General features: G+C 71.5%; 66 protein-coding genes and 1 pseudogene (2 of these 67 running past the window's edge). 31 read left to right on the forward strand and 36 right to left on the reverse strand.

Going from position 1 to position 53,491, the window contains the following annotated elements:
- Window positions 1-1,955: the 3' portion of an AbfB domain-containing protein gene (locus ADL03_RS13255; RefSeq protein WP_053733656.1), read on the forward strand. 757 nt of this gene lie to the left of the window's left edge; the window shows 1,955 of its 2,712 coding nt (coding positions 758-2,712); the start codon falls outside the window, past its left edge; its stop codon occupies window positions 1,953-1,955.
- 8 nt (window positions 1,956-1,963) lie between these two features.
- Window positions 1,964-3,037, forward strand: a complete 1,074-nt coding sequence (locus tag ADL03_RS13260) for a S1 family peptidase (RefSeq protein WP_231641812.1) — start codon at window positions 1,964-1,966, stop codon at window positions 3,035-3,037.
- A 40-nt stretch (window positions 3,038-3,077) separates the two neighbouring features.
- On the opposite strand, the gene ADL03_RS13265 is transcribed toward ADL03_RS13260, so the two are convergent.
- Window positions 3,078-4,109, reverse strand: a complete 1,032-nt coding sequence (locus ADL03_RS13265; RefSeq protein ID WP_053733657.1) for an NAD(P)/FAD-dependent oxidoreductase — start codon at window positions 4,107-4,109, stop codon at window positions 3,078-3,080.
- A 164-nt stretch (window positions 4,110-4,273) separates the two neighbouring features.
- Between ADL03_RS13265 and ADL03_RS13270 the strand changes: the two genes are divergently transcribed.
- Both ADL03_RS13270 and ADL03_RS13275 read left to right on the forward strand, forming a co-directional pair.
- Entirely contained in the window at window positions 4,274-4,639 is a 366-nt protein-coding gene (locus ADL03_RS13270) for a hypothetical protein (RefSeq protein WP_053733658.1), read from the forward strand.
- The gene (locus ADL03_RS13275) at window positions 4,636-5,064 is read left to right on the forward strand and encodes a hypothetical protein (protein WP_053733659.1); all 429 of its coding nucleotides are present in this window, start codon (window positions 4,636-4,638) and stop codon (window positions 5,062-5,064) included. The genes ADL03_RS13270 and ADL03_RS13275 overlap by 4 nt, the downstream gene beginning before the upstream one ends.
- On the opposite strand, the gene ADL03_RS13280 is transcribed toward ADL03_RS13275, so the two are convergent.
- Together ADL03_RS13280 and ADL03_RS13285 are read right to left on the reverse strand one after the other, a co-directional pair.
- The gene (locus ADL03_RS13280; RefSeq protein WP_053733660.1) at window positions 5,050-5,469 is read right to left on the reverse strand and encodes a hypothetical protein; all 420 of its coding nucleotides are present in this window, start codon (window positions 5,467-5,469) and stop codon (window positions 5,050-5,052) included. The two genes, ADL03_RS13275 and ADL03_RS13280, sit on opposite strands and share 15 nt — an antisense overlap.
- Before the next feature lie 57 nt (window positions 5,470-5,526).
- Entirely contained in the window at window positions 5,527-5,913 is a 387-nt protein-coding gene (locus ADL03_RS13285) for a RidA family protein (protein ID WP_053733661.1), read from the reverse strand.
- 92 nt (window positions 5,914-6,005) lie between these two features.
- Here ADL03_RS13285 and ADL03_RS13290 point away from each other — a divergent pair, with 92 nt between their 5' ends.
- Entirely contained in the window at window positions 6,006-6,380 is a 375-nt protein-coding gene (locus tag ADL03_RS13290) for a helix-turn-helix domain-containing protein (RefSeq protein WP_053733662.1), read from the forward strand.
- Between the two features lie 2 nt (window positions 6,381-6,382).
- On the opposite strand, the gene ADL03_RS13295 is transcribed toward ADL03_RS13290, so the two are convergent.
- Both ADL03_RS13295 and ADL03_RS13300 read right to left on the reverse strand, forming a co-directional pair.
- Window positions 6,383-7,288, reverse strand: coding sequence for a DUF6461 domain-containing protein (locus ADL03_RS13295; RefSeq protein WP_053733663.1), 906 nt, complete (start codon window positions 7,286-7,288; stop codon window positions 6,383-6,385).
- Window positions 7,289-7,364: 76 nt separating this feature from the next.
- Window positions 7,365-8,513 (reverse strand): family 2 encapsulin nanocompartment cargo protein terpene cyclase, encoded by a 1,149-nt coding sequence (locus ADL03_RS13300; RefSeq protein WP_082373087.1) that lies wholly within the window; start codon window positions 8,511-8,513, stop codon window positions 7,365-7,367.
- Window positions 8,514-8,901: 388 nt separating this feature from the next.
- On the opposite strand from ADL03_RS13300, the gene ADL03_RS13305 reads away from it, so the two are divergent.
- Window positions 8,902-10,011, forward strand: coding sequence for a vWA domain-containing protein (locus ADL03_RS13305; protein ID WP_082373088.1), 1,110 nt, complete (start codon window positions 8,902-8,904; stop codon window positions 10,009-10,011).
- On the forward strand, window positions 10,008-10,604 hold the full coding sequence (locus ADL03_RS13310; RefSeq protein ID WP_053733665.1) for a class F sortase: 597 nt from the start codon (window positions 10,008-10,010) through the stop codon (window positions 10,602-10,604). The genes ADL03_RS13305 and ADL03_RS13310 overlap by 4 nt, the downstream gene beginning before the upstream one ends.
- 315 nt (window positions 10,605-10,919) lie before the next feature.
- Here the strand turns inward: ADL03_RS13310 and ADL03_RS13315 are convergent, their stop codons facing one another.
- From ADL03_RS13315 to ADL03_RS13360, 9 genes are all read right to left on the reverse strand, one after another.
- On the reverse strand, window positions 10,920-11,255 hold the full coding sequence (locus ADL03_RS13315) for a VOC family protein (protein ID WP_053733666.1): 336 nt from the start codon (window positions 11,253-11,255) through the stop codon (window positions 10,920-10,922).
- Window positions 11,256-11,702: 447 nt separating this feature from the next.
- Complete coding sequence (locus ADL03_RS13325) at window positions 11,703-12,896, reverse strand: RNA polymerase sigma factor (RefSeq protein WP_053733668.1); 1,194 nt, start codon at window positions 12,894-12,896, stop codon at window positions 11,703-11,705.
- On the reverse strand, window positions 12,893-13,264 hold the full coding sequence (locus ADL03_RS13330) for a YciI family protein (protein ID WP_053733669.1): 372 nt from the start codon (window positions 13,262-13,264) through the stop codon (window positions 12,893-12,895). The genes ADL03_RS13325 and ADL03_RS13330 overlap by 4 nt, the downstream gene beginning before the upstream one ends.
- 72 nt (window positions 13,265-13,336) lie before the next feature.
- A complete protein-coding gene (locus ADL03_RS13335; RefSeq protein WP_053733670.1) occupies window positions 13,337-14,515 on the reverse strand; it encodes an ABC transporter permease in 1,179 nt (392 codons plus the stop codon).
- Entirely contained in the window at window positions 14,512-15,249 is a 738-nt protein-coding gene (locus ADL03_RS13340) for an ABC transporter ATP-binding protein (RefSeq protein WP_082373089.1), read from the reverse strand. Before ADL03_RS13340 ends, ADL03_RS13335 begins: the two co-directional genes overlap by 4 nt.
- A complete protein-coding gene (locus ADL03_RS13345) occupies window positions 15,246-16,268 on the reverse strand; it encodes a peptidoglycan-binding protein (RefSeq protein WP_053733671.1) in 1,023 nt (340 codons plus the stop codon). Before ADL03_RS13345 ends, ADL03_RS13340 begins: the two co-directional genes overlap by 4 nt.
- Window positions 16,265-16,789: a hypothetical protein gene (locus tag ADL03_RS13350; RefSeq protein WP_157528562.1), complete on the reverse strand. Its 525-nt coding sequence runs from the start codon at window positions 16,787-16,789 to the stop codon at window positions 16,265-16,267. The genes ADL03_RS13345 and ADL03_RS13350 overlap by 4 nt, the downstream gene beginning before the upstream one ends.
- A 52-nt stretch (window positions 16,790-16,841) precedes the next feature.
- Window positions 16,842-18,515, reverse strand: a complete 1,674-nt coding sequence (locus ADL03_RS13355; protein WP_053733673.1) for a cell wall metabolism sensor histidine kinase WalK — start codon at window positions 18,513-18,515, stop codon at window positions 16,842-16,844.
- Window positions 18,508-19,197 (reverse strand): response regulator transcription factor, encoded by a 690-nt coding sequence (locus ADL03_RS13360; protein WP_053733674.1) that lies wholly within the window; start codon window positions 19,195-19,197, stop codon window positions 18,508-18,510. Before ADL03_RS13360 ends, ADL03_RS13355 begins: the two co-directional genes overlap by 8 nt.
- 90 nt (window positions 19,198-19,287) lie before the next feature.
- On the opposite strand from ADL03_RS13360, the gene ADL03_RS13365 reads away from it, so the two are divergent.
- Complete coding sequence (locus ADL03_RS13365; RefSeq protein ID WP_053733675.1) at window positions 19,288-20,190, forward strand: serine protease; 903 nt, start codon at window positions 19,288-19,290, stop codon at window positions 20,188-20,190.
- An 11-nt stretch (window positions 20,191-20,201) separates the two neighbouring features.
- Here the strand turns inward: ADL03_RS13365 and ADL03_RS13370 are convergent, their stop codons facing one another.
- Together ADL03_RS13370 and ADL03_RS13375 are read right to left on the reverse strand one after the other, a co-directional pair.
- Window positions 20,202-20,681, reverse strand: a complete 480-nt coding sequence (locus ADL03_RS13370) for a hypothetical protein (RefSeq protein WP_157528563.1) — start codon at window positions 20,679-20,681, stop codon at window positions 20,202-20,204.
- Between the two features lie 87 nt (window positions 20,682-20,768).
- Complete coding sequence (locus ADL03_RS13375) at window positions 20,769-21,323, reverse strand: TetR/AcrR family transcriptional regulator (RefSeq protein WP_053733677.1); 555 nt, start codon at window positions 21,321-21,323, stop codon at window positions 20,769-20,771.
- Between the two features lie 86 nt (window positions 21,324-21,409).
- Between ADL03_RS13375 and ADL03_RS13380 the strand changes: the two genes are divergently transcribed.
- A complete protein-coding gene (locus ADL03_RS13380) occupies window positions 21,410-22,159 on the forward strand; it encodes a creatininase family protein (RefSeq protein WP_053733678.1) in 750 nt (249 codons plus the stop codon).
- Here ADL03_RS13380 and ADL03_RS13385 read toward each other — a convergent pair.
- Window positions 22,146-23,477, reverse strand: a complete 1,332-nt coding sequence (locus ADL03_RS13385) for an amidase (RefSeq protein WP_053733679.1) — start codon at window positions 23,475-23,477, stop codon at window positions 22,146-22,148. The genes ADL03_RS13380 and ADL03_RS13385 overlap by 14 nt on opposite strands.
- Window positions 23,464-23,652 (reverse strand): hypothetical protein, encoded by a 189-nt coding sequence (locus tag ADL03_RS13390; protein WP_053733995.1) that lies wholly within the window; start codon window positions 23,650-23,652, stop codon window positions 23,464-23,466. Before ADL03_RS13390 ends, ADL03_RS13385 begins: the two co-directional genes overlap by 14 nt.
- Before the next feature lie 90 nt (window positions 23,653-23,742).
- Between ADL03_RS13390 and ADL03_RS13395 the strand changes: the two genes are divergently transcribed.
- Together ADL03_RS13395 and ADL03_RS13400 are read left to right on the forward strand one after the other, a co-directional pair.
- Complete coding sequence (locus ADL03_RS13395; RefSeq protein WP_053733680.1) at window positions 23,743-24,663, forward strand: MBL fold metallo-hydrolase; 921 nt, start codon at window positions 23,743-23,745, stop codon at window positions 24,661-24,663.
- Between the two features lie 48 nt (window positions 24,664-24,711).
- A complete protein-coding gene (locus ADL03_RS13400; protein WP_053733681.1) occupies window positions 24,712-25,095 on the forward strand; it encodes a VOC family protein in 384 nt (127 codons plus the stop codon).
- A 3-nt stretch (window positions 25,096-25,098) separates the two neighbouring features.
- Here ADL03_RS13400 and ADL03_RS13405 read toward each other — a convergent pair whose 3' ends face one another.
- Entirely contained in the window at window positions 25,099-25,512 is a 414-nt protein-coding gene (locus ADL03_RS13405) for a hypothetical protein (RefSeq protein ID WP_157528567.1), read from the reverse strand.
- A gap of 53 nt (window positions 25,513-25,565) precedes the next feature.
- Complete coding sequence (locus ADL03_RS13410; RefSeq protein ID WP_053733683.1) at window positions 25,566-26,117, reverse strand: TetR/AcrR family transcriptional regulator; 552 nt, start codon at window positions 26,115-26,117, stop codon at window positions 25,566-25,568.
- A gap of 45 nt (window positions 26,118-26,162) precedes the next feature.
- Here ADL03_RS13410 and ADL03_RS13415 point away from each other — a divergent pair, with 45 nt between their 5' ends.
- On the forward strand, window positions 26,163-27,518 hold the full coding sequence (locus tag ADL03_RS13415) for an MFS transporter (RefSeq protein WP_053733684.1): 1,356 nt from the start codon (window positions 26,163-26,165) through the stop codon (window positions 27,516-27,518).
- Window positions 27,519-27,524: 6 nt separating this feature from the next.
- A complete protein-coding gene (locus ADL03_RS13420) occupies window positions 27,525-28,157 on the forward strand; it encodes a DUF2238 domain-containing protein (protein WP_053733685.1) in 633 nt (210 codons plus the stop codon).
- Window positions 28,158-28,163: 6 nt separating this feature from the next.
- Here ADL03_RS13420 and ADL03_RS13425 read toward each other — a convergent pair whose 3' ends face one another.
- Window positions 28,164-28,451, reverse strand: a complete 288-nt coding sequence (locus tag ADL03_RS13425; RefSeq protein ID WP_053733686.1) for a muconolactone Delta-isomerase — start codon at window positions 28,449-28,451, stop codon at window positions 28,164-28,166.
- Between the two features lie 95 nt (window positions 28,452-28,546).
- Window positions 28,547-28,867 carry a YciI family protein gene (locus ADL03_RS13430; protein WP_053733687.1) on the reverse strand — a complete coding sequence of 107 codons (321 nt, stop codon included), beginning with the start codon at window positions 28,865-28,867 and terminating at the stop codon, window positions 28,547-28,549.
- A gap of 65 nt (window positions 28,868-28,932) precedes the next feature.
- Between ADL03_RS13430 and ADL03_RS13435 the strand changes: the two genes are divergently transcribed.
- Window positions 28,933-29,361, forward strand: coding sequence for a hypothetical protein (locus tag ADL03_RS13435; protein WP_053733688.1), 429 nt, complete (start codon window positions 28,933-28,935; stop codon window positions 29,359-29,361).
- A gap of 15 nt (window positions 29,362-29,376) precedes the next feature.
- Here the strand turns inward: ADL03_RS13435 and ADL03_RS13440 are convergent, their stop codons facing one another.
- Window positions 29,377-29,880 (reverse strand): DinB family protein, encoded by a 504-nt coding sequence (locus ADL03_RS13440; protein WP_231641814.1) that lies wholly within the window; start codon window positions 29,878-29,880, stop codon window positions 29,377-29,379.
- A gap of 103 nt (window positions 29,881-29,983) precedes the next feature.
- Here ADL03_RS13440 and ADL03_RS13445 point away from each other — a divergent pair, with 103 nt between their 5' ends.
- Window positions 29,984-30,847 (forward strand): RNA polymerase sigma-70 factor, encoded by an 864-nt coding sequence (locus tag ADL03_RS13445; protein ID WP_053733996.1) that lies wholly within the window; start codon window positions 29,984-29,986, stop codon window positions 30,845-30,847.
- A gap of 232 nt (window positions 30,848-31,079) precedes the next feature.
- Window positions 31,080-31,826: an SDR family oxidoreductase gene (locus ADL03_RS13450; protein WP_053733690.1), complete on the forward strand. Its 747-nt coding sequence runs from the start codon at window positions 31,080-31,082 to the stop codon at window positions 31,824-31,826.
- A 51-nt stretch (window positions 31,827-31,877) separates the two neighbouring features.
- Here ADL03_RS13450 and ADL03_RS13455 read toward each other — a convergent pair whose 3' ends face one another.
- The gene (locus tag ADL03_RS13455; RefSeq protein WP_053733691.1) at window positions 31,878-32,732 is read right to left on the reverse strand and encodes a helix-turn-helix domain-containing protein; all 855 of its coding nucleotides are present in this window, start codon (window positions 32,730-32,732) and stop codon (window positions 31,878-31,880) included.
- A 93-nt stretch (window positions 32,733-32,825) separates the two neighbouring features.
- Between ADL03_RS13455 and ADL03_RS13460 the strand changes: the two genes are divergently transcribed.
- Window positions 32,826-33,506: an SDR family NAD(P)-dependent oxidoreductase gene (locus ADL03_RS13460; protein ID WP_053733692.1), complete on the forward strand. Its 681-nt coding sequence runs from the start codon at window positions 32,826-32,828 to the stop codon at window positions 33,504-33,506.
- Window positions 33,507-33,565: 59 nt separating this feature from the next.
- On the opposite strand, the gene ADL03_RS13465 is transcribed toward ADL03_RS13460, so the two are convergent.
- The 3 genes from ADL03_RS13465 to ADL03_RS13475 form a co-directional block, all read right to left on the reverse strand.
- Complete coding sequence (locus ADL03_RS13465) at window positions 33,566-34,555, reverse strand: BtrH N-terminal domain-containing protein (protein ID WP_053733693.1); 990 nt, start codon at window positions 34,553-34,555, stop codon at window positions 33,566-33,568.
- Window positions 34,556-34,619: 64 nt separating this feature from the next.
- Window positions 34,620-35,813, reverse strand: a complete 1,194-nt coding sequence (locus tag ADL03_RS13470) for an FAD-dependent monooxygenase (RefSeq protein WP_053733694.1) — start codon at window positions 35,811-35,813, stop codon at window positions 34,620-34,622.
- A 117-nt stretch (window positions 35,814-35,930) separates the two neighbouring features.
- A complete protein-coding gene (locus ADL03_RS13475; protein ID WP_053733695.1) occupies window positions 35,931-36,323 on the reverse strand; it encodes a helix-turn-helix domain-containing protein in 393 nt (130 codons plus the stop codon).
- Window positions 36,324-36,412: 89 nt separating this feature from the next.
- Here ADL03_RS13475 and ADL03_RS13480 point away from each other — a divergent pair, with 89 nt between their 5' ends.
- The 3 genes from ADL03_RS13480 to ADL03_RS13490 are packed head-to-tail and all read left to right on the forward strand — an operon-like array spanning window position 36,413 to window position 38,175.
- Complete coding sequence (locus ADL03_RS13480) at window positions 36,413-37,060, forward strand: NAD(P)-dependent oxidoreductase (protein ID WP_053733696.1); 648 nt, start codon at window positions 36,413-36,415, stop codon at window positions 37,058-37,060.
- Window positions 37,061-37,110: 50 nt separating this feature from the next.
- Window positions 37,111-37,911, forward strand: coding sequence for an MOSC domain-containing protein (locus ADL03_RS13485; protein ID WP_053733697.1), 801 nt, complete (start codon window positions 37,111-37,113; stop codon window positions 37,909-37,911).
- Window positions 37,912-37,965: 54 nt separating this feature from the next.
- Window positions 37,966-38,175 carry a DUF2795 domain-containing protein gene (locus tag ADL03_RS13490; RefSeq protein WP_053733698.1) on the forward strand — a complete coding sequence of 70 codons (210 nt, stop codon included), beginning with the start codon at window positions 37,966-37,968 and terminating at the stop codon, window positions 38,173-38,175.
- 18 nt (window positions 38,176-38,193) lie between these two features.
- Here ADL03_RS13490 and ADL03_RS13495 read toward each other — a convergent pair whose 3' ends face one another.
- Window positions 38,194-39,150 carry a GlxA family transcriptional regulator gene (locus ADL03_RS13495; protein ID WP_053733699.1) on the reverse strand — a complete coding sequence of 319 codons (957 nt, stop codon included), beginning with the start codon at window positions 39,148-39,150 and terminating at the stop codon, window positions 38,194-38,196.
- A gap of 181 nt (window positions 39,151-39,331) precedes the next feature.
- Here ADL03_RS13495 and ADL03_RS13500 point away from each other — a divergent pair, with 181 nt between their 5' ends.
- The 4 genes and pseudogenes from ADL03_RS13500 to ADL03_RS13515 all read left to right on the forward strand — a co-directional run bounded on the left by ADL03_RS13500 (window position 39,332) and on the right by ADL03_RS13515 (window position 41,939).
- Complete coding sequence (locus tag ADL03_RS13500; protein WP_053733700.1) at window positions 39,332-39,970, forward strand: HD domain-containing protein; 639 nt, start codon at window positions 39,332-39,334, stop codon at window positions 39,968-39,970.
- Window positions 39,971-40,016: 46 nt separating this feature from the next.
- A pseudogene (locus ADL03_RS13505) lies at window positions 40,017-40,936 on the forward strand (NADP-dependent oxidoreductase).
- A gap of 84 nt (window positions 40,937-41,020) precedes the next feature.
- Window positions 41,021-41,398, forward strand: coding sequence for a hypothetical protein (locus ADL03_RS13510; RefSeq protein WP_053733701.1), 378 nt, complete (start codon window positions 41,021-41,023; stop codon window positions 41,396-41,398).
- A 73-nt stretch (window positions 41,399-41,471) separates the two neighbouring features.
- Window positions 41,472-41,939 carry an SRPBCC family protein gene (locus tag ADL03_RS13515; protein WP_053733702.1) on the forward strand — a complete coding sequence of 156 codons (468 nt, stop codon included), beginning with the start codon at window positions 41,472-41,474 and terminating at the stop codon, window positions 41,937-41,939.
- A gap of 81 nt (window positions 41,940-42,020) precedes the next feature.
- On the opposite strand, the gene ADL03_RS13520 is transcribed toward ADL03_RS13515, so the two are convergent.
- The 5 genes from ADL03_RS13520 to ADL03_RS13540 form a co-directional block, all read right to left on the reverse strand.
- Window positions 42,021-42,542: a GNAT family N-acetyltransferase gene (locus tag ADL03_RS13520; RefSeq protein WP_053733703.1), complete on the reverse strand. Its 522-nt coding sequence runs from the start codon at window positions 42,540-42,542 to the stop codon at window positions 42,021-42,023.
- 40 nt (window positions 42,543-42,582) lie between these two features.
- Window positions 42,583-43,251 (reverse strand): hypothetical protein, encoded by a 669-nt coding sequence (locus tag ADL03_RS13525; protein WP_197288293.1) that lies wholly within the window; start codon window positions 43,249-43,251, stop codon window positions 42,583-42,585.
- A gap of 9 nt (window positions 43,252-43,260) precedes the next feature.
- Window positions 43,261-43,599: a hypothetical protein gene (locus tag ADL03_RS13530; protein ID WP_157528569.1), complete on the reverse strand. Its 339-nt coding sequence runs from the start codon at window positions 43,597-43,599 to the stop codon at window positions 43,261-43,263.
- Window positions 43,600-43,823: 224 nt separating this feature from the next.
- The gene (locus ADL03_RS13535) at window positions 43,824-44,108 is read right to left on the reverse strand and encodes a hypothetical protein (protein ID WP_197288294.1); all 285 of its coding nucleotides are present in this window, start codon (window positions 44,106-44,108) and stop codon (window positions 43,824-43,826) included.
- Window positions 44,102-44,404, reverse strand: a complete 303-nt coding sequence (locus ADL03_RS13540) for a hypothetical protein (protein ID WP_053733706.1) — start codon at window positions 44,402-44,404, stop codon at window positions 44,102-44,104. Before ADL03_RS13540 ends, ADL03_RS13535 begins: the two co-directional genes overlap by 7 nt.
- 108 nt (window positions 44,405-44,512) lie before the next feature.
- On the opposite strand from ADL03_RS13540, the gene ADL03_RS13545 reads away from it, so the two are divergent.
- On the forward strand, window positions 44,513-46,627 hold the full coding sequence (locus ADL03_RS13545; RefSeq protein ID WP_053733707.1) for a tetratricopeptide repeat protein: 2,115 nt from the start codon (window positions 44,513-44,515) through the stop codon (window positions 46,625-46,627).
- Window positions 46,628-46,698: 71 nt separating this feature from the next.
- Here ADL03_RS13545 and ADL03_RS13550 read toward each other — a convergent pair whose 3' ends face one another.
- Window positions 46,699-47,706 carry a YafY family protein gene (locus tag ADL03_RS13550; RefSeq protein WP_053733708.1) on the reverse strand — a complete coding sequence of 336 codons (1,008 nt, stop codon included), beginning with the start codon at window positions 47,704-47,706 and terminating at the stop codon, window positions 46,699-46,701.
- Between the two features lie 53 nt (window positions 47,707-47,759).
- On the opposite strand from ADL03_RS13550, the gene ADL03_RS13555 reads away from it, so the two are divergent.
- On the forward strand, window positions 47,760-48,887 hold the full coding sequence (locus ADL03_RS13555) for an epoxide hydrolase family protein (protein WP_053733709.1): 1,128 nt from the start codon (window positions 47,760-47,762) through the stop codon (window positions 48,885-48,887).
- Window positions 48,888-49,407: 520 nt separating this feature from the next.
- The gene (locus ADL03_RS46885; protein ID WP_157528571.1) at window positions 49,408-49,770 is read left to right on the forward strand and encodes a hypothetical protein; all 363 of its coding nucleotides are present in this window, start codon (window positions 49,408-49,410) and stop codon (window positions 49,768-49,770) included.
- Between the two features lie 247 nt (window positions 49,771-50,017).
- Here the strand turns inward: ADL03_RS46885 and ADL03_RS13565 are convergent, their stop codons facing one another.
- Window positions 50,018-50,554 (reverse strand): GNAT family N-acetyltransferase, encoded by a 537-nt coding sequence (locus ADL03_RS13565; RefSeq protein WP_197288295.1) that lies wholly within the window; start codon window positions 50,552-50,554, stop codon window positions 50,018-50,020.
- A gap of 95 nt (window positions 50,555-50,649) precedes the next feature.
- On the opposite strand from ADL03_RS13565, the gene ADL03_RS13570 reads away from it, so the two are divergent.
- A complete protein-coding gene (locus ADL03_RS13570) occupies window positions 50,650-51,681 on the forward strand; it encodes a hypothetical protein (RefSeq protein WP_053733712.1) in 1,032 nt (343 codons plus the stop codon).
- 228 nt (window positions 51,682-51,909) lie between these two features.
- Window positions 51,910-52,188 carry a hypothetical protein gene (locus ADL03_RS13575; protein ID WP_053733713.1) on the forward strand — a complete coding sequence of 93 codons (279 nt, stop codon included), beginning with the start codon at window positions 51,910-51,912 and terminating at the stop codon, window positions 52,186-52,188.
- A gap of 26 nt (window positions 52,189-52,214) precedes the next feature.
- Here the strand turns inward: ADL03_RS13575 and ADL03_RS13580 are convergent, their stop codons facing one another.
- On the reverse strand, window positions 52,215-52,616 hold the full coding sequence (locus ADL03_RS13580; protein WP_197288296.1) for a helix-turn-helix domain-containing protein: 402 nt from the start codon (window positions 52,614-52,616) through the stop codon (window positions 52,215-52,217).
- Window positions 52,617-52,644: 28 nt separating this feature from the next.
- Between ADL03_RS13580 and ADL03_RS13585 the strand changes: the two genes are divergently transcribed.
- Window positions 52,645-53,214: a hypothetical protein gene (locus tag ADL03_RS13585; protein ID WP_157528573.1), complete on the forward strand. Its 570-nt coding sequence runs from the start codon at window positions 52,645-52,647 to the stop codon at window positions 53,212-53,214.
- A gap of 34 nt (window positions 53,215-53,248) precedes the next feature.
- Window positions 53,249-53,491: the 5' portion of a hypothetical protein gene (locus ADL03_RS13590; RefSeq protein WP_053733715.1), read on the forward strand. Its footprint extends 276 nt past the window's final position; 243 of the gene's 519 nt are visible here — the first part of the coding sequence; it begins with the start codon at window positions 53,249-53,251; its stop codon lies off the right edge, out of view.

The raw sequence follows: 53,491 nt of genomic DNA on the forward strand, positions 1-53,491 counted from the left end.
GCGGGAAGGTCGTGGGAACGGCGACCGGGCAGGTCGGTCAGCACCTGCGTGTCCCGGTGCCCAACGCGCGGCTGTGGTCGCCGGACGACCCGTTCCTCTACGACCTGCGCGTCACGTCGGCCAGCGGTGACGCCGTCACCGGCTACTTCGGCATGCGCTCGCTGGGCAAGGCCGTGGTCGGCGGCGTCATGCGGCCGTTGCTCAACGGCAAGTTCGTCTTCCAGCTCGGCACGCTCGACCAGGGCTACTGGCCCGACGGCGTCTACACCGCCCCGACCGACGCCGCGCTGCGGTGGGACCTCGAACGCCAGAAAGCACTGGGGTTCAACATGGTCCGCAAGCACATCAAGGTCGAACCGGCCCGCTGGTACTACCACGCCGACCGCCTCGGCCTGCTGGTGTGGCAGGACATGCCCGCGCTCGACGCCGTCGACGAGGTCCCGAACGGCCACACCGCGTTCGAGTCCGAGCTGCGCCGGATCGTCGACCAGCTCAAGGGCATCACGTCGATCGTGCAGTGGGTACCGTTCAACGAGGGCTGGGGCGAGTACGACGCCGGCCGCATCACCGACCTGGTCCGCTCGATCGACAACACCAGGCTGGTCAACCACAACTCCGGCGCCAACTGCTGCGTCTCCGACCCCGACCCCGGCAACGGGGACGTGATCGACGACCACCACTACCAGATCACCACGGCCACCCGGACCCCCGACGCGCGCCGCGTGGCCGTGCTCGGCGAGTTCGGCGGTCTCGGCCGCCGGATCACCGGCCACGAGTACCAGCCGGGCCGCGGGTTCGCCTACGGCGCCCTGTACCCGGACGAGACGTCGCTGACCACGCGGTACGTGGAGATCACCAAGCAGGTCGCGCGCATGGTGCACACCCGCGGCCTGTCCGGGTCGGTCTACACCGAGCCCTACGACGTGGAGAACGAGGTCAACGGCTTCTACACCTACGACCGCCAGGTGCTGAAGACGACCGAGGCGCGGGTGCGGGAGGTCAACCAGCGGGTCCTGGCCATCGCGAACGGCACGGCGGTCGGCCCGGACGACGTGGTCTCCCTGCGCGTCACCACGTCCGGCTACACCGACCGCTACCTGCGCCACCGCGACAGCCTGGCCCGCACCGACGTGCCCGCCTCCGACCTGGACCGCCTGGACGCCACGTTCTTCGCGCGCCCCGGTCTCGCGGACGCGTCCTGCCTGTCGTTCGAGTCGCGCAACTTCCCCGGTCAGTACCTGCGGCACAGCAACTCCCGGATCGGCACCGCCGCGAACCCGGCCGCGGGGGACGCCACGTTCTGCGCCCGCGCGGGATCGGGCGGCACCGCGCTGGAGTCGTACAACCAGCGCGGCGCGTTCATCCGGCACTACAACGAGAACGTGTACCTGGCGCGCTCGGGTGGCCCGAACCCGTGGGACACCGCGAGCTCCTTCGCCGCGGACACCACCTGGGCGGTGGGCGGCGCGCTGTGGCGCAGCGGCGCTGACCTGCCGCTGGACCAGGCCCGGTCGTTCCGGGTCACCACGCCCGGCTTCACCGACCGCTACCTGCGGCACCGCGAGGGCCTGGCGCGCACGGACGTGGTGACCGCCGGCAGCGCCGCGCTGCTCAAGGCGGACGCCACGTTCGTGGTCCGGCGCGGCCTCGCCGACCCGTCCTGCTACTCGCTGGAGGCCCGCAACTACCCCGGTCAGTTCCTGAGGCACGCGGACTTCCGCGTCCGGCTCGGCACGAACGACAACAGCGAGCTGTTCCGCCGTGATGCGACGTTCTGCGCGCAGCCCGGCCGTGGCGGCGTCCGGCTGGAGTCGGTCAACGAGCTCGGCACCAACGTCCGGCACTACGCAGAGGAGGTTTGGGTCGCATCGAGCGGCGGCGCCCACGTCTACGACAACCCTGCCGGCTATCCGGAGGACGTGAGCTGGGCCGTCACCTCACCCTGGGCACCCTAGGAGGAAAAGTGTTGCTACGCCTTGTCTCCGTATCAGCTCTTGTACTCAGCACGATCGTCGTCCCCGGCGCCGCGGCCTCCGCCGAGGTGGTCGAGGCGATGAGCCGCGACTTCGGCATCACCAAGGGCGAAGCGCTGGCGCGGATCAGCCAGGAGAAGACCGCGCTGCGCATCGACCCGTCCGCGCAGGCGGCGGCCGGGAACGCCTACGGCGGCAGCTGGTTCGCCGACGGCAAGCTCAACGTCGCCGTCACCGACCCGGCGAAGGCCGACGCCGTCCGTGCCACCGGTGCGACGCCGGTGCTGCGGGCGAAGTCGCTGGCATCGTTGAACTCCACGAAGGACGGCATCGACCGGATGTCGAAGTCGGGCAAGGTCCCGGCCGGGATCGCGTCGTGGCGGGTCGACGTCCCGACCGGCACGGTCGTGGTCGAAGCCGAGCCCACGGCCGACGTCTCCGCACTGCCGAAGGACGTCGTGGTCAAGCGCGACGGCGTCCGGCAGCCACGCACGTTCGCCGCGGGCACCGTGGGCGGCGACCCGTTCTACACCGGCAACGTGCGGTGCTCGATCGGGTTCTCCGTGCACGGCGGCTACGTGACCGCCGGGCACTGCAACGTCGGCGCCTGGAACGTCTACGGCTGGGACCGGTCGTGGCAGGGCGAGTTCGTCGGTTCGTCGTTCCCCACCAACGACTACGGCTGGGTGCGCACCGGCGGTGGCTGGTGGAACGTCCCCGTCGTGCTCGGCTGGGGCCAGGTGAGCGACGCGCTGGTGCGCGGTTCGTGGGAGGCACCGCCCGGCACGTCCGTGTGCCGTTCGGGCTCGACCTCGCACTGGCACTGCGGCGTGGTGCAGGGCCGCAACGAGACCGTGAACTACCAGCAGGGCGCGGTCTACGAGATGGTCGGCACGTCGGTGTGCGCGGAGCCGGGTGACTCCGGCGGCTCGTTCATCACCGGTGACCAGGCCCAGGGCGTCACGTCCGGCGGCTACGGCGACTGCACGGGCGGTGGCCGCACGTGGTTCCAGCCCGTCAACGAGATCCTGCGGGTCTACGGGCTGACGCTGCTCACCGCCTGATCGGCGGGTCCACCGGGACGCCGCGTCCCGGTGGACCTCCTCAGGTGAACAGGATCCGGGCCGCCACCGCACGCCCCAGCCACGTCCGCAGCCCGGTGAACGCCGCCTCGGCCACACCGGGCTCCCGCACCATGGACAGCCCGCGCCGCATCGCCTTGCGCGCCAGGTACCGCCGGCGCAGACCGGCGCCGTCGTAGTGCTCCAGCACGTACCTGTTGCCGCTGCGCAGGTAGTCGACCGTCACCGACGCGGCCAGCTCCGACATCCGCAGGCACGGGTCGAGCCCGCCCGCGGTCAACGGCGACACCGCGCCCGCCGCGTCCCCGACCAGCAGCCCCTCGGTGCTCACGATCCGGCGCAGCACACCGCCGACCGGGATCGGCCCGCCGCGGCGCCGGACCGGACCGGCGGGCGCGGGTGTGGGAAACGTGTCCTTGAACCGCTGCAGCAGCCGGGGGAGCGGCGCGGTGAACCGGTCGGCCCGGCCGGCGAGCCCGACGTGGGCGTGCTCGCCGTCGTCGACGACCCAGGCGAGGTAACCGGGTGCCAGCCGCGGGTCGAGCACGCAGTGGAACGTGGGCGTCGAGCCGGAGGCGACCGGGTAGACCTCCTCGATGCCGGTGATGAGCGTGCGGTTGACGTCGAGGCCCAGCTGCCGGGCCACGGTCGAGCGGGCACCGTCCGCGCCGATCGTGAAGCGCGCCTTCGTGGCCCCGGCCGGGTAGCTCGCACCCAGCCGGACCCGCGCACCGGCCCGTTCGGCGTCCCGCACGGCCTGCGCGTAGACGCCCTCCATGTGGCCCACGCGGAACTCGTCGCGGGTGCTGACCAGTTCGACCGGATCGCGCAGCGACGGCGGGTGGAGCACCACGCGCCGGACCGCGGGCCCCAGGTGGGGGAGGTCGTAGTCCTCCAGCGTGCGCCGCACGAAGATGCCGGTGGTGCGGATGCCGCTGCCGAGGCTGCCGCGCCGCTCGCACACGGCGACGTCCAGGCCCGCCTCGGCGAGCAGGCGGGCGGTGCGCAGTCCGGCGAGCCCGGCACCCACGACGAGCACGTCCACGGTGTCCATGCCTGACGCTAGAACGCGCAGGCCAGGTCGGTCCCCGTCGCGCGCGACACCTTCACCGGACCTGCACAGCACCTTCACGATTGACCCGGTTCGACACGCCGGTGACGGTGGTCGCAGCGAATGAGGTGTTCCCTCCGGGCCGCTGAGAGGTGAGAATCGTTCGCGTGGGGGATGCGCACGGGCGAACCGTCGAGAGCAGGGCCGGCGTTGCCGCGTTCCTGGCCGGGGTGTGGCTGATCGCGGCACCGCCGGTCCTGCACTTCGACGCGGCCGTGACCGCGTTCGAGCCGTACTGGCTGTCGATGGGCGTGGCGGTGCTGGTCATGCTGCTCGGCATGGTCCGCGCGATGGCCCCGTTGGACGTGCCGCTGCTGCGACCGATCACGATCGTGCTGGCACTCGTGCTGATCGCGGTGGCGTTGCTGCACAACGCCGACGGCAGCTCCGTCGTCTGGCTCAACCAGCTCGTGGTGGCCGGGGTGGTCGCGCTGTCGGCCGCGCTGGCGTTGCTGGTCACGTTCCGCCGATGAGCGACACCTGTCTGCTGTGCGGCGGCGCCCAGGAGCTCGTCGTCGGCGTCCGGGAACGCGGCCCGCACCCGCAGCTGCACGACTACACCCGCGTGCTGTTCTGCCCGGCCTGCGACGTCGGCGAGCTGCGCGCGTTCAGCTTCGACGGCTTCGTGGCGTGGGACGAGGAGGACCCGGTCATGGTGTGGTCGGCGGCACTGTCCACAGCGGACGTCTCGCTGCTCCGCACCGCGTTCGCCTGCCCGAACCCGCTGGACCACCGGTGCGGGTGCGCCCAGCACGAGCGCGCCTACTCGACGAGCGTGGGCACGACGAAGACCCTGCTGTCCGAGTACGGCCCGCGGCGGCACAGCCCGGACGGCCGCTCGACGGCGACCGTCCGGGTGGCCGGCGGGCTCGCCGAGTTCCGGTCAGCAGCGCTCTGACGTCTTGGCGGACAGGAAGTAGCTGTCCCCGTTGATCCGCCCGACCGCGCGCGTGCACTGGTCGAGCGTGTCCGCGGCCCGCGACCACAGCTCCCGCTGCCCCCGCTCACCCGTCTTGTACCCGTGCGTCAGGTTGGGCTCGGTCGAGACGTACGTGATCAGGTAGAAGTCGTTGCGGTGCCCGGAAAGCCACTGGTCCCACACGTAGATGTAGGACCAGTTGCTGTCGCAGCCCTTGAACTGCTTCACCGACGCCACGGTGGTGTCGTAGTTCTTGACGTAGGCCGTGCTGCCGATCTGCGTCACGCCGCTCGGGCAGGCCGGGTTGCGCTCGGCCTGCGCGGTGCCCGTGACCCCTGCCGACGCCGCCGCGGTCAGCGCGATCACGGCCAGATGCTTGCGCATGGTGCTCCTCCTCGATTCCGCGAAGAGCCTGCTGCGCACCGGTTAGCCGGCGGTAAATCAGTCGAGCACGGCCGTCGCCTCGACCTCGACCAGGTGCTCCGGCACGTCCAGCGCGGCCACGCCGATCAGCGTGGCCGGCGGCGCGGGCACGTGGCCCGCCTTCCGGCCCGCCGCGGCGATGCCTTCGAGCAGTTGCGGCATCTTGTCCGGCGTCCAGTCCACGACGTAGACGGTGACCCGGACGAGGTCCGCGAACGACGCCCCGACGCCCCGCAGCGCGGTGTGGACGTTGAGGTAGGCCTGCTCGACCTGCGCGGCCAGGTCCGGCGCGGCGTCCCAGGCCACCTGGCCGGCCACGTGCACGGTCCTCGTCCCCGTCGCCACGGCCACCTGGTGGTAGACGTCGATCTGCGGCAGGCCGTCGGGGTTGACCAGGGTGATCATGCTTCCTCGCTCTCTTGTGGTTACTGGGAAACCGTAGGAGAGTGAGGCTCGACCTGGAAGAACGCACTATTAAGTGACTGGGGAACCACAAGGTGAGCAAGCAGTTCACGCTGCCGCAGGACGCCGATCTCGCCCGCGCCGACTCGCTGGCGCGCGAGGTCTTCTCCGACGTCGCCAACAAGTGGGCGCTGCTGATCATCGAGGCGATCGGCGACGGCACCCGGCGCTTCACCGAGCTGCGCGCCGACGTCGACGGCATCAGCCACAAGATGCTCACGCAGAACCTGCGCCTGCTGGAGCGCAACGGCCTGGTGGAGCGGTTCGTGCACCCGACGGTGCCGCCACGGGTCGACTACACGCTGACCGAGCCGGGACGGGAGCTGCGCAAGACCGTCGACGCGATGTGCGCGTGGACGACGAGGTACCTGACCGAGATCGAGTCGGCCCGCCGCCGGTTCGACGGCTGAGGTCAGGCCAGATCCGCGCGGAACGCACCGTGCAGCGCCTGGACCAGGTGCCCCAGCCGGAACGCACGCGTCCGTTCGTCCTCGCTCATCCGGCTCCGCGCCCACGGGTCGTTGAGAGACCAGCTCGCCCTGCGCGCCAGCGTCGACCACTCGCGCACGTGCCGGCCCAGCTCACTGTCCGGGGTGACCACGACCGGTTCACCGCGCCGCGCCGTCTTCAGTGCCGCTGCCAGGCCGGGCGTGTCCCCGAGGTGCAGCTCGGTGACGATCTCCTCGGCGAGCGCGCGTGCGTTCCCGGGGCCGGACGGCCGGGCGCGGCTGAACCAGTGGTCGAAGTGCGCGCTGAGCAGCGGTGCGGTGAGCTGGTCGAGTGTCGGCGCGACACCGGTGACCAGCTCGCTCAGCCGCAGCGCGCGGCTGACGGCGTGCTCGTACTGGCCGCTGTCGTCGTCCGGGTCGAACCCGGCCGCCCGCATCAGGGGCAGCAGCCGGTCGGGGTCCGTGCCGTGGCGCGTGTCCGGGTGGTTGAGGTGGAAGCCGGTGACGATCGTGCCGTCGACCGCGTAGCCGAACCTCGGCGTGGCGTAGTCGTGCCGCAGCACGGCGACCGCCTCGGTGCCGCGGGACAGCACGTCCACCAGGGTCTCCACCCAGAAGCCGTTGAGCTGCACCAGAACCGTCCACTCGCCGGCCGCCAGCGCACCGGCGACCTCCGGGTAGCCGTCCTCGTAGTTGTGCAGTTCGCCCACCTCCTCCGGCGCGCGTTCGGCCACCGTGTCCGCCAGCCCGCCGATGCGGCGAAGGGCGTCGAGCGGCTCGACGCCGCGCACGAACGCGATCGAGAAGATCTCGCCCAGGAACGGGTGGTTGCCGGGATGGGCGTCGGCCCAGGACAGCTCGTGTGGCACGTGGTTCCCCCAAGAACGCGGTGCAGCGATCTTGGCACGACACCCGGCCGTGTTCCCAGGCGCCGACGAGCACCGGTCACCCCGCGGAGCGCTGGTTGCCGTACCGGGCCGTGGTGGCGTGCCATTCCCGGTTGCCGCCGAGCCAGGCCCACATCCCGGCGAGGAACCGGCCCAGGGCGGGTGACCCGGTCAGGGCGAGGGAGGCCGACTCCCTCTCGTAGTCGTGCACGAGGTCGTTGTGGATCCGGATGCTGCGCTGGACGGCTTCGTCGTGCGTGCACCCCTCCTCCGCCGCGATCACGGCGGGCAGGTCGAAGTCCAGGCCGGGCGAGGAACGTTCCTTGTCCATCGAGTACAGGTCGTTGACCAGGACACTCGCGGTGCCGGCCAGGTTCATCACGCGCCGTACCCGTGGATCGGCGAACTCGGGGCCGGGCACCTCGTACCCCGCGACCGCGTCGATCATCGCCAGGTTGGGGCGGAAGCTGTTGACCGCCCGGTTGAGCAGGTACTCCCACACCGACGGCAACCGGTCCTCGTGGCGCCAGGACGCCTCCTGCTCGTAGCCGAGGAACAGCGTGGCGGCTTCGTGCCTGATCCGCTCCGCCTGCACGGGTGTGGTGTACCGCGACAGCCGGCGCCATGCGCAGCGGTGAGCCGCCAGCACGGGCTCGCGATCGACGGCGGCGTCCAGGTCGGCGGCGTAGCGGTCGGGCATGGCCACCGGATCGGTCGCCGTGTAGGCCACGGCCAGGCGCGAACCGAGCAGCGCCGGCACCGAGCCCAGCGACGCGTCGTCGCAGTAGTAGTCGTCCGCGGTCCACCAGGCCAGCGTCATCCGGGCGACGGCGAGCAGCCGGTCGTAGTCGTCGGTGTCCACGTACGTCAGCGTGATCAGCCGGCCGAAGTTCATCTCGCGCAGCACGTCCAGCCGCCCCGGGAAGATCCCCACCTGCCCGGCCCACTCGACGAGGCCGTCGTTGACCGCGCGCTCGAGCACCGGGTCCCGGCGCAGGGCGGGCGGGCAGTGCAGCTCGTCCCGCACCGGCGTCGCCCCGCACCGGCCGAGGGTCCGGGCGAGGTGAGCCGCTGAGGTCCCGATGCCGGACGGCCCCTGCGGAAGCCTCCCGGCGACTTCCGCGACGTGCGGGAACGGGAACTCCAGGAACCGGGCCCGGTATCGCGCGGCAAGAGCGGGCGACGTCACCGGGAGCACTTCCGACACAGGGTTCCTCCTGGTGCGAGGTGAACGGCGCGACGGGCCGGCAGTCCGGTGAGCCTGCCGGACACGCGGGACGAGGACCGGTGGACCGCGGCTGTGCCGCTTCCGGGCCACAGTGCCAGAGGCGGGTGCCGGACGGCAGAGGTGATCGGCGGTGTCACTCGTACGGGTAGAGAGGCGGCATTCCGCGCACGGGTGATGTCGCTGAGACCTGTTCCTTTCTTGTCCCAGGTGGACGGTTTCGCCGGTGTCAGCGGATGTCCGTTCCGCAGGCGTGAGCGACCGACACCCACTTCGTGTGACGGCTTCGGATGCACCCGTTCGGCCGATATCCCCGTGCACCGCGGGTTCGTTGAGGAAGGGCAACTCCTGCGACGTGAGGACCTGACGGATGAGAAGGCTCGGAGCCGGACTGGCTGCCGCTGTGCTGGTGCTGGCAGGCGGTGTGCCGGCGGGCGCGGTGGAAGGCACACTGCCCGGCGGGATCGGGATCGGGGTGGACATCGAGACGCCACTGCCCGACACGGTGATCCCGAAGGGCACCACCAAGGTGGTCGGCACGGCGTCGATCGGCACCAAGGCGGCGACGCCGAGGACATCGGTGGTCTACGTGCTGGACAGCTCCGGCAGCCTCACCCAGGCCGGGTGGGACGCGGAGAAGCAGGCGGTCGCGGACTTCCACCGGAAGGTGGCGCAGCAGCCGTACCTGGGCGTCGGCGGTGCCGGGCTGGCCGCGTTCTCCACCGGTGGGCGGGTCTTCTGGACCGGTCCGGCCGCTGGTCCGCAGTTCCACAACGCGCTGGCGGCGCTGCAGTGGCAGGACGGCAGCACCAACTTCACCGCGGGCCTGCGGGCCGGCACCGAGGCCGCGAACGCGACGACCGAACCGCGATCGATCATGATCTTCCTGTCCGACGGCCGCGACAACCACGCCCTGGAGAACTTCGAGGGCGCGCTGGCCCAGGTGCCCGAGCGGGTGGACATCCACACCGTGGCGTTCGGCCCTGACGCCGAGTGCGGCAACGGCCCGCGCAGCCTCAAGCGGATGGCCGACGTCACCGGCGGCGCGTGTGTGAAGGCTTCCGGAACGGGAGACCTGCCGACAGCGCTGGCGGCGCTGTTCCCGTCCGAGCTGCAGCGCCTGACGCTGACCGTGGACGGCGGCCCGGAGCTGCCGATCACCGACATCACCCCGGCCCTGCCCCAGCCCGGCCCGCGCCAGGTCCGCTACACCGTCGAGACCCCGCCGCTGGACGTGGGCAACCACCCGTTGTGCGTCACCGCCCACGGCACCGACTTCGGCGGGGCGGGCAAGGTCACCGACTGCACCAACGTGATCATCCGCGAACCCGGCACCAGCCCCGGCACCACCCCGGCCACCAGCTCACCCACGACCACCACCCCGGCCAGCCCGCCGCCGGCGGCGCTGCCGGGCAACCGCCAGGTCAGCGTCATCCCGCGCGGCGGCGTGGACACCGGCGGCGCAACGGCGGCACCATGACCACCCGCAAGCGCGCGATCATCGCCGCCACCGCGGCCGCCCTCCTGATCGCCGGCCTGCTCACCGCCGGGTTCCTCCTGCCCTCCGACGACGACCCGGCCGGGCAGGCCGCCGGGCAGCCCACCACCGCGCAACCACCGGCGACGTCCGCCACGCCACCGGTCGAGGTGCGCATCCCCGCCCTCGGCGCCCGTTCCAGCCTGATCCCGCTGGGCGTCAACCCCGACGGCACCGCCGAGGTCCCGCCTCTGGACCAGCCACTGCAAGCCGGTTGGTACAAGTACGGCCCCGCACCCGGCGACACCGGCCCCGCCGTCCTGTTCGGCCACGTCGACGGCCACGGCCGCCCCGGCATCTTCCACGACCTGGCCGAGCTGAAGGCCGGTGACCGCGTCGAGGTCACCCGTCACGACAACAGCATCGCCACCTTCACCATCAGCCGGGTCGACCGCGTCCCGAAGGACCGCTTTCCCACCGACGCCGTCTACGGCGAGACCACCACCCCGCAGCTGCGCCTGGTCACCTGCGGCGGCGCCTTCGACCCCGCCACCGGCGACTACCGGGACAACGTCATCGCCTACGCCGGCCAATAGGACCAGCTCACCCGTGACGCGGGTGCCACGGGTCTGTTCGACCGGTGGAGCCGGCCGCGCACGACGGCGGCGGTGTCACGGCTGCTTGAACGCGGCGGACCGGTCGGCACCGGGCGAACTGCTCCTCGATCTCGGCGACGTGCCGGGAGCGGGTGCTCGGCGGTGGACGGTGGAGGTCCGGAACCGGCGTGGTGCTGATCGGACCCGGCTCCGCAGGCGGATCAGTGACAATCCACTCGGGACAGTCCTCAGTGGAAGGTCAGAGCGCCGTCGGGCGGCTCGCCGCCGTGCAGCGGCGAGCCGCCCGACACGGCGTCACGCCCGCGGTTCGTACAGGCTGAACGGCGTGCCCTGGTCGTCGGAGCAGTGCGCGATCCGCCCGACCTCCGGCACCTGCTGCACGTCGTCGGCCTTGCCGCCCAGCTCCTGCACGCGGCGCACCGACGCGTCGATGTCGGCGGTGTGGAAGTAGACGCGCGGCTGGGTCAGCTGGGAGTCCTTGGCCGCGATCGCACCGGCCGCGCCGTTGGTGACGACGTGGTAGTCGTCGCCCATCAGGCTCGTGTCCCACCCGAACAGGCCGCCGTAGAACGCCCTGGCCCGCGCGGTGTCGTCGGCGGGCAGCTCGAACCAGTTCAGCTCTCCGGACATCTTCGCTCTCCTTGCGGTCGTGGTGCTTGTGAACCGAGGACGAGCGGGCGACGCCGAACTCGACATCACCGCCGGAGTTTTTCGCAGGCGGTGTCGAAGTGCTGGAGCGCGGCGCCCACGGCGGCCGCGACGGTGTCTCGAAGATCTCGTCCTCGGTGTGGCTCTGCTTGAGCACGCGCAGGTCGTCGGTGAGGCGGTGGAACGCCGTGCGGACGCTCTGCGCCAGGCCGCTTTCGCGGGCACCGCACTGCCCGCGAGCTGAGGTGACCACGCCGCCACCGACGACGGCCCGCGCGCTCAGGTCCAGGAACACCGCGCCGAAGAACTCCGGGCGGTACAACAGGGTCTACGGCACGTCGGACATCGGCGCCCGCGAGGTGAGCCGGGTCAGGCCGAAGGACAGCCACGCGGGCAGCCGGTGACCGTGGTCGAGCACGCCGAGCCGCGTCAACGCCCCTCCAGGGAACGGATCCGGCCCGCCAGGAACCGCTGGTCCGCCGCGCTGACCGCGAGCCCGGCCGCCACCCGGTACGCCGTCAGCGCCTCCGCGTCGCGCCCGAGCCGCCGCAGCAGGTCGGCACGGGCGGAGTGCAGCAGGTGGTACGACTCCAGCCCGCTGATCGCGTCGATCAACGCCAGCCCCACCGCGGGCCCCTCGGCCATCGCCACCGCCACCGCGTGGTTCAGCTCGACCACCGGGGTCGGTGCCACGGCGAGCAGTTCGCCGTACAGCGCGGCGATCCGCGACCAGTCGACCGTGTCCTGCACGTGCAGCGCGGCGATCACGGCGTGCAGCACGTACGGGCCGGCCGTGCCGAACCGCAGCGCGCGGTCGAGCAGCGTCATGCCCTCGGCGATCTTGTCGACGTCCCACAGCGAGCGGTCCTGGTCCTCCAGCAGCACCAGGTCGCCGTTCGGGGCGTACCGGGCGGCGCTGCGGGAGTCGTGCAGCAGCAACAACGCGACCAGCCCCATCGCCTCCGGTTCGTCCGGCATCAGCGCGGCGACGAGCTTGGCCAGCCGGACCGCCTCCTGCCGCAGGTCGGCGTCGCCGGTCGTGTAGCCCTGGGTGAAGATCAGGTACAGCACCGTCAGCACGCCCTGCAGCCGTTCGGGCAGCAGGTGGTCGGCGGGCACCTCGAACGTGATCCCGGCGTCGCGGATCTTGCGCTTGGCCCGCACCAGCCGCTGGGCCAGCGCGGGTTCGGCGACCAGGAACGTCCTGGCGATCTGCGCAGCCGTGAAGCCCGCCACCGCCTGCAGCGTCAGCGCCAGCCTGGCCTCCTGCGCCAGCGCCGGGTGGCAGCACGTGAAGATCAGGCTCAGCCGCTCGTCACCCAGGTCCACGAGCTGCTTCTCGGTCATCGTCACCGGTTCCGGCGCCGGTGGCGCCTTGGTGCGGGCCATCGCCGTGTGCCGCAACCGGTCGAGCGCGTGGTTGCGCGCGACGGTGAGCAGCCACGCGAACGGGTCGTCCGGCACGGCGGTGCGCGGCCAGCGGCGCAACGCCTGCGAGCACGCCTCCTGCAGCGCGTCCTCGGCCAGCTCGAAGTCGCCGAGCGCGCGCATGAGCGCCGCGAGCATCCGGGATCGGTGCTCGCGGTAGACCCGTTCGACCGCCGCGGAGGCCAGGTCGCTCATGCCACCCCGTGGTTGAGGCCGGGGATGTGGTCGACCGGGCGCACCTCCAGCGTGGCGCCGAACTGGGCCTGCGGGCACAGCTCGGCGAGCTCCAGCGCCTCGTCGAGGTCGCGGCAGTCGAGCAGGTAGTAGCCGCCGAGGTGCTCGTGCGTCTCGGCGAACGGCCCGTCGGTGAGCACCGCCCTGCCGTCCCGCACGCGCACGGTCGTGGCGGTGGTGACCGGCTTCAGCGGGTCACCGGCCACGAACACACCCCGGCGGCGGCACTCGTCCGCGAACGCGTTGACCCTGGTCAAGACGTCCTCGAACCGCGGGTCACCGGGCTTGGGCCGGTCCTCGCAGTTGTAGATCAGGAACATGTAGTGCATGCGTGCCCTCCAGTCGTCGTTCCGAGGACGAACGAGGTCGGTGGAACTCGACATTCGAGCACGCCGGGTTTCTCACGGCGCGGCGAGCGCCTCCGTCGGCGTGAGCCGCGCCGCCCTGACCGCCGGGTACACGCCCGCGACCACGCCCGTCACGACCGCCGCGCCGAGCCCGGCCAGCACCACCTCCACCGGCACGACCGCGGGCCAGCCGTGCGCGGCGGCGTACCCGGCGGTGCCCAGCAGCCCGAGCAGCACCCCGGCCACCCCGCCGAGCACGCACAGCACGACCGACTCGGTGAGGAACTGGGTCCGCACCTGCCCCCGGTTCGCGCCGAGCGCACGCCGCAGGCCGATCTCGCGTTTGCGTTCCAGCACCGAGATCACCATCGTGTTCGCCACCCCGATCCCGCCGACCAGCAGCGCCACGCCCGCCAGGCCGAGGACCAACGCGGAGAACGTGTTCTCGGTGAGGCGCTTGGCCACCAGCGCGTCGGACGGGCGGCTGACCCTGACCTGCGACGGCTGCCGCGGGTGGATCGTCGGCGGCAGCACCGCCCGCACGTCGTCGAGCGCGGCCTCCTCGGCGCGCAGGTAGAGCACCGTGGGCCGCTGGTCGAAGCCGAGCTCGCGGGCCGCCTCCCAGCCGATCAGCGCCGACCGTTCGACCTCCGGCGCGAGCGGCAGGGGAGCGAGGATGCCGACGACGGTGAACCACCGGTCCCCGATGCGCACCTGGGTGTCCGGCGCGGTGACGCCGAGGCGGGTGGCGGCGACGTCGCCGAGCACGACGGCCGGGAACCGTTCGGTCGCGGCGGTGAGGAACGTGCCGTCGCGGACCCGGCCGTTGAGCGTGTCCAGCAGGGTCAACGACGTCGCGAGCACCGTCAGGCCGGACGTCTCCGACTCGGGGACGCGGTCGGAGCGGCGGACGGCGGCGTGCGTGTTCGCGACCGCGCTGACCTTCGAGGCCGGGCCGATCCGCTGCACCATCGCGACCGAGTCCGGTGGCAGCGCGGCGGGTTCGCCGTTCGTGCCGGTGGTGGCCTCCGCCCGCAGCAGGTTGGTGCCCAGCGCGGCGAACTCCGCCATCAGCGCGGCCTGGCTGGACGCGGGGATGCCGGTCACCACGACCAGCGTGGCGATGCCGATGGAGATCCCGAGCGCGGACAGGACCGCCCGCAACGGCCTGGTGCGCAACGGGGACAGGCCGAGCAGCAGCAGGTCGGCGAGGCTCAGCCGGGTGGGCTTCACGCGCGCACCCCCGTGCCGATGCGGCCGTCGCGGAGCTCGACCTGGCGGGGCAGCCTGGCCGCCACCTCGCGGTCGTGCGTGATCACCGCGAGCGTCGTGCCCTCCCGGTTCAGGCCCAGCAACAGCTCCAGCACCGCCTGCCCGTTCGCCGTGTCGAGCGCACCCGTCGGTTCGTCGGCCAGCAGCAACGCCGGCCGGTTCACCACGGCCCGCGCGATCGCGACGCGCTGGCGTTCACCCCCGGACAGCTCGTGCGGCCGGTGGCCCAGCCGGTGCCCGAGGCCGACGCGGTGCAACGCCTCGGTCGCCATCGCCGCACGCTCCCTGCGGGCCACGCCCGCGTAGAGCAGGCCGGTGGCGACGTTGCCGAGCGCGGTGAGGCCGTCGGCGAGGTGGAACTGCTGGAACACGAACCCGATCCGCCGCCCGCGCAACGCCGACAGCCGCCGATCGCTCAGCGTCGTGACGTCGTGGCCGTCCAGCGTCACCGTGCCGCTGGTCGGGCGGTCGAGCGTGCCGAGCAGGTTGAGCAGCGTCGACTTCCCGGAGCCGGACGGGCCCACGATCGCGACTGCCTCGCCCGCGCGCAGGGTCAGCGACACGCCATCGAGCGCCCGGACCCCGCCCGCGTACTCCTTGACGGCGTCGCGGACGTCGAGCACGGGCCGCGCACCCGGTGGTGTGGCCGGCCGGAACGTGGCCGTGGCCGGGTGGTCGGGGTGCGATGGGTTCACGACGTGGTCACCACCTGCATGCCCTCGCTGACCCCGCCGCCGCTGATCTCGACCAGCCCGCCGGCGAACAGCCCCGTCTTCACCGCGACCAGCTGCCCCGCCCCGGTCTGCACCGCGTACCCGCCCTCCCGCACCGCCAGCAGCGCCGTCACCGGCACCGCCAGCACGCCCTTGCGCGCCGTGCTCGTGACCCGCACGCGCACCGGTCCCGACTCGAACGCGACGTCGCCGTCCAGCCCGATGTCGACGGCGACGGTCGAGGCGGCCTCGCCGTTGCTGTTCTTCTCCTGCTTGACCTCGGTGCTGACCGAGCGCACGGTTCCGCCGGTCTCCTTGCCGTCGGGCAGCAGCACGGTCACCTTCAGGTCCTTGGTGAACACCTCGGCCGCCTGGGCGTCCACCGCCGCGGCGACCGCCTTGCCCGGCGCGGTCACCGCCAGCAACGGCCCCTCCGCGGTGCCCGACAGCGTGGCCGTCACCGACTCCACGCGGACCTCGCCGGGCAGCACGACGACGTCACCGGGCTCCAGCACGCCGTTCTGCTCGACCTCACCGGCCTTCTGCCACCGCTTCACGGCGTCGATCGTGGCGGGCGTCAGCTCGTCGGCCGCGCCACCGAGCCGGTACCCGAGCGCGGCCAGGTTGTCCTTGACCACCTTCACGTCCGGGCCCTTCAGCCCGGCTGTGTCGAGCTTGCGCCACAACGGCGTGGCGCCGAAGAACAGCCACACCGGCCGGTTGTCCACCTTGTACACGGGCCGGCCGCGGCCGAGCACCGCGCCGGGCGCGGGCAGCCAGGTGAGCGTGCCCGGACGGCGGCCGGTGACCTGCCGGGAGACACCGAAACCGAGGGTGGCCTTGAACTCGCGGGTGTCGGTCAGGTCGGTCTTCACCACGGCGGTGGTCCGCGGTGCCGGTGGCCGGTCGGGCTGGGCCGGTGCCGGGCGCGTCCACGTGAACGCGAGGACCGCGCCCGTGCCGGCCACCGCGAGGACGCCTGCGGCGATCCACCGCCTCACCGGTGCCCTCCGCCGAAGACCTCCTGCTCGCACTCCTTCTCGATCCGGCCGCGCTCCGCCTCCGGCAGGGTCTGCTCGCCGTCGTAGGTCCAGCTGCCCGGCTCGGTCTCGATCACCTTCATGCCGCGGCTGTTGAGGCACTGCACGTTGCGGTGCCAGTTGTCCTTGAACGCCGGGTTGGCGGAGTCCATCTCCCACGGCGGCAGCGGCCACTTCTTCGCGCACGCCCGCCACGCCTCGTCGCTGTACTGCCTGCGCCCCTCGGGGCCGGGGCCGCTGCCGGTCGCGTTGGGGTCCTTCTCGGCCAGGCACGCCGTGTGCGCGTCGTAGAGCCGCCGCTTCTCCTCGTCGTTCATGTCCATCCGCAACCGCGGCTGCTCGGCCTCGGCCGGGGCCGTCCCGGATGCCGGCGCGGGAGTGGAACCGGACGTCTGCAGCGATGCGACCTGCGCGGGTGGTGCCGCCTGGCCGCACGCGGTGAGCGCGAGCAGCACGGCGCCGATCAACAACCTGGGGTTCATGGCGGTGATGCTGCCGAGCGGTTGTGCGGAAGATGTGCGCTCGGTGTGCCGGTCAGGTCAGCGTGATCGTGAACGTCGTGCCGCGCCCCGGTTCGCTCGCCACCGTGATCGTGCCGCCGTGCGCGGTCACCAGCGCGTGCACGATCGCGAGCCCCAGCCCGCTGCCGCCGGTGTTCCGCGCCCGCGCCGGGTCGGCGCGCCAGAACCGGTCGAACACGTGCGGCAGGTCCTCGGCGGCGATGCCGGAACCGGTGTCGCTCACCGTGATCCGTCCGTCCACAGCGGACAGTCGCACCTCGCCGCCCGCGGGTGTGTGGCGCAGCGCGTTGGTGACGAGGTTGGTGAGGACCTGCCGCAACCGCACCGGGTCCGCCGTCACCACGCCGCCGCCCTCGGCGACCAGCCCGGGGTGTGCGGCGACCAGCTGGTCGAACAGCTCCCGCAGGTCGACCGGTGACGGGTGCAGCCGCAGCTCGCCCGCGTCGGCCAGCGCGAGGTCCTGCAGGTCGTCGACGAGGTGCTGCAGCACCAGCGCCTCGTCGAGCAACGCGGTCAGCGTCGTGCGGTCCAGCTCGACCACGCCGTCGCGGGCGCCCTCCAGCCAGCTGCGGATCGTGCCGAGCGGGTTGCGCAGCTCGTGGGAGATGTCGCTGGTCATGGCCTTGCGCTGGGCGTCGGTGCGGGCGCGCTGGGCGGCCATGTCGTTGAACGCCCGCGCCAGCTGCCCGATCTCGCTGCGCGACCGGATGTCGACGCGCGCGTCGCCGCCGTGCTGCATGCGCTCGGCGGCGGCGGTGAGCGTGCGCAACGGCCGGGTCATCCGCAACGCCACGAGCACGCTCACGCCGACCGTCAGCACCAGCACGACCGCCGCGACCAGCACGACCCGGCCCGCGTCGAACCGCACCACCCTCGCCTGCGTGGTCCGCCCCGCCGCGTCCGTCACGAACAGCAGCGCGGGCGGTGCCACGTAGGGCTGGAGCTGGGTGCGGCGGGCACTCGCCAGGCACTCGGTGTCGGACGCCACCGGCTGCCACTGCGCGTTCATCCTGAGCTGCTCGGCGGGCCGACCGCGCTGGCGCTGGCAGTCGTCGAAGAGCAGGCCGAGCTCGGTGAACGCGGCGGACTCGCCCGGCGTGAGCGTGCTCAGCCGCTGTTCCACCTCGGTGCACGCCGGTGAGGTCGGCGCCGGTCCGGTGCGGTCCACGTTCACGATCGGGCGGCCCCAGGCCGTGACCCGCAACTGGGCGGCCTGCTCAGGCGCGGACCGGCAGCGGCTGACGTAGAGCCGCGCGTCCTCGGCGAGCTGCTGCTTCTCGTCCTCGCTCAGCCGGAACGGGCCGGTGATCCTGGGGTCGATCCGGTCGGCCGGTGCGTCCTGGGCCTGGGCGAGGTCGAGCTCCAGCGGGTTGATCACCGCGGACGGCGCCGCGGGCAGCTGGGCGGCGTCGAGGTTCGTGCCGGTGTCGGCGATGACCGCGCGGCCGGGCGTGGTGAGGATCAGCCTGCGGTTGCCGGGTGGCAGCGTGACGCCGGTCCAGTCGCGGTGCTCCACGGCGAACGCGACCAGCGCGCGGTAGGTGGCGGTGTCACCGGCCAGCGCGGCGCCGAGCTCCTGCCGGATCGACGTCGAGGTGCTCTGCGCGGCCAGCCACGCGGTCGCGGTGATGGAGCAGATCGCCACCAGGACCGACGCGGCCAGCAGCCGCGCCAGGACGCTATGCACCCGAACCGTCCACCAGCTTGTAGCCGACGCCGTGCACGGTCAGCAGGTACGCGGGCCTGCGGGGCTGTGCCTCGATCTTCTTGCGCAGGTTCATCACGTGCGCGTCGATCGTGCGCTCGGTGATGTAGCCGTCCAGCCCGTGCACGGCGTTGAGCAGCTGCGAACGGCTGAACACGCGGCCGGGGCTCGCCGCCATCGTGTGCAGGACCCGGAACTCCGACGCCGTGCACTCCACCACCTCGCCCCGCACCCGCACCTCGTGCCGGTCCGGGTCGACCCGCAGGTCACCGAGCGTGATGTCGGTGGTCCCGCCGGTCCGCTGCACGCGCCGCAGCAACGTCCGCACGCGGGCCATCAGCTCACGCGGGCTGTACGGCTTGGTCACGTAGTCGTCGGCGCCGAGGTCGAGCCCGTGCAGCAGGTCGTCCTCTGTGGACCGCGCGGTGAGCATCAGCACCGGCAGGTCGGACTCGCCGCGCAGCAACCGCACCACGTCCAGACCGTCCACACCGGGCATCATCACGTCGAGGATCAGCAGGTCCGGCGGGTTGCGGCGGACCTCGTCGAGCGCCGACCGGCCGTCGTGCACGATCCGCACCGCGTACCCCTCCTGGCGCAGGTAGCGGCCGAGCATGTCCGCCTGCATCACGTTGTCCTCGGCCACCAGCACGCACGAACCCATGCCCCGCAAGATAGTCATCGCGGCCGTCGGCGCACGGGATGGCGACCTCATCCGCACAGGATCCGCACATCTGCCTGCCACGGTCACGGCATGCGAACACTGAGCGTGGTCGTCCTGCTGCTGCTCGCCGTGCCCGGCACGGCAGCCGCGGCCGAGGACGTCGTCGTGCACGACCTCGACACCGGTGGCGTGGCGGCCCACTGGACACCGGAACGGATCGCCGCCATGCCGGTCGGCCCGTCCGAGCCCGGCACCCCGCCGGTGGACGGCCCGGACGGCGCCCCCGCACCGGCCAGCCGCACCATCGGCCGGCTGTTCTTCGTCGACCGCGACGGCGAGGACTCCAGCTGCACCGCCACCCTCGTGGCGAGCGCGAACCGGCGCACGGCGGTCACCGGCGGGCACTGCGTGCACACGGCGAACCTCATCGGCCAGGACCCGCGGTGGCACACGAAGCTGCTGTTCGTGCCCGGCTTCCGCGACAACACCCGGCCGTTCGGCCAGTACGTCGTGCGCAGGGCCGTGGTCAGCAGGACGTGGACGACCGACGACCAGCGCTCGGAGCACGACCAGGCGTTCCTGGTGCTCGACCGGCCCTCCGCCGCGGCCGAGCAGATCGCGTTCGGCCGCCCCGCCGACCGCGCCGCCGTCGAGTACGGCTACCCGCGTGCGGCGACCCGGCCCGGCCACCAGGGCCGCCCGGAGTTCACCGGCCAGCGGCTCGCCCGGTGCTGGGGCACGCCCGTGCACAACCCCGGCCACCCCGAGCAGGGGCCGGAGAACATCTGGGGCGTGCCGTGCGACATGGGCGGCGGCGCCAGCGGCGGCCCGCGGATCAGCCACGGCGCGGTCGTGGGCGTGAACACCCAGAGCTTCCACCTCGACGCGGACGGCCGGTGGTGCTCATCCGGCGAGTGCGTCCGCCACCTCGGCGGGCCGCAGTTCTCCCGGGAGGTCACGGCGCCGCTGCACCGGCGGGCGGCGACGAGCTGAGGCTCGTCGGCTCAGGGCCGGCCGGAGCCCCAGGCCGTGGCCGGGTCGGCGAGGCGGAAGAGGTCGCGCGCGGGGTGCACGTCGATCGGGACGCGCGCCCCGGCCTCGACGGCCGCCACACCGGTGACGAGGTGGCTCGTGGTGAACGGCGGCCGGCCCGGCACGGTGACCAGCAGCGAGATCCTGGTGCAACGCTCGTCCTCGCCGCACGGCACGTGCTCGGTGGACGTGACCTCGGCGAGGACGCGCACCCCGGCCGTGTCCAGGTCACGCCACACGCGCTGGTCCCGCACGGTGCCGACGATGGCCAGGACCAGGACGAGAACGGTGAACGGGGTCCAGACCAGGCCGACCACGACGACGCCCGGCCGGTCGTCGTCGGGGACGTACCCGCTCAGACCGGCCAGCAGGATCACGGGACCGGCGCACACGACCAGGAGGCCCAGCAGGGTCCAGAGCGGCTGCTCGAAGAAACCCGTCGGGCGGTTCATCGGACCTTCGGCCACCGACGCAACCTAACGCACGTGAACCGGTCGTCGTGGGCGAATTCGGCACCTCTGTGCGATGTTCGGCCCGGCTCAGCCGAGCAGGTCGCTCACCAGCCGACGTGCGTAGGCGGGGTCGAGCAGGCCGGGGCGGAACAGGATGCGGTACATCATCGGTGCCACCACGCGGTCGAGCACCGTCTCCGCGTCCGGGGCGTCCTCGCCGCGCGCGGCGGCCTGGGCGAGGATCACGCCGATCTGGTCGGCCGCGTACGCCGAACACCGGCCGGCGTTGCTCCCGTCCGCGTCGCCGAGCAGCGCGTCCCGGATGTAGGCGCGTCCTGGCGGTGAGGACATCTCGTCGAGGAACTGCTCGGCCCACGCCTCCAGGTCGGCCGCGAGACTGCCGTGGTCCTCGGGCGGCGCTTCGGGCCGGAGCCGTTCCACGGCGACGTCGGAGAGCAGCTCGTGCAGGTCTCCCCAGCGGCGGTAGATGGTCGACGGCGTGACACCGGCGCGTGCGGCGATCTGGGGCACGGTGAGCGCGGCCCGTCCGGCTTCGGTTTCCAGATCGCGAACGGCCGCGTGCACCGCCTCCTGGACCCTGGCGCTGCGGCCACCAGGGCGCACCATCGGCTTCCGGCTCATTCCTCCACCTTAAAGCAAACTTGTTGCTTCAAGAGTCTTCGCGACCTACGCTGGCTAAAGCTAAATATTAGCCTTAAGGAGGTTGGATGTCCTCGTACCGCTGGAACCACCTGACCGCACCCGAGCTGCGCGAGCTGGCGGACCGGGACGCGCTCGTCCTGCTGCCGGTGGGGTCCACCGAACAGCACGGTGCCCACCTGCCCACCGGCGTGGACGACTTCCTCGCGACCGAGGTCTGCCTCCGGGCCGCCGCGCTGGCCGGGGCGCGCGTCCCGGTGGTCGTGGCCCCCTCGGTGTGGTGCGGGCTGGCCGAGCACCACATGGCCTTCGGCGGCACGCTGACCCTCTCGCTGTCCACGTTGCACGCGCTGTTGCGGGACCTGTGCCGGTCCGTGCTGCGTGCGGGGTTCCGCCGCGTCCTGCTCGTCAACGGTCACGGCGGCAACGCGACCGCCCTGCACGCACTGGCCACCGAACTGACCGCCGAACTGGGCACCACGGTCGCGGTCACGAACTACTTCACCGCCGGTGCCGCCGTGATCGCGAAGACGCTCGAAACCCAGGACCAGCTGATGCACGCCTGCGAGGGCGAGACCTCGATGATGCTGGCGGCGTTCCCCGGGTCGGTGCGCCGGGAGCGGGTGGCCGAGGCGGTCGGCCCGCGGATCGAGCTGCAATCGGAGGACCCGGCGCCGGTGTACCGCCCGACGCCGTTCGAGCGCATCACGCCCACGGGCGTTGCCGGGGACGCGCGCACCGCCACGGCCGCGAAGGGGGAGGCCCTTCTCGACGGGTGCGCGCGTGCGCTCGCCGACGAGCTCCTCAGCTTCCGGTGAACGATCGTTCCCAGGCGTGCCCGGTCCGCAGCAGCAGCGGCTCTTCCCGTGGCCGTCCCAGCAGTTGCAGCCCGATGGGCAGACCGGCCCGGTCGGTGCCCGCCGGCACGGTCAGCGCGGGCACGCCGGTGATGTTGGCGGGCGCCGAAAGCCGGACGTAGGCATCCGGCACGCTCTCCACCGTGCCGTCCGGCCAGGTGATCGTCTCCTGCCCGGCCGGCACGGCGGTCAGCGGAACCGCCGGGGCGGCGAGCACGTCCACCTCCTCGAACATGCGCAACCACTCCCGCCTCATGAGGGTGCGAGCGCGCCGGGCCCGAAGGTGGTCGCCGGCGGGCAGCAGCTCCCCGGCTTCGAGGAGCACGCGGACGTCGGCCGCGTACAGCTCGGGGACCGTGCGCAGCGTCCTCTCGTGGTACGCGGTGGCCTCCGGGACCATCAGGCCCCACTGGACCGCCTTGACGTACCGCGTCATCGGGACCTCCACGTCGACGAGCCGCGCGCCGAGCGACGCCAGCCGCTCGACCGCCCGCCGCACCGCGGCCTCCACCTCGGGATCCACGTGTTCGAAGTAGTAGTTGCGCGGCACTCCCACGCGCAGCCCGGCCAGCTCACCGTCCACTGTGGCCGGTGCACCTCCGGTCAGCGCGGGCAGGACGAGCGCGGCGTCCTCGACCGTGCGGGTGAGCGGACCGACGTGGTCCAGTGACCAGGACAGCGGAACCACGCCGTCGCGGGGCACCAGGTCGTACGTCGGCTTCAGGCCGACGACCCCGTTCAGCGCGGCCGGAACGCGGATGGAGCCGCCGGTGTCGGTGCCCAGTGCGAAGGTCGCGGTGCCCGCCGCCACGGCGACGGCCGACCCGCCGCTGGACCCCCCGGCGATCCGCCCCGCGACCCGCGCGTTCCCGGTCTGCGGGGTGATGAGGCCGTAGGCGAACTCGTGGGTGTGGGTCTTGCCGACCAGCACCGCCCCGGCGTCGGCCAGTCTGGCCGCGACCACGCTGTCGGTGTCCGCGCGGTGGTCCGCCCGGACGCGTGAGCTGCCCGTGGTCGGCAGGCCGGCGACGTCGATCACGTCCTTGAGGCCGACCGGGATCCCGTGCAGCGGCCCGCGGAACTCGCCCGCGGCGATCTCGCGTTCGGCCAGCCGGGCCGCCGCGCGTGCCCGGTCCGCGGTCACGGTGACGTAGGCGTTGAGCCGGGGTTCGACCTCCGCCAGGCGCGTCAGCACGGAGTCGAGGAGCTCGACGGGGGACAGCTCGCGGGCGTGCAGCGCGCGTGAGGCGGCGGCGAGGCTCAGTTCATGCGGTCGCATCGGGCTCCCCCCACGTGAACGGCGCCGTGTCCCCGAAGTCCAGCTCTCGCAGAACGGAGACGACGGAGTGGATGTGGTCGGCGGTGGCGGCCACGACGTCGTGGCGCTCGTCGGGCAGGGACAACCCGGCACGGGCGGCCCAGCGAGCCGCTTCCGCCGGGGCGAGGTCGGACATGAACACCTCCAAAAGCTAAGCGTTAGCGTTAAGGGAGAGTAGGCGCTACAGTCGGCTAACGCAAACAAGTTGCTTTAGTGGAGGAAAAGCATGGTCGTTCCGACGTGGACCATCGGCGAAGTCACCGTGCGGCGGGTGGACGAGGTGGTGCTGCCACCCGCCACCGGCGCCTGGTTGCTGCCCGGCGCGACCCCGGACGTCGTCGCCGGACACGACTGGCTCCGGCCCGACTTCGCCGGAGACGACGGCGTGCTGCGCTTGGCCAGCCACAGCTTCGCCGTCTCGGCCGGCGGCAAGCGGATCCTCGTGGACACCGGGATCGGCAACGGCAAGCAGCGCGCGAACCCGGCCTGGCACGACCTGCGCACCGACTACCCGCAGCGGCTCGCCGAAGCGGGGTTCACCCCAGAGTCGATCGACCTGGTCGTGCTCACCCACCTGCACACCGACCACGTCGGCTGGAACACCCGCCAAGTCGACGGCGACTGGGTGCCCACCTTCCCGAACGCCCGCTACCTGGTTTCGCGGGTGGAGCGGGAGTTCTGGGCCGGCGTGGAGATGGACGAGCCCCGGCGCGCGATGTTCCGCGACTCGGTGCTGCCGGTCGAGGACGCGGGTCTGCTCGACCTCGTCGACGTCCCCGCGGGCGGCGCTGAGGTGGCGCCGGGCGTGCGCTTGCTGCCCACGCCCGGCCACACCCCGGGACATGTCGCGGTGCGGCTGGACAGCGCCGGTCGGACGGCGCTCATCACCGGCGACTGCGTGCACCACCCGGTCCAGGTGCCCCGGCCGGACATCACCAGCTGCGCCGACATCGACCCCGCCACCGCCGAGCGCACCCGCCGCGGCCTGCTCGCCTCACTCGCCGGGACCGACACCTTGGTGCTGGGCACGCACTTCCCGCCGCCGACCGCCGGTCGGATCGCCGGCGGCGACGAGGGCCTGCGCTGGGTACCGGTCGCCCCGCAGTCCTCGTCCTGCGGTGTGGCGTCACTCGCGCACGACCGGTGACGTGACCGGGACCCGCAACCGGATACCCCTGCCGTGCACACTGGGGTGATGCGCATCGACCGGCTCGACCACCTCGTGCTCACCGTCGCCGATCTGCGGGCCACGATCGACTTCTACGTCGGCGTGCTCGGCATGGAGGAGGTGACCTTCGAACAGGGGCGCAAGGCGCTCGCGTTCGGGCACAGCAAGATCAACCTGCACGAGGCGGGCCACGAGTTCGAACCCAAGGCCCGCCACGTCGTCCCCGGCAGCGCCGACCTGTGCTTCGTCGCCGACGACCCGCTCGACGACGTGATCGCCACGCTGCGGTCGCACGGCGTCCCGATCGAGGAGGGCCCCGGCGACCGCACGGGCGCGACCGGCGTGATCCGCAGCGTCTACGTGCGCGACCCCGACGGCAACCTGGTCGAGATCAGCAACTACGTGGGCTGAAGGTCAGCAGCGCTCGTCGGTCTGGGCCCAGTACACGTTGCCGTCGCCCCACACCTCGCCGTACGCCCTGGTGCACCGGGTGAGCGTGCCGGTGCCCTTGGACCACACGTCCTGCTGGTCGGTGCCGTTGACGTTGCTGCCGTAGTCGCGGTGGCCGTCGACCACCATCGCGGCGCTGGAGTGGAACGACCCCGGCTTGCCCGCGTACGAGTCCCACACGTAGGTGTAAGCCCAGTTCTTGTTGCACCCCTTGAACTGCTTGACCGACGCGATGACCACGCCGCCCTTCTTCACGTACCCGGTGCTCCCGATCTGCACCGTCTCGGAACAGCCCGGCGCCTTCTCGGCGTGGGCGCTGCCGGTGAACGCGAACACCGACAGCGCCACGGCGGGCAGTACGAACATCACTTTGCGCATGCCCGCACGGTGCCCGGTGCCGGTTAGCCGACGGTTAAGCTAGAACGTTGGTTCTATCGAGCGAGAACCACTGTTTCGGCCAGCCGCCTGGCTCGTGGAATGGCCTCGTCCGGCGCGGCACCGAGCAGCATCCGCACGAGAACGCCCTCGTAGACGATCGCGACGTCCTCGACGACCTCGGCCACGTCCGGCAGTCCCGCCGCCAGCTCGGTCAGCCGGCGGACCAGGTGGTCCTTGTGCGCGTGGGCGACCACGACGGCCGGATGTCCCGCCGGGAGCTGCAGCAACCCGGCGACGTGCGCGCAGCCCTGGTCGGCGCTCTGGCCGCGGTACCACTCCTGCAGTGCGTCGAACACCGACAGCACCCGCTGCAACGGTGTCGCGGCGTCGGCGGCGACCCGTTCCCAGGTCGCCTGCCACAGGTGGTCCCTGCGCCGCAGGTACGCCTCGACCAGGCCGTCCTTGCCGCCGAAGTTCTTGTAGACCGACCCCAGCGCGACCCCCGCGCGGGCCACCACGGCGTCCACGCCGGTGTTCGCGATGCCGTCGCCGTAGAACAGCTCGTCGGCCGCGGTGAGGATCCGTTCGCGCGCTGAGGGGGCCATAGGGTTATCGTAATAGTAGAACTTGCGTTCTACTTCGGGAGGATTGTGGACAAGCGACAGACAGCGCTGATCTGTGCGGGCACGGCACTCGTCGCGGTGTGCTACGGCTTCGCGAGATTCGCCTACGGCCTGTTCACGCCGGTGTTCCGGCAGCACTTCGCGCTGGACGCCACGCTCCTCGGCGTCATCGGCGCCGGTAGCTACGTCAGCTACGGCCTCGCGATCACCGCGGGTTTCGTCCTGACCAACCGCTACGGCCCACGCGTCGTGGCGGCGGCCGCGGGGGCGCTCGCCGCGGCGGGCACCGCACTCGTCGCCGCCGCGACCGGCGGCACGCAGCTCGCCGTCGGTGTCCTGGTCGCCGGAGCCAGCACCGGCCTCGCCTCACCGCCGCTGGCCGAGGCGATCGCCCGCGCGGTCGACAGGCCGCGCCAGGACCGCGCGCAGTCGGTGGTGAACGCGGGCACCGGCGTCGGCGTCCTGCTGTCCGGGCCGATCGCCGTGCTGCTGCTGGACGACTGGCGGCTCGCGTGGGCGACGTTCGCCGTGCTGTCCGCCGCCGTCACGGCGTGGATCCTCGCCGCCGTGCCGCGCGGCGCTGCCGCAAGCCGTTCGCGTCTAACGTCCGATGCCGGTTGTCACGCGGGGGCCCCAGGTGCCTTTGAAGGGAACGCGGGGCCCCCACGTGACATCGGCGTGGGATCTCCGGGGCCGCTTGTTCGGGGAGGGGCCGCGAGCCGCGAGCCGAGTCACGCGCCCCTGCCCGGTGCCGCCAGCCGCGCGTCGGGCCGTAACCGCTTGTTCGGTGCGGCCCGCCGCGAGTCGAGCCCCGTGTTCCCGCCCGGTGCCGCACCGATGCTCACCGCCGCGTTCCTCCTGGGCGTGGCGAGCTCGGCCGTGTGGACGTTCGGACGGGACGTGGTGCAGGCGGGTCCGGCCGTCGCCACGGTCATGTGGTCGTTGATCGGCCTGGCCGGCCTGCTCGGCGCGTTCAGCGGCCACCTGACCGGCGGCATCGGCCTGCGCACCGCGTGGCCGCTCGTGCTCGTCGTGCTCTCCGCCGCCACCGCCGCGCTGGCGCTCTGGCCGTCGAGCGCGGTGCTGACGCTCACCGCCGCCGCCCTGTTCGGCGCCTCCTACCTCGCGTTGAGCGGGTTGCTGCTGGTGTGGAGCACGCGCGTGCACCGCGACCGGCCCGCGACGGGCGTGGGCACGTCGTTCCTGATGATCGCGGCCGGCCAGGCGGCAGGTGCACTGCTGGCCGGTGTCGTGGTCGACGGGTCCGGCCACCTCGGCGCGTTCCTCGCCGCCGCTGCCGCCGGTCTGCTCGGCGCGGCGGTCCGGCCCGGTGAGGAGATCAGCTCCGGTGCCACGCGGCAGCACGCCGCCCCACTACGGTGATCCGCCATGGAGTCCACAGTGCACGGGCCCGGCCGCGTCGAGGGACGGGTGCTCACCGGGGTCGTGGTCGCCGCGCTGCTGGTGACCGGTCTGCTGGCGAAGTCGCTCGGCACGTGGGCGCTCGAGGTCGTCTGGGTCGTGGCCGGGCTCCCGCTGGTGCTCGCACTGCGCAAGCGGTTCCCGTTGACCAGGCTGCTGTGCTGGCTGTTGGTGCTGCACGCGCTGGTGCTCTGCTACGGAGGGCAGTACACCTACGCGGAGACACCGCTCGGGGAATGGGTGCAGCAGTGGCTCGGCACCCAGCGCAACAACTACGACCGCTTCGCCCATGTCGTGCAGGGCTTCGTGCCCGCCGTCGCGGTCAGGGAGGTGCTGCTGCGCCGCACACCGTTGCGTCCGGGCGGCTGGGTCGCGTTCCTCAGCGCGAGCGTGTGCCTGGCGATCAGCGCGTGCTTCGAGTTCGTCGAGTGGTTCAGCGCGCTCGTGCTGGGCGCCGGTGCCGACGACTTCCTGGGCACGCAAGGTGATCAGTGGGACACGCAGTGGGACATGTTCCTGTGCCTGTGCGGCGCGGTCATCTCGTTGGTGGTGTGGCGCAGGGTCCACGACCGCCAGCTCGGCCTGACCGCGAAGGCGTAGCCGCGGTCACTTCTGCGCCGCCAGGTCGGAGGGGTGCTGCGCCAGCGGCGTCACCTCCACGGTCATGAACTCCCACAACGGCAACGACGACAGCACCGCGTGCAGCTCCTCGTTGGTCGGCACGTCGAAGACGCTGACCGTGCTGTGCTGCCCGACGACCCGCCACAGGTGCGGCCAGACGCCCAGTCGTTGCAGCTCCAGCGCCCGCTCCCGCTCCGCGGTGATCAGCTCGGCCTTGCGGCCGGGCGCGAGGTCGTGGGGGAGCGAGATGTCCATCCGCACGTGGAAGAGCACCGGTTCACCTCCTGGTCAGTGGTCGGCGGCTCTTCGCGCGTCGAGGTGCCGCCGTGACGGGGAATACCCGCCACGGCGGCGGGCGAAGCAGGCATCTACTGCTGCAACGGCCACACCTCGACAACGCCGTGCCCCACCGCGCACGGCGTCTTCGACACCATGTCCACGGCGTCCTCCAGCGTTTCTGCCTCGATGACCGAGAAACCGGCCACCGGCAGTGCGGACGTCATGAACGGTCCGTTCTCGACGGACACACCGGACACGTTGCGCACCTGCACCGGCGCACCGGCGACACCCATCTCCGCACCCTGCTCGCGCAGGCGGGCGTCATGGGCGTGCGCGGCCTCGCGGACGGCGGGGTCGGTGCGGTCGTAGCCGTCCCGGTCGCCGTAGCCGATGGTGACGAACCTGGGCATGATGGCCTCCTCGTTGTAGGTGGTCGCGGTGATACCGACCCGAGGGCTCGGGCAAACTCATCGCCATGGGAAACCCGTGCGAGTACTTCCGCGCACCCAGCGCCGACCAGGCGGCGGCCGTGGCCGACGGCGGGCCGATCGAGCGGTTCGACACCGTCGACGGCCGCGAACCCGACGTGGTCCTGGACCAGCTCATCGCGCACGTGCGCGGCGTCGAGTGGCGGCCAGGCCTGTCCGGAACCACCCTGATCAGCGCCGAGGAGAACGACTTCGACGCGTGGGTCTGCCTGGTCGCCGACGACGTCAGGGACACCCTGGCGGACATCCCCGACGACGACGTGCCGGCCCTGGCGCGGTGGTGGGCGGCCATCGAGGAGCTCGCGCCGCTCTCCGGCGAACCGCTGGACCTGGCACCGGACCTGCGGAGGCTGGTCGCACTCACCCGCCGCGCCAGGGACGCCGGCGAGCACCTCTACGTGTGGATGTGCCTCTGACGACCGGCCAGGCGTTCAGACCCCGGTCACGCCGTCCACACCCTCGCGCAGGAAGTCGGCGTGCCCGTTGTGCCGCGCGTACTCGTGGCACATGTGGTGCATGACCAGCCGCAACGACACGTGCTGCTCCCAGCGCGGCTGGTAGACCACCACGTCCAGCGACTCGGCCGCCCGCTCGATCTCCCGCGCCCGCTCGACCTCGTGCTCCCACGCGGCGAACGCGCTCTCACGGGTCGCACCGGTCGCGTCGTAGGCGACCTGGTAGTCGTTGGCGGCGGACCAGACGTTCGTGATGTCCTCGCCGTTGACGACCTTGCGGAACCACGTGCGCTCCACCTCGGCCATGTGCCGGACCAGGCCCAGCAGGCTGAGCGTGGACGGCGGCATCGACCGGCGGCGCAGCTCGTCGTCGGACAGGCCCTCGCACTTGAGCGCGAGGGTGGCGCGGTGGAAGTCGAGGAACGCACGCAGGGTGTCGCGCTCGTTCCCGGTCAGCGGCGGCTCCGGTCGGGTGGTCACGACGTCCATTGTGGAGCAGCGCGGCACGTTCCCCATGACCGGCACCACAGGGCGGCCCGCCGCCGGTCGGCGCTACGGTGGCGGCGAGAGAACGGAGTGGCTGATGACGCAGCTCGACCAGGCCGAGTCGGCGTTCGCGGCCGCGCGCCCCAGGCTCTTCGGCATCGCGTACCGGATGACCGGCAGCGTCGCCGACGCCGAGGACCTGGTGCAGGAGACCTGGGTGCGCTGGCAGACCGCCGACCGCGCGGCGGTGGTGAACCCGGAGGCCTACCTGGCCACGGCGATCACCCGGCTCGCGATCAACGAGAGCCAGACCGCCCGCGCCCGCCGCGAGACCTACGTCGGCCCGTGGCTGCCCGAACCGGTCGACACGTCCGCCGACCCGCAGCTGGGTGCCGAGCGGGGTGCGGTGCTGGAGCTCGCGGTGCTGATGCTGCTGGAGAAGCTCACCCCGACCGAACGGGCCGCGTACGTGCTGCGCGAGGCCTTCGACTACCCCTACCGCGAGATCGCGGAGATCGTCCAGACCAGCGAGGCCGCCACCCGCCAGCTGGTGAGCAGGGCCCGCAAGCACCTCGCCGACTCCCGCCGCACCCCGGTCTCGTCGACGCGCCAGCGTGAGCTGCTGGAGGCGTTCGTGGCCGCTGCGCAGGCCGGTGACCTGGCCACTCTCGAGAAGCTGTTCGCCGAGGACGTGGTCAGCTGGTCCGACTCCAACGGCGCTGTGCGTGCGGCCGGTCGGCCGTTGTACGGCGCCGCATCGCTGGCGAAGATCGTCGCGGGCTGGGCGCCGTCGTTCTGGTCGCCGCGCGACGTCGGGTACGTCGAGGCGAACGGGCAGTGGGCGATCCGGTTGAAGCGCGGTGGGGCGGTGTACGGGGTGATCACCGTGGTGGTGTCGGAGGAGGGGATCGATCAGGTGTTGTGGCAGGTGAACCCGGAGAAGTTGGGGGCGTTCGCCTAGGTGGGGCTGAGGTTGGGGCCTGGGCACGATGGTCGATCACCTTGGCGCCGTGGTTGAGCAGGGAGAAACGTCTCGCTTCGCTCGACAGGGCCGGCCGTCCCTTCTCACGCGGCCTGGGGTGTGCGCGTGGCTCTCCCGGACTCGTTCGGGGGAGGGCTGTCACAACCTGGCGGGCCGTCTTGTCTTAGCTCGTGAACGCCCGCGCAAGGCGGGCTCGCGAGAGGGACGGGCCATGAGGATCGTTGTCATCGGCGGTACCGGGTTGATCGGCAGCCAGGTCGTGAAGCGGCTGGGGGAGCACGGCCACGAGGCGGTCGCGGCGTCCCCGAACAGCGGTGTCAACACCGTCACCGGCGAAGGTGTCAAGGAGGTGTTGCAGGGTGCCGACGTGCTCGTGGACGTGTCGAACTCGCCGTCGTTCGCCGATGACGACGTCATGGAGTTCTTCCGCACGGCCACGACGAACCTGACCGAGGCCGCCAAGGAGGCCGGTGTCGGGCACTACGTCGCGTTGTCGATCGTCGGCACCGACGAGCTGCCCGAGTCGGGGTACCTGCGGGCCAAGGTGGCGCAGGAGAAGCTCATCACGGAGTCCGGGCTGACGTACTCCATCATCCGCGCCACCCAGTTCTTCGAGTTCGCGGGCGCCATCGCGAACTCCGCGACCGTGGACGGCGTGGTCCGGCTGCCGCACGGCGGTGTGCAGCCGATCGCCGCTGCCGACGTGGCTGCGGTCGTGGCCAGGACGGCTGCCACCGAGCCGGTCGGCGGTGTGCTGGAGATCGGTGGGCCGCAGGAGTTCACCATGGACGGGTGGATCCGCACCGTCCTGACGCAGCGGGGTGACGAGCGCGAGGTCGTGTCCGACCCTGCGGCGCAGTACTTCGGCACGTCGCTGACCGGCAAGCAGCTGGTGCCGAACGCGGGCGCGCAGCTGCAGCCGACCACGCTGGAGGACTGGTTCGCCGCGGGCAACTGACAGTCCACTGTGGAGGCACCGGCGCACCTCCCGCGCGCCGGTGCCGCCGCGTCACCGCGAGCGGCTCTGCAGCTGCTGCAAGCCGATCACCCGCAGGAGGTCGAGCTTCTGCTCGTCCTCGGAGCCCGGCGCGGCCGACATGACCACGATCGTCTGGTCGCCGGGGCCGCCGGTGAACGTGTCGCAGTCCACGACGACGTCCCCGACCAGCGCGGTGTGCACGGTCTTGGTGCTGCTGCGCAGTTCTCCGACCGTCCCGGCCTTCCAGCGCCGGGCGAAGCCGGGGGAGGCCGCGAGCAGGCGGTCGATCAGCTGCCGGAGGTCCGGGTCGTCCGGGTAGCGGCCCGCGGCGGAACGCAGGTGGCCCACCAGGTCCCGCGCGTAGATCTCGTCGTCCTCCGGCGTGTGCGTCACCGGGATCGAGCCCGCGAAGTACCGCCAGGCGACGTTGCGCTCCAGACGCGTCTGGCTCGACGGGTCACCGAACAGCGCGGCCCAGACGGGGTTCCACAGCACCAGCTCGTAGATCGCGGTGTGCACGGCCACGGCCACCGGCGCGTTGTGGAACCGGTCCACCATCCGCTGCGCCGCCGGCGTGACGTGCCTGGGCACGTGCCCTGCGGGCGGCACGCCCGCCCCGGCGACGCGGAACAGGTGGTCGCGCTCGAAGTCGGTCAGCCGCAACGCCCTGGCCAGCGACGTCAGCAGTTGCGCGGACGGGTGGCGGGCCCGGCCCTGCTCCAGCCGCACGACGTAGTCCACGCTGACGCCCGCGATCAGCGCCAGCTCCTCGCGGCGCAGGCCCGGCGCGCGGCGGTTCAGGCCAGGGGGCAGCCCCACGTCCTCCGGGCGCACCCGGTCCCGCCACGCACGCAGGATCTGCGCGAACTCGTCCACGCCCTCCATGGTGCCCCGGTGCGCGGCCCGGCGGGTGGTACTGCCAGTCCTACCGTCGAACGGTGCCTGTCGGCTACCCGCACGGCGGCACAGGCTGGTGACATGACCACCACCCTGGTGACCGGCGCCAACAAAGGCCTCGGTCTGGAAACCACCCGCCGCCTGATCGCCGCCGGCCACACCGTCCACGCCGGCATGCGCGACCTGGACACCGGGGACGCCGCCCGCGAGCTCGGCGCGCTCCCCGTCCAGCTCGACGTCACCGACCAGGACAGCGTCGACAAGGCGATCGCCTCCCTGCCCGGCCTCGACGTGCTGGTCAACAACGCGGCCGTCGCCGGACCGTCGTGGACGCTCGACGACCTGGACGTCGAAGCGATGCGCATCGCCTACGAGACCAACGTCTTCGGCATCGTCCGCGTCACCCAGGCCGCTCTGCCCCTCCTGCGGCGCTCGGCCAACCCGGTGATCGTCAACGTCGCGTCGAGCCTGGGCTTCCCCCGCGCGCTGCTCGACCCGGCCGACGACGCCTACCACGGACTCCTCGTCCCCTACGCCAGCTCCAAGGGCGCCGTGATCGCGCTGACCGTCCAGTACGCCAAGAACCTGCCGGAGATGCGGATCAACGCATCCGACCCCGGCTACACGGCCACGGACCTCAACCAGCACAACGGCCACCAGACCGTCACCGAGGGAACCGACGCCACGGTCGCCTTGGCCCTGCTCGGCCCGGACGGCCCCACCGGCGAGTTCCACAACCGCCTGGGCCGGATCGACTACTGACCTCGCCGCTCACCCGCAGCAGCCGAGCACGCCGTGCGCCGGTCCGGACCTCCGGCCGTTCAGCCGGTGCCGACGCGGGACAGGACCTCCATCGCGTGCCGTTCGGCGCCCGCGAGCTCGGTGAGGAGCGCCGAGGCGCGGTCCAGGTGGTCCTGCTCGCCGGTCTTCCCGGCGGCCGCGACGTGACGGGAGACCTCGGTCCACAGTGGAGCAATCTCGGCGTACAGCCGATGCCCGAGGCGGAGGTTTTCGTCGTCGGTGAGCGCGGCGGCCTCGGCGAGGAAGTCGCGGTACAGCACGCGGAACAACGAGCCGCCGGTGCCGCCGCGTTCCATGAGCGTGGCGGCCAGCGGCAGGTCGCGGGCCGGGTCGCCGGACCGGTCGAGCCACCGCACCACCCGCTTGGCCGCCGTGGCGATGCCGCGGTGGCCGACGTTGGCGATGGGCGGGGTGAGGAACGCGTGCGCGTTGGCAGCAATCGCTTTCCGCACGGCGCGGGCAAGATCGGGCCGTCCGCCGGGGCTCGTGACGGTGTAGGAGAGGTTGCGGGCGGTCATCGGCCCGCGTTCGCCGCGGGCCCGTTCCAGGCTCGCCAGCGAGGTCTTGACCGTGCCGCCCTGCTGGGCGGTGTCGACCAGGTGGGCGTGGGTGTCGTCGTAGCCGTACAGCGCGACGAAATGACCTCCGAAGTGGACTTTCGTCGTGAAGTAGTCGAGGTGGTAGGAGTCCAGTTGCAGTCCGACCGGCCGTCCTGCGGCGAGCGCGGTGGTGACGTTCTCCCACGCCTTGCGGGGTGAACCGGTCTCCTGGACGTGCAACGCCACCCCCAGCCGGGCCGCCGCGGTCCGGGTGAGGACGGCCGGTTTGACCCGCCCGCCGAGGAACGGGAAGTCCATGTTCCTGGCGTCCCAGTAGACGAAACCCAGCCCTTCGCCGAGACCGAACAGCATCGGCTCGGACAGCACGAGACCGTCGTGGCGCAGCACCGCGCCGAGCGCGGTGGTCTCGCAGTGCTGACCGCCGGGGAACGAGACGTTGTCGATGATCATGTGGCTTCCTGGTTGGCGCGAACACCCGGCCTGGTCGCCGGAGTCCGCGACAGCCTGGGGCCTCTCACCGTGTGAGGGTCAAGTCGGGCAGGGTGAAGGAGTCGGCCGACGTCTGGGACAGGCGGTCGAACACCCCGAGTCGCTGCACAGGCCTGCTGCCCAACGCACGAACCACCGTGCGCAACGCCCCGACTCCCGCACGCGTCCTCGGATGAGCCAGGCGGGGCACGCCGGGCGGCAGCTTCTGCGCGCGGGCGACGTAGGGCCGCAGTGTGCGCTCGAACCGTGCGAAGGCGGCTGTGGGATCGCCGGTGGTGGCGAGCTCACCGGCGAGCACGTAGGCGCCGACGAGGGCGAGGCTCGTGCTCATCCCGCTCAACGGCGAGGCGCAGTAGGCGGCGTCACCGAGCAACCCGATCCTGCCCATGCTCCAGCGGGGCAGGCGGACCTGGCCGATCGCGTCGAAGTAGTACGGCGCGTCGAGCGCGTCCAGCACGCGTGGCGCCATCCAGCCGGCGTCGGCGAACTTGCGGCGCAGCAAGGCGGTGACCTCCGCCGCGGGCAGTTCCTCCAGCCCGCGCACGTCGCTGGTGAAGCTCAGCAACGCGCGTGTCGTGCCGAGGTTGTCCGGGCGCGTCATCACCACCCGCGACCCCGGCGCGTTGTACCAGCGCCAGTGGTCGTTGTCCTCGCTGGTGCGCGGGATGGTCAGGTACGCGGTGTACAGGCCCACGCGGGTGATGTCCGCCTCCGGCATGATCAGCCTGCGGGTGCGGGAGGTCAGCCCGTCGGCGAGCACGACCGCGTCGAACGACCGCCTCGCGGAGCCCTTCAACGTCACCTCGACGCCCTCGCCGGTGTCGTCCAGGCCGGTGATCTGGTTGCCGAACAGGTACTCGGTCCGGTCCTGAGTGCTGTCGTACAGGATCCGGGACAGTTCGCCGCGCAGGATCTCCAGCTCCGCCGTCGCCCCGTCGACGTTCGTGGCCGAGCGCGGGAAGACCGCGACGGACCGGCCGCGGCCGTCGACGAACTCGGTGCCCTCCTCGCCGGTCCCGGCCGCGAGCACCGCCTGTTCGAGCCCCATCCGCCGCAGGACCTCCCGTGCGGCGCCGCGGACGTCGATGTTGTGGCCGGTGTCGCGCAGTTCGGTGAAGCGTTCGACCACGGTCGTGCGCCACCCGGCCCTGTTCAGCCAGAAGGCGAGCGCCGGTCCGGCGATGCTCGCGCCGGAGATCAGGATGCGGGGTGCGGACATGGCAGACGTACGTCCTCACGTCGGGGAGCGATCGACAGAGCCGAAGCGCGCCCGGCATCCGCTTACCGGGCAAACTACCGCATTTGTCTAACTATCAGGCGAATCGTGTTGTTCGACTCACGGGGCTGGCGAGGTCGCGTTGTCGTACGCCTCCTGCGAGGCCGCCACGTGGTCGACGTGGTCGGTCGCCCACTGCTTGAGCGCGCGCAACGGTTCGCACAGGGAACGTCCCGCAGCCGTCAGCGCGTACTCGACCCGCACGGGCACCTCGGGGTGCACGGTGCGCCGCACGAGCCCGTCGCGTTCGAGCCCGCGCAGGGTCTGGGTCAGCATCTTCTGCGACACGCCCTCGACGTGCCGGAGCAACTGCGAGAAGCGGGCGTCGCCCTCGCTGAGCACACCCACGATCAGCACCGTCCACCGGTCGCCGACGCGGTCCAGGATGCGGCGGGTCGGGCAGTCCGCGGGGTAGGGGATGTGGAGGAGGGGCTCCGGCTGCTTGGTTACCACGAGGTGCCTTCTTCCCGTTGGAGAGTTGCTCTCCTACGGTAAGTGCCATGCGCCGACCGGTGCAACGAGCCTCACAGGAGGGCATTCCCTTGTCCCGCATCACTGTCATCGGCGGCACCGGCTACGCCGGCTCGGCCATCGCCGCGGAAGCCGCCGCCCGCGGACACCACGTCACCGCGCTGAGCCGGTCACTTCCCGCTGCACCGAACCCGGACGTGCACCACGTCCAGGGCGACGCCACCGACGAGCCGACGCTGTCCGCGGTCATCGAGGGCGCCGACGTCGTGGTGGCCGCACTCGCTCCCCGCGGCCCGCTGGCCGGCACCTTCCGCGCCGTCTACGCCACCATCGCGCGCCTGGCCGACACCGCGGGCGCACGGCTCTACGTCGTCGGCGGCTACTCGTCGCTGCGCCCCGCGCCGGGAGCGGACCGCTTCGTCACCGACCTGACCCACATCCCCGCGGAGCTGCACGACGAGATCCGCGCCGGAGCGGCCGTCGTCATCGAGGACCTGCCCGCCACCCCCGAAACGCTCGACTGGGTGTTCGTCAGTCCGGCCCTGCGGTTCGGCGCCCAGATGCCCGGCGAACGACTCGGCCGCTACCGGCTCGGCGGCGAGGTCTCGGTCCGCCCGGAGGACGGTGGCGCCATCTCCGCCGAGGACTACGCCCTCGGGTTCGTCGACCTAATCGAGAAGGACGACCACCACCGGAAGCAGGTCAACCTCGGCTGGTGAGATTTCGGAAACCCTGCCGTACCAGGGGATTCGCCCGGTAGCTTGGCGACATGGCGACCGTCCACGCGTTGACGCTGTACCCGATCAAGGGCTGTGCCGGAGTGGTCGTGCAGCGGGCGGAGGTCACCCCGACCGGCCTGACCCACGACCGGCTGTTCGCGGTGGTCAAGCCGGACGGGTCGACGGCGTGGCAGGGCGAGGCACCCCGGCTGGCCGTGATCAGCGGCCGGCTGCGCGAGGACGCGAAGCTGGAGCTGAGCGCCCCCGGCGCCGGCGAGCTGGTGCTGGACGTCGCGGCGGACGGGGACGCGCGGCCGGTGGACGTGGAGAAGTGGCCGGGAACCGGGATCGACCAGGGCGACGAGGTGGCCGAGTGGCTGTCCGCGGTGGCCGGCACCCAGCTCCGCCTGGTGCGTGAGCCGGCCAGGGAGAGCCGGGCCCGCGGTGGCACGGACCCGACGGCCCTGCTGGTGCTCTCACTGTCCTCATTGGACGCCTTGAACGAGCGGATCACCGCGCGCGGAGCGAATCCGGTGCCGATGAACCGGTTCCGGCCCAACGTCGTGGTCAGCGGCTGGCCGGAACCGCACACCGAGGACCGGGTGGGCCGGATGACGGTCGGTGGCGCCGAGATCGGCTTCGGCGAGCTGGCCATCCGGTGCGCGGTCACCCTCGTCGACCAGGTGGCCGGGGTGCGGGCCGGGCCGGAGCCGTTGCGCACCCTGGCCGACTACCGCCGCGAACCCGACGGGGTGAGCTTCGGGCTCAAGGCGGCGGTGCTCACGCCGGGCCAGATCGCGGTCGGTGACGACGTCACCGTCACCGAGTGGCGACCGGCGCGCGCAGGTTAGTCACCCGGACGCGCGGGTAGCCGGGGAAGTCACGAACCGATCCGGAGGAGAGCGATGAGCGACACGACCACAGTTGATCGGCTGCGCACGGCGCTGAGCGACGTGGGCTACCCCGTGGACAAGGGCCGGTTGGTCGACCACGCCTCGCGCAACAACGCCGACGAGGACACGGTGCACGCGCTGCACTCCATCCCGGAACGCCAGTACGGGTCGTTCGACGAGGTGCTCGACGTGGTCGCCGTCGACCAGAGCCGCGAGGCCTGACGGACCCGGCACGGCCGGTTACGCGCGGCGCGCCGTGCTGAACCGGCGCTGGTAGGCCGCTGGGCTGATCGACAGCTTCGCCGCGAACACCCGGCGCATGCTCTCGTAGCTCGGGAACCCGGCCAGCGCGGCGGCCTGCGTCGCCGTGTGCCCCTGGTCGAGCAGCGCTCTGGCCAAGTCGAAGCGGATGCTCTCCACGTAACGCGCCGGCGTCGTGGAGAGCTCCTCGTGGAAGAGCCGGATGAGGTGCCGGGTGCTCACGTTGAGGTGTTTCGCGAGGGCCCCGAGCGAGTGGTCCGCGCGCGGGTCCGCCGTCACCCGATCGGTGATCTTGCGCACCGCCGGTGAGCGTGGCGGTGGGCCCTGCAGCGGCGCCGAGAACTGGGACTGGCCGCCCGCGCGTTGCATGTAGACCACCAGCGCGCGGGCGACGTCGCGGGCCAGGTCGGGTCCGTGGTCCTCCTCGACGAGTGCGAGCGCCAGGTCGATGCCCGCGGTCACCCCCGCCGACGTGTACGTGCTGCCGTCGCGGACGTAGATCGCGTCGGGCTCGACCCGGCACGTCGGGCACCGGGCGGCGAGTTCGCGCGCCACCTGCCAGTGCGTGGTGGCGCGCTTGCCGTCGAGCAGGCCCGCGGCGGCCAGGACGAACGCACCGGTGCAGATCGACACGACCCGGCCCGCCGCCGGTGTGCGCGCGGCGGCTGCCAGGTCGTCGGGCACGCGGTCGCGCGGGAAGTAGTCGGACCCGGACACCAGCAGCGTGTCGAACGCGGCGGGGGAGACGGCCTGGTCGGCCGCGATCCGCACGCCCAGGCTCGACGTCACGTCCACACCGGTCGGCGACAGCAGCACGATCCGGTAGTCGGCACCGAACCGATTGGCCTCCTTGAACACCTCCGCCGGACCGGCGACGTCCAGCAACGTCACCCCGTCGTACACGAGGACCGCGACGCTGTGCGGTGCGGCGGTCACCTCGGCATTTCCGGACCGGTGAGGTGAGCGAGGCGTGGGCACCGGTCATTGGTAGCACCGCCGCCACGTTCTCGCCATGTCCGGATGTGGGTGGTTCCTGGCAGGACGAAGGCGGCGCCGCGGGCCGGTCGCCGAGCAGCATGGAGGCAGGCCAAATTCCTTCTCCAGAAAGCCGAAAGCCGTGCCGAACGCCATCGCGGGCGTGGACGTCCCGGAGACAGCGGCGGTCGCCGAAGCGACCGAGCTCATCCGCGAGACGACCAGTCCGCTCCTCTACCACCACTCCCGGCGGGTCTACTACTTCAGCCGCCTGCACGCCACCGCCCTCGGCGTCGAACCCGATCCGGAACTGCTCTACCTGGCGGCGATGTTCCACGACACCGGCCTGCTGACCCCGTTCTCCGGCGTGGAGCAGCGCTTCGAGGTCGACGGCGCCGACCACGCCCGGAAGTTCTTGCTGGAGCGCGGTTTCCCGGCGGCCGCCGCCGACACCGTGTGGACGGCGATCGCGCTGCACACCACGCCGGGCATCCCCGACCGGATGACACCGGAGATCGCCACGACGTACCTGGGCGTGCTGACGGACGTCCTCGGCTTCGGCCTCGACCGCCTGGACCACGACCAGGTGGCCGAGGTCGTCGCCGCCCACCCGCGAGGCGACTTCAAGAACGAGTTCCTGCAGACCTACGTGGACGGGCTCAAGAACCGCCCCGGCACCACCAACGGCACCGTGAACTCCGACGTGCTCGCCCACTTCCTGCCCGGTTTCCGGCGGACGACCACGGTCGAGCGTGTACTCGGCTCGCCGTGGCCGAGCTAGACCGGCCGCCACCCACCGCGAACCGTTGTCCGAAAAGGATTCGAGCATGCGAGCCATCACCGTGCGAGACCGCGCCGAGGGTGTCGGCGGCCTCACCCTGACCGACATGCCCCACCCCCACGCCGCCGAGAACGACGTCATCGTGCGCGTGCACGCGGCCGGGTTCACCCCCGGCGAGCTCGACTGGCCGGCGACGTGGACCGATCGCGCCGGCCGCGACCGGACGCCGAGCATCCCCGGCCACGAGCTGTCCGGAACCGTGGCCGAGCTCGGCTTCGGAACCACCGGCCTCACCGTGGGCCAGCGGGTGTTCGGGCTGGCCGACTGGACCCGCAACGGGTCGCTGGCCGAGTACACCGCCGTGGAGGCGCGCAACCTCGCACCGCTCCCGGCCGACATCGACCACACCGTCGCCGCCGCACTGCCCATCTCCGGCCTGACCGCGTGGCAGGGGCTGTTCGACCACGCCCGCCTCACGACCGGCCAGACCGTCCTCGTCCACGGCGCCGCGGGCGGCGTCGGCTCGATCGCCGTCCAGCTCGCGCGGGAGGCCGGTGCCCGCGTGATCGGCACCGGCCGCGCCGACGACCGCGACGTCGTGCTCGGCCTCGGCGCGCAGGCCTTCCTGGACTTGGCCGCCGACGACCTGCGGCACGCCGGCGAGGTCGACGTGGTGTTCGACGTCATCGGCGGCGACGTCCTCGAACGGTCGACCGCACTCGTGCGCCCCGGCGGCACCGTCGTGAGCATCGCCATGCCCCCACCACCCGCCCCGAGAACGGCAGGGCCGTGTTCTTCGTCGTCGAACCCGACCGCGCACGGCTGGCCGACCTCGCCGACCGCGTCAGGACCGGCCGGCTCACCGCTCTGGTCGGCGCCGTGCGGCCGCTGGCCGAGGCACCCGCCGCGTTCGCCCGCGACCGCCGCACGCCCGGCAAGACGATCGTTCAGGTCACGGAAGGGTGAGTCACAAATTGCATCGTTTCTGAGTCGATTTGCCGGGGTATCGCTCTACCGGTGGACGAACCGCCATGTCGAGAGGAGTCGGGCATGCCCCGCAACGGTGCTCATGTGGTGGTGACGCGCGTGCTGGGAGCGGTGACGGCCGCTTACAGCGCCGCACTCGTCGTGTCCCCGCGCATTCTGGCCAAGCCCACGGGCCTGGCCGGTCGCGGGGGAGAGGTGCCGGGCCCGGTGCGGACGCTCATCGCCGCGATCGGCGCACGGGACACCGCGATCGGCGCGGCGATGATGTTCGCGACGCCCGGACTGCCGCTGCGCACGGCCGTGGCCACGCGGGTGGCCGCCGACCTGGCCGACGCGGCGGTGTTCGGCCTGACGCTGCCGGACCGGGCAGCGCGCCGCAAGGTCGCCGTGTTCGCCGTGAGCTGGGCGTTGCTGTGCGGTGTGTTCGGGCTCCGCCGGTGAACCGCCTCCAGCCTCATCGGCCGGTTCGTCACCGTGTTCCAGGTTCAACTCACCCCGTAGGGAGCTCACTGTCATGAGCACGATCACCAAGTCGGTCGACGTCGAGGCAGACGTGACCAGCGTCTACAACCAGTGGACCCAGTTCGCGGAGTTCCCGAGGTTCATGGAGGGCGTCGACCGCATCGAGCAGCTCGACGACACCCACACCCGCTGGACGGTCAGCATCGCCGGCGTGAAGCGCGAGTTCACGGCAACCATCACCGAACAGCACCCCGACGAACGCGTCGCCTGGCGCTCCGACTCCGGCCCTGACCACGCCGGTGTCGTGACCGTGCACCGCCTCGACGCCGAGCACACGCGCGTGACGGTGCAGATGGACATCGACCCGGACGGCTTCGTCGAGAACGTCGCCGACAAGCTCGGCATCCTCGACCGCCGCGTCCAGGGCGACCTCGACCGCTTCAAGGAGTTCATCGAGCACCGCGACGGTGCGGAGACCGGTGCCTGGCGCGGGGACGTGGACCGTCCCGCCCAGCACTGACACAACGTTGCGTCGCGGCGTTCCGCCCAGGGGCCAGGTGGGGCCTACCCCTGGGGTGCAGAACGCCGCGGCGCAGCCTCGTCAGGCCCTGAATTCCTTCGTCAGCAAGCCGAACAGCAGGTCGTCCGTCCACTCGCTTTTGATCCAGGTGTGCTCGACGCGATGACCCTCCTGCCGAAAGCCCAATCGCCGCAACAACTTCGCCGAACGAACGTTGCGCGCGTCGCACTCGGCGGACACCCGGTGCAGGCCCCGTTCGACGAACAGGTGCCGCAACATCCGTTGCACCGCCTCGGTCGCGTAGCCGTGGCCCTGGTGCGCGGTGGCGAGCGTGAAACCGATCTCGGCCTGCATGCGGTTCTCGTGCAGGCCGACACCGACGTCACCGACCACGGTGCCGTCGAAGTCGACCGCGTGCTGGAACCAGCCCGGCTCGGCGGGATCCGTCATCTCCGCGATCACCGAGGCAGCGGCCTCCACCGGGAACGGCGCCTCCCACCCCTGGTAGCGCGCCACGTCCGGGTCCGACCGGTAGTCCGCGAGCACCCGCGCGTCCTCGGCGCGGAACGGCCGGAGGGTGAGGCGGGCGCTGGTGAGGATCATGCCGCCAGGCCACGCACCCACCGGTTCCGCAGGTCCGTTCTCAGGCCCTGGTCCACAGCGTGACGTCACTGCTGGTCGCCACGACCAGCGTCGACCCGGACGGCGAGAACCCGGCCGCGCGCAGCTCGGAGTAACGCGAGTGGAAGACGTGCCACCACGTCTCGCCATGCGCGCCGCCGGCGAACGGACTCCCGGTGGACAGCAGCACCCGGTGGTGCGGCCAGTCCGGGCTGACGACGTCGACCGACCACCCCGCGGCGCCGGTGTGCAGACCGCCGCCGGCCACACCGGCCACCGGCACCCGGCGCGACGCGATCGGCCCGATCCCCTGGCAGGTCAGGTCGTTCTCGTCCGGCCACCCCGCATCGGACTCGCGATCGCGGGCCAGGCGCTCACCGGTGACCGTGTCGAACAGCCCGAGCCCGGTCGTGGACGCCACCAGCAGCAGGTCGCGGCCGTCGCCGGGATCGGTGGCGAACCCGACGCCGAGCAACCCGCCGACCGCGGTCACGGGGCAGCCGGCCGGACGCCACGGCGGGGGCGCCGGCACCGTCGGCGCTGCCAGGAACCTCGCCCGCAGGTCCCGCTGGTGGTCGGTGAGTGAGAGGTCCTCCGGCATCCCGCGAGTATGGATCATGGCGACAGCGCGCTCGTGCGCGACGCTGCCACCCGCGGGGTGGTCGCCCCCACCGGTGGTGTGAGCGACCACCCCGTCACATCACGCGCACCACGTGTTGCCGGTGTACTGCAGTTTGCTCGACAGGATCCATCCCCATTTGCCGTTCGCCACGTTGAACCCGTAGTAGCGGGGACTGCCCTGGATTCGAACGTTGAACGTGTCGCCGGGAACGGCCCAGCCGACGAACGAGCCACCGCTTTGCGCGTCGGTCATGTCACCCGAGCTCGTGACGGTGTACTGCCAGATCTGGGTGCACTGCACGCCAATCGGACTCGCCACCTGCTCGTGGACGGGAAGCGCTTGGGCGGGTGTGACCCCGCCCAGTGCCACCAGGCCAAGCGCCGCAAAGCCGAGGGCAACACCGGACAGCTTGCTCACTGCGAGCTCCCTGCAATAGATCGTTAGAGTGCGAACGACCAAGAGTCTCGCCGGGCTCGGCGGCGCGGGTCTAGCTCCGATCTGGTGGCTGCGACTGCGACATCCGGAAAGCTGGTCATCGCAAGAACAACGCGCTGTGACGCGTGCAGGACGGAGCGACGGCCTCCGGCACGCCGATCTCGTCGCGTCCGGACCGGTGCGGTGGTGGCCGCACCAGCCTGTGGTCAGCAGAACCAGCCGTTCTGCACCCACCCGTTCGCGTTGACGTTGCCGTAGGCGAAGCCGTACACCCATTCGCCGGTGTTGAACCCCTTGACCTCGAACGTCTGGCCCCGCTTCAGAACGCCGATGAACTCGCGGACCGTCAGGTCCTCCGCGCACACGGTGAGCCGGTTCCCGACGTCGGCCGACGTCGCGTACCGGTAGGGGCCGCCGGCGCTCGCGGAGCCGGTGGTCGCCGCCGTCAGCGCCGCGGCCGTGGCCAGCGCGATCGCCGCCCGCCTCAGCACGACTTCATCCCGGCGATGTAGGCGCTGTCCGGAATGCTGGTCCAGTCGCTGATCTGCGAGTTCGCCGGGATGTGGTGGCAGGGCCCGTCGGGGTACCCGACGACCGGCCGGCGGATGTCGAGCTTGCGGTCGACCGCGTAACCGTGGCAGTTGCGGATGGTGTAGTCGTAACGACCGAACACCGGCCCGCTGTAGCTCAGGCCGCACGGTGCCGCTGACGCCGCGGGGGCCGCGATCGTCAGTGCGGCACCGACCAGCACGCCGGTGACGCCGATGGTGGTGAACCTCGCCCTCATCGCTGTCCTTCCGTTCGATGATCATTGGAGATCACCACCGTGCCCGACCGCAGGCGCTCTGACGAGAGATCCGCACGTGGCGCGAACAAACCGCGAACAAGTCCAGCTGTGCGGGAATTCGCCGCCGTTCTGCGGGCGCTGCACGTGCGGGCCGGGAAGCCGGACTTCCGGACACTGGCCAAGCTCACGGGTTATGGGCGCACGGTCCTGTCGCAGGCCGTCAACGGCAACCGGCTGCCGACGTGGCACGTCGCCGAAGCGCTGGTAACGGCGTTGCAGGGGGATGTGCCGCAGCTGCAACGGTTGTGGGCGGCGGCGCACGAGGCGTCGGCCGCGCCGATGCCCAGGGAGCTACCGGACTCGGTGGTGCACTTCGTCGGCCGCGCCGAGGAGCTCGGCCTGCTCGACGCCCACCTGCTCGACTCGTCGCGGATCGTGGTCATCAGTGGTGCACCGGGGATCGGCAAGACGACGCTCGCGGTGCACTGGGCGCGTGGGGCCGCCCAGCACTTCCCGGACGGGCAGGTCTACGTCGACCTGCGCGGTTTCGACGCGGAGGAACCGGCCCGGCCCGCCGACGTGTTGCGCAGGCTGCTCGAGTCCTTCGGTGTCGTGACGGACCGGATTCCGGCCGATCTGGACAGCCGCGCCGCCCTCTACCGCACGATGGCGGCGGGGCAGCGGGTGCTGTTCGTGTTCGACAACGCGCGAGACGCGGACCAGGTCTGGCCGCTCCTGCCGGGGCACGGGTCGTGCGCGGTCCTGATCACGAGCAGGGGGACGCTGGCCGGGCTCGTCGCGGGCAACCACGCCGTGCACCACCGTCTTGACCTGTTCGACGACGCTGCCGCGCGGGAGCTGGTGACGCAGCTGACCGGTGACCACCCGGAGGTCGACGGCCTCGTCCGGTTCTGCGGTGGCCTGCCGTTCGCGCTCAGCGTTGCGGCGGCGCGTGCGGCCACCCGTCCTGATCTGCCCCTCCGCGCCGACCTGGACGGGCTGGCCACTGACGACAGCGAACGCACGAACCTCCGCAGCGTGCTGTCGTGGTCCTACCGCACGTTGTCGCCGGGTGCGCAGCGGCTGTTGCGCCTGCTCGGTCACCATCCCGGTCCTGACATCGGCACGGCGGCCCTGCACGCCATGGCCGACGACGCGTCGCACGCGCTGGATGAGCTCGTCGGGCTGAACCTGGTGTCGGGCAACCGTTCCGGCCGCTTCCACCTGCACAGCCTGACCCGCCGGTACGCGGTCGAGCAGCCCGGAGAGCACCGGGCGCACTTCGAGCGGGTGCTGGACCACTACCTCGTGACCGGGCACGACGCGGCACTGCTGCTGAACCCGACCAGGCCACCGCTGTTCGAACCGGCGGGCGTGCTCGCGGACCACGGCGAGGCGTGGGCGTGGTTCAGCGCCGAAGAGCAGGTGCTGGTCGAGGCCGTAGGCTGGGCGGCGGAGCACGGGTTCGACCGGCACGCCTGGCAGATCGCGTGGGCGCTGGCCGACTTCCTGGACCGCAACGGGCATTGGCATCGGATGGTCGAGACGAACCTCGTCGCACTCGCCGCGGCACAACGACTTGGCGACGTGGCCGGTCAGGCCCGCACCCACGGCGCCCTCAGCCGGACACACCTCCGCCTTGCGGCCTATGAGAACGCGCTGACGCACGCGCACGCCGTCCTCGAACTGTTCGCCGCCGCGGGAGACCTGAACGGCCAGGCCAACGCGAACCGCAGCATCGCGCAGGTCCTGGAACACCAGGGAAATCTGGCCGACGCGCTGACGTATGCGCAGAACGCGCTTGCGCTGTTCACCTCACCGGTCGGCCGGGCCCACGCGCTCAACCAGATCGGCTGGTACCACACCCAGCTGGGACAACACGAAGACGCGCTGACCTGCTGCCGCCAAGCCGTGGCACTGCACCGCGACCACGGTGATCGTCACGGCGAGGCGGCCGCCCACGACAGCCTCGGCCACGCGTTGCACGGACTCGGCCGCCACGGCGAGGCCGTTGCCGCCCACCGGGTCGCCGCGGACCTGTTCCACGACGTCGGCGACCGGTACAAGGAGGCCGACACGCTGGGGCGGCTGGGCGACGCCCTGCACGCGGCGGGTGAGACCGCCGAGGCCGCCGCGACCTGGCGACGTGCCGCGGACCTCCTGGCCGAGCTCGGTCACGCGGATGCCGACAGGATGCGCGCGAGGATCGCCGAACGCCGTTGACCGCCCGCGCCGGTGCCTGAGGAAGTCGTGGTGCGGCACACGAAAGCGTCGGTCGGCCCCGGCGCACGGCCTCATCCGGCAGCGCGGAGGTAGCGCTTGCCGAGCTTCCGGACGTGCTCGACCAGGGCGGGCGGTTCGGTGACCTGGAAGTCGAGACCGAGCATCCCGACGTAGACGGCGATGATCTCCAGGCTGTCCCCGCCGGTCACGAGCACGCAGGTCGACTCGTCCACCGCCTCGACCACGCCGACGGCCGGGTTGATCCGCGCCAGGACGTCCTGCGCGGGTGCGAGCACGGTGATCCGGGCGTGCACCTTCCAGCCCGCGGTGGCCACATCGCGCAGGACGAAGCTCGTGTAGTCCTCGCCGGGAAACGGCGTCGGCGTGAAGCGGCGGTGGGTCGCCATCCGCAGCGAGATCCAGTCGACCCGGTAGGTGTGCCAGTCGCCGGTCTCCGTGCCCCGCGCGACGAGGTACCAGTGCCGTTCCCAGCTCACCAGCCGGTACGGCTCCACCAGCACCGGCCAGTCGCCGAACGGTGCCGAGCTGTCGTTGCGCCGCGGCGCGCCGTCCTCGCGGTCCGGGGCCGAGTACTCGAAGCGGAGCAGCTCGCAGTCCCGGATCGCCGCCGCGACCGTCGCCAGCACCGCCGCGTCCACCACCGGATCCGCCACGTTCGTGCCGGTGTTCGCCGGCCCCTCCGACACCGCTTCGTGCACCGCGCTCACCTGCCGCCGCAGCCGGTGGGGCAGCACCTGTTCGAGCTTCGTCAACGCCCGCGCGGCGCTCTCCTCGATGCCCGCGACCCCGCGGCCGGCCCGCAGCCCGATCGCGACCGCCACCGCTTCCTCGTCGTCGAGCAGCAACGGCGGCAGCTTCGCCCCGGCGCCCATGCGGTAGTACCCGGCGGGACCGCGCACGGCCTCGATCGGATAGCCCAGCTCGCGCAGCCGGTCGACGTCGTTGCGGATCGTCCGCCCGCTGACGGACAGCCGTTCGGCCAGCTCGGAGCCCGGCCACGCCGGTCGTGACTGCAGCAGCGCCAGCAGGGCGAGCAGCCGGGACGAAGTTTCGAGCATGAGCCGAGTATATAGGAACGTACTGTTCCTATACGGCTTTTAGAGTCTGTCCCATGACGAACAACAGCGAGATCCGCCCGTTCCGCATCGACGTTCCCCAGGCCGACCTGGACGACCTCGACGAGCGTCTCGCCCGCACGCGGCTGCCGCGCCCGGCGCCCACCGACGACTGGGAGTACGGCACCCCGAACAGCTACCTCGGCGAGACGGTCGACCAGTGGCGCACCAAGTTCGACTGGAGGGCGCAGGAAGCGCGGATGAACGAGTTCCCCCACCACCTCACCGAGATCGACGGGCAGAACGTCCACTTCATCCATGTGCCGTCCAAAGAGGACAACGCGACGCCGTTGCTGCTGCTGCACACCTACCCCGGCTCGTTCGTCGACTACCTCGACCTGATCGGCCCGCTCACCGACCCGGTCGCGCACGGCGGTGACGCGGCGGACGCGTTCTCGGTCGTGGTGCCGTCGATCCCCGGCTTCGGCTTCAGCACGCCGCTCACCGGTCGCGGCTGGACCATGCGGAAGGTGGCGGAGACGTTCGACAAGCTGATGCGACGCCTCGGGTACGACTCCTACGGCGCGCACGGCAGCGACGGCGGTGCGATGATCTCTCGCGAGCTCGGCCTCCTGGAGCCGGAGGGCTTCCTCGGCCTGCACGTGCTGCAGCTCTTCTCGTTCCCCTCCGGCGACCCGGCCGAGTTCGAGAAGCTCGAGCCGAAGGACTACGCCGCGCTCCAGCACCTCGAATGGTTCCAGTCCGTCGGCGGCTACAACCAGATGAACGCGACGCGCCCGCAGACCGTCGGTGCCGCCATCGCCGACTCGCCGGTCGGGCAGCTCGCGTACAGCGAGCTGTTCAACAACTTCGGCAACGGGGCGAGCCTCGTCACGACGGACCAGATCCTGACCCAGGTCTCGCTCTACTGGTTCACCAACACCCAGGCGACCGCCGGCCGCTACCACTTCGAGGAGGCCAAGGCGGGCCACGAGCCGGCGGTGAACCCGTCGCGCACCGGCGTCGCGGTCTTCGCCGACGACTTCAAGACGATCCGGGCCTTCGCCGAGCGGGACAACTCGAACATCGTGCACTGGTCGGAGTTCCCCGACGGCGGGCACTTCGCGGCGATGGAACGCCCGGACGTCCTCGCCGGGGACCTGCGGACGTTCTTCCGCGCCTGACCCGAACGCCGATCGGCCACCTGCCACGACGGCAGGTGGCCGATCTGTTTGGTCGCCGCACCTGTCGTCACGGAGTTAGCGCCGCGGGCCTAGCGGCAGGGCAGTCCTGACAACGGTTTCGAAGTCTTCCCAATATAGTCGTTCGAATCAATCCTGTTCGGCGCCAAGGCGATACCCTGGGGAAGGCGGTGGTGATGCCGGGCCCCGACGGCGTAATCGGCTTCGATCGGGGTGATGAACTCGAGGGTGAACGACTTACCTGGTTGATCGTTCTCGAGCCGCCGCTGCGCTCCACCGTTCCACATCGCGGTGAGACTATCATTCATCTTAATGTCGAGGGAATTATAATTCCTGCTAGGTGGGTTGAGACTGCAAGACTGAAAAACCCGTTTGCGTCAGATTTGACTGCTTGGGAGTTGGCAATAATCAAAACGGCGCTGCCTGAAGTGCAGTCCGCGTTCGATGGGTTAATGGCAGCAATTCGTTCGCGTGGTCTCAGTCTGGTGAAAGGTGTCGAAAAATGCCGGAAGGCGATGAATCTCCACCTCTGTACTTTGAGCACCCTTTTGAGCTGTGGTCTTACAGCAAGTCACATCGAAAATTGGTCCTGCGTGGTCGTCCCGGTGAAGAATACGACCTTTATGTCGACGTGGTCTTCCTGGACGTGATCGGGATGAAGCTCGCGTCAGCTTACAAAAAACTTGCGGTGGAGGCCGCGATCGATTCCTTGGAGATGGACGAGTTCTTGCAAGGGCCGGATCGCTACGGACGCGGGTTTGTGAACTTCTGGGTTTCGGATGATGCTCGCAAAGGCTTCGTTGTGTGTAAGCGGGTGACGGTGCGCCGTGGTGTCGGCTGGCAGGATTCAGGGGTGCATGATTGATGATTTTTCAGGTGTTCGTCGAGGTCGCATGTGAAAAGGTGTCTCAACTGGCCAGTTATGGAAGCGAATGATAGGTGCACCGGGCTGGTGAACCAGCAGGTCATCGTGATGTGTCAGCGGTATCAGAAGCCAATGATGTTGCACGGCTTGCTGGCGTTGCGGTCCAAGGGAAAGGCGGACAACCGGATGTGAGGCTGGGCGCTCAGCAGGACAGCATTGCGCCGGCTCGATGCGCTGTCATGATATGTCAGCCTCCCGACGGTGTGCGCACGTGCCGGTGCCCGCTGTCCGGGAACGCGGGCGGCGCCGCTGATAGCAGCTCGTCCAGGACGAAGCCGCACTTCTCCGCCACCCGGCAGGAGGCCTGGTTGCCCTTCGCGTGGAGCAGTTCCAATCGGGACAGGGCCTGTGTGCCCAGCGCCCACCGCGAGGCGGCGTCCAGGGCACGGGCGGCGACGCCCTGCCCCCGGGCCGCGGCCGCGGTCCAGTAACCGACCTCCGCCACACCGGCGGCCGCGGCCTTCACCACCACGTGCCCGATGGGCGGTCCGTCCTCATCGGCGACCACGGCGAAGCTGAACCGTGTCGAGGACGCCCAGCCGTCGGCCTGTGCGTCCAGCCACCGCAGGGCAGCGGTCTCGTCGGCCAGCGACGTGGCCAGCCAGCGGCGCAGCGACGGGTCGCGGTGCGCCGCGAGCAGCGCGGTTAGGTCGTCCCGCCGCCACGGGCGCAGCTGCAGGGCGACGGCTGCCCCGGTCTTCGGCACGGACAACGTGATCGTCATGGTCGCCATTCTGCGCCGGAGAGACCTCGGGCTGTTACGCGGAGCCAGGCGCCGGCGACACCCTCCTCGTACGGTGTGGATCGAGAGGGGTACCGGTGGCCTTGTTCGAGATGACGGCCGATGCGTTGCAGGCGATACCGCCGACGGACTTCGCCACCGAGGGGATCTGGGAACGGCGGGATCTGCAACGCCTGCTGCGCGACGACATCTCCCCGGTCGACGACAGCCTCCTGGTCATCGCCGAGGAGTTCGGCGACTTCGAGGGGAGCGACCGGCGGATCGACCTGCTGTGCGTCGATCGGGACGCCCGTGTCGTCGTGGTGGAGCTCAAGCGCACCTACCACGGCGGTCACCTGGAGCTGCAGGCGTTGCGGTACGCGGCCATGGTGTCGGCCCTGACGTTCGACCAGGTCGTGGACGTGTTCGAGCGGCACCTGGCGCGGGTGGGCCCCGATCGGTGCGGCGAGGGGCGGAAGGTCCTCACCGGCTGGCTCGGCGGTACCGAGGAGTTGTCCGGGGACGTGCGCATCGTGCTGGTGTCCGCCGGCTTCGGCACGGAGATCACCACGACGGTTCTGTGGCTCACCACCACCTACGGCCTCGACATCACCTGCACGAGGCTGATCCCGCACCGGGTGGGCGACCGGATCCTGCTCGACATCACCCAGCTGATTCCGCTGCCCGAGGCCGAGGAGTTCACCATCCGGCTGCGCAACCGCGAACAGGCGGTCCGCACGGCGAGCAGCGGGCGGGACTGGACGCAGTACGTGATCTCGGGCCCGGACGGGGAGTCGAAGCCGCTCCGGAAGCGCTGGGCGATCCTCGAACTGGTTCAGCGGCTGCACTCCGCCGGTGTACCGATGGCCGCCATCGCCGAGGTCCTGCCGAGTTCACGGATCATCTCGACCTCGGGCACCTTCACGGGCACCGAGCTCATCGAGCGGTTCACCCAGGAGTACCGGAGTTTCGGCAACAACGTCCACAAGTGGTTCACCGGCCACCCGATCCACGACGGCGGCGTCACCTGGCTGGTCTCCAACGCCTGGGGCCGGCAGACCGTCTCCGCGCTCGACGGGCTCCTCGAGCTCGCACCGGGTCAGGACTTCGGCTACCGGGCGGCGCCCTGACGGCTCGGTCAGCTCGCGGTCCGCACCGGCGAGTTCGTTCACGACCGGGACACCTTCATGGCCCGGTAGAAGAGTCACCGCACGTGACCCCCCGGAGCGAGCACCACCCGATCCGGCGACTGTGCCGTGCGCACAGGCGCGTCGGCTCGTCAGAAGCGCGACTCCTCGTCAGGCTGGCGCGGCACCACCAACACGGCAACCGCGAAGCGTGAGAGGAACGACGTCTCGATGATCCAAATCGTGCCCGCGAAGGACCAGCAGATGCGGGTGACCTGGGCGCTGCCCCGGCATGAGCCGTCGGGGCCCGTCAGCGTGGTCGGCGACTTCAACGACTGGACGCCGGGGGCGACCCAGCTGCGGGCCCGTTCCAACGGCCGCCGCACCGCGACCGTCCTCGTCCCGCGCGGCACCACCCTGCGGTTCCGCTACCTCGGGCCGGACGGCCACTGGTTCGACGACGAGGACGCGGCCGCGCGCGACGACCACGGGTGCCTGATCACCGTCTGAAGTGGACAGACGGGGCCGCGGGCTCGTCACGGGATCGCGTTGGCACAGCTCATCACCGGGTTCGTCGCCGGCGCGCCGGGGGTGCGCCGCAGGTGGGCCTCGCCCCACACCCGGACCCCTTCGACCACGGGCAGGACGGTGGTTCCGTAGGGGGTGAGCCGGTAGATCACCGGCGCCGGGACCGGACCGGTCACCACCCGTTCGACGAGCCCGTCGGCCTCCAGCTCGCGCAGCTGTTCGGCCAGCACCTTCGACGTGATCGGCGTGCCGCGGCGGCGCAGGCCCGCGAAGTGGGACTCCCCGTGGGCCAGCCAGTACAGCAGCGTCAGCTTCCACTTGCCGCCGATCGCGGCGAACGCGGCGGCCATTGGGCAGCCGGGCAACGGGTTGGGGCGCGAGGGGTTACCTGCAGGTGCCTTCTTGTCCATGGCCGCGCTCCGCTCGGATAGTCGGGCCATGACCGTGTCACACAAACGCATCCTGGTCGCCGTTCTTTCGGCGCTGACCCTCATCGCAACCGCCGCGTCGGGTGGCGCGTCGGTAACGGCGGCCGCTGACGCACAACGGGACTTCGACTGGGAGATCGGCAGCTGGCGGACGTCGGTGCGCGTGCTCGCCGAGCCGCTCTCGGAGTCCGCGGACGAGTGGCTCGACTTCGCCGGCACCAGTGTCGTGCGCGGGCTTCTGGACCGGCGGGCGAACGTCGTCGAGCTCAAGGTCTCGGGAACCGCCGGGCGGATCGACGGGCTCAACCTCCGGCTGTACGAGGCTCCGGCGCAGCGGTGGAGCCTGACCTTCGTCAACATGCGCGACGGGTTGCTCACGCCGTCGGTGCACGGCGGGTTCCACGACGGCGTGGGGGCGTTCTACGGCGACGACCAGCTCGGTGGCCGCCCGATCAAGGTGCGGTTCCTGGTCTTCCGGCAGGGGCCGGACCGGGCCAGGTTCGAGCAGGCGTTCTCGGGCGACGGCGGGACGACGTGGGAGACGAACTGGGTCGCGGTGGACCACCGGATCCCGTCCTGACTCGACGGTGACGGGACGTGGGTATGGTGGGGCCGTGGTCCAGGTCTTCATCCAGCCGTCCTACGGCACCCCGGAGGCACGCAGGTACGGGGCGACCACCCTCGACCAGGCGGTGCCGTTCCGCGCGGCGGACTACGCCGGTCTGGTGGACCCGGCGGACCTGACCCGGCTGAACGCCCTGCACCCCACCGGCAGCGCGCGGTTCTGGGGTGCCACGGCCAAGCACGACAAGCGGATGGACACCGTCACGACCGGCGACGTCGTGCTGCTCACCGGG

The organism is Nocardia sp. NRRL S-836 (genome assembly GCF_001279525.1).
In the GTDB taxonomy this organism is placed as follows: Bacteria; Actinomycetota; Actinomycetes; order Mycobacteriales; family Pseudonocardiaceae; genus Lentzea.

Coding starts and splice junctions, on each gene's coding strand:
- ADL03_RS13580 (WP_197288296.1), bottom strand. CDS start 52,616: ATGGACAAGAAGGCACCTGCAGGTAACCCCTCGCGCCCCAACCCGTTG.
- ADL03_RS13585 (WP_157528573.1), top strand. CDS start 52,645: ATGACCGTGTCACACAAACGCATCCTGGTCGCCGTTCTTTCGGCGCTG.
- ADL03_RS13455 (WP_053733691.1), bottom strand. CDS start 32,732: ATGGAGGGCGTGGACGAGTTCGCGCAGATCCTGCGTGCGTGGCGGGAC.
- ADL03_RS13265 (WP_053733657.1), bottom strand. CDS start 4,109: ATGGACACCGTGGACGTGCTCGTCGTGGGTGCCGGGCTCGCCGGACTG.
- ADL03_RS13450 (WP_053733690.1), top strand. CDS start 31,080: ATGAGGATCGTTGTCATCGGCGGTACCGGGTTGATCGGCAGCCAGGTC.
- ADL03_RS13285 (WP_053733661.1), bottom strand. CDS start 5,913: ATGATCACCCTGGTCAACCCCGACGGCCTGCCGCAGATCGACGTCTAC.
- ADL03_RS13395 (WP_053733680.1), top strand. CDS start 23,743: ATGGTCGTTCCGACGTGGACCATCGGCGAAGTCACCGTGCGGCGGGTG.
- ADL03_RS13330 (WP_053733669.1), bottom strand. CDS start 13,264: ATGCACTACATGTTCCTGATCTACAACTGCGAGGACCGGCCCAAGCCC.
- ADL03_RS13370 (WP_157528563.1), bottom strand. CDS start 20,681: ATGAACCGCCCGACGGGTTTCTTCGAGCAGCCGCTCTGGACCCTGCTG.
- ADL03_RS13540 (WP_053733706.1), bottom strand. CDS start 44,404: ATGAGGGCGAGGTTCACCACCATCGGCGTCACCGGCGTGCTGGTCGGT.
- ADL03_RS13550 (WP_053733708.1), bottom strand. CDS start 47,706: ATGCTCGAAACTTCGTCCCGGCTGCTCGCCCTGCTGGCGCTGCTGCAG.
- ADL03_RS13510 (WP_053733701.1), top strand. CDS start 41,021: ATGCCCCGCAACGGTGCTCATGTGGTGGTGACGCGCGTGCTGGGAGCG.
- ADL03_RS13365 (WP_053733675.1), top strand. CDS start 19,288: ATGCGAACACTGAGCGTGGTCGTCCTGCTGCTGCTCGCCGTGCCCGGC.
- ADL03_RS13385 (WP_053733679.1), bottom strand. CDS start 23,477: ATGCGACCGCATGAACTGAGCCTCGCCGCCGCCTCACGCGCGCTGCAC.
- ADL03_RS13275 (WP_053733659.1), top strand. CDS start 4,636: ATGAGCGACACCTGTCTGCTGTGCGGCGGCGCCCAGGAGCTCGTCGTC.
- ADL03_RS13390 (WP_053733995.1), bottom strand. CDS start 23,652: ATGTCCGACCTCGCCCCGGCGGAAGCGGCTCGCTGGGCCGCCCGTGCC.
- ADL03_RS13315 (WP_053733666.1), bottom strand. CDS start 11,255: ATGTCCGGAGAGCTGAACTGGTTCGAGCTGCCCGCCGACGACACCGCG.
- ADL03_RS13310 (WP_053733665.1), top strand. CDS start 10,008: ATGACCACCCGCAAGCGCGCGATCATCGCCGCCACCGCGGCCGCCCTC.
- ADL03_RS13555 (WP_053733709.1), top strand. CDS start 47,760: ATGACGAACAACAGCGAGATCCGCCCGTTCCGCATCGACGTTCCCCAG.
- ADL03_RS13305 (WP_082373088.1), top strand. CDS start 8,902: ATGAGAAGGCTCGGAGCCGGACTGGCTGCCGCTGTGCTGGTGCTGGCA.
- ADL03_RS13280 (WP_053733660.1), bottom strand. CDS start 5,469: ATGCGCAAGCATCTGGCCGTGATCGCGCTGACCGCGGCGGCGTCGGCA.
- ADL03_RS13460 (WP_053733692.1), top strand. CDS start 32,826: ATGACCACCACCCTGGTGACCGGCGCCAACAAAGGCCTCGGTCTGGAA.
- ADL03_RS13575 (WP_053733713.1), top strand. CDS start 51,910: ATGATCCAAATCGTGCCCGCGAAGGACCAGCAGATGCGGGTGACCTGG.
- ADL03_RS13465 (WP_053733693.1), bottom strand. CDS start 34,555: ATGATCATCGACAACGTCTCGTTCCCCGGCGGTCAGCACTGCGAGACC.
- ADL03_RS13430 (WP_053733687.1), bottom strand. CDS start 28,867: ATGCCCAGGTTCGTCACCATCGGCTACGGCGACCGGGACGGCTACGAC.
- ADL03_RS13325 (WP_053733668.1), bottom strand. CDS start 12,896: ATGAGCGACCTGGCCTCCGCGGCGGTCGAACGGGTCTACCGCGAGCAC.
- ADL03_RS13565 (WP_197288295.1), bottom strand. CDS start 50,554: ATGACGATCACGTTGTCCGTGCCGAAGACCGGGGCAGCCGTCGCCCTG.
- ADL03_RS13420 (WP_053733685.1), top strand. CDS start 27,525: ATGGAGTCCACAGTGCACGGGCCCGGCCGCGTCGAGGGACGGGTGCTC.
- ADL03_RS13515 (WP_053733702.1), top strand. CDS start 41,472: ATGAGCACGATCACCAAGTCGGTCGACGTCGAGGCAGACGTGACCAGC.
- ADL03_RS13445 (WP_053733996.1), top strand. CDS start 29,984: ATGACGCAGCTCGACCAGGCCGAGTCGGCGTTCGCGGCCGCGCGCCCC.
- ADL03_RS13350 (WP_157528562.1), bottom strand. CDS start 16,789: ATGAACCCCAGGTTGTTGATCGGCGCCGTGCTGCTCGCGCTCACCGCG.
- ADL03_RS13410 (WP_053733683.1), bottom strand. CDS start 26,117: ATGGCCCCCTCAGCGCGCGAACGGATCCTCACCGCGGCCGACGAGCTG.
- ADL03_RS13485 (WP_053733697.1), top strand. CDS start 37,111: ATGGCGACCGTCCACGCGTTGACGCTGTACCCGATCAAGGGCTGTGCC.
- ADL03_RS13375 (WP_053733677.1), bottom strand. CDS start 21,323: ATGAGCCGGAAGCCGATGGTGCGCCCTGGTGGCCGCAGCGCCAGGGTC.
- ADL03_RS13470 (WP_053733694.1), bottom strand. CDS start 35,813: ATGTCCGCACCCCGCATCCTGATCTCCGGCGCGAGCATCGCCGGACCG.
- ADL03_RS13490 (WP_053733698.1), top strand. CDS start 37,966: ATGAGCGACACGACCACAGTTGATCGGCTGCGCACGGCGCTGAGCGAC.
- ADL03_RS13405 (WP_157528567.1), bottom strand. CDS start 25,512: ATGCGCAAAGTGATGTTCGTACTGCCCGCCGTGGCGCTGTCGGTGTTC.
- ADL03_RS13380 (WP_053733678.1), top strand. CDS start 21,410: ATGTCCTCGTACCGCTGGAACCACCTGACCGCACCCGAGCTGCGCGAG.
- ADL03_RS13400 (WP_053733681.1), top strand. CDS start 24,712: ATGCGCATCGACCGGCTCGACCACCTCGTGCTCACCGTCGCCGATCTG.
- ADL03_RS13520 (WP_053733703.1), bottom strand. CDS start 42,542: ATGATCCTCACCAGCGCCCGCCTCACCCTCCGGCCGTTCCGCGCCGAG.
- ADL03_RS46885 (WP_157528571.1), top strand. CDS start 49,408: ATGCCGGAAGGCGATGAATCTCCACCTCTGTACTTTGAGCACCCTTTT.
- ADL03_RS13435 (WP_053733688.1), top strand. CDS start 28,933: ATGGGAAACCCGTGCGAGTACTTCCGCGCACCCAGCGCCGACCAGGCG.
- ADL03_RS13360 (WP_053733674.1), bottom strand. CDS start 19,197: ATGGGTTCGTGCGTGCTGGTGGCCGAGGACAACGTGATGCAGGCGGAC.